Here is a 42,642-nt window from a genome sequence, read left to right on the forward strand (position 1 = left end):
TGAAACCTGTAGGAGCGAGGCTTGCCCGCGATAGTGTCTTCACAGACACCGCACAAATAAAAATCGCAGCCTTGGCTGCGATTTTTTATGGCTAGCGACAGCCCGGATTATTTGTCCTTGAACTGCGCCTCGCGCTTGGCGATAAACGCCGCCATGCCTTCCTTCTGATCCTCGGTGGCGAAGGCCGCATGGAACACCCGGCGCTCGAAACGCACGCCTTCCGACAGGCTGACTTCGAAGGCGCGGTTCACGCTTTCCTTGATCATCATGCTCACGGGCACCGATTTGGCGGCGATCAGCGCCGCGACTTTCAGCGCTTCGTCCAGCAGCTCATCGGCCGGCACGATACGCGCGACGATGCCGCAACGCTCGGCTTCCACCGCATCGATAAACCGCCCGGTCAGGCACATTTCCATGGCCTTGGCCTTGCCCACCGCGCGGGTCAGGCGCTGGGTGCCGCCCATGCCCGGCAGCACGCCGAGGTTGATTTCCGGCTGGCCGAACTTGGCGTTGTCGCCGGCCAGGATGAAGTCGCACATCAGCGCCAGCTCGCAGCCACCGCCCAGGGCAAAACCGTTGACCGCGGCGATGATCGGCTTGCGCCGGTTGGCCACCCGGTCACTGTCGCTGAACAGGTCGTCCATGTAGATCTGCGGGTAGGTCAGCTCGGCCATTTCCTTGATGTCGGCACCGGCGGCGAAGGCCTTCTTCGAGCCGGTGAGGACGATGCAGCCGATCCGTGGATCGGCTTCCAGGCTGTCCAGGGCCTGGTTCACTTCGCTGACGATCTGCGCATTGAGGGCGTTCAGCGCCTGCGGGCGGTTGAGGGTGATCAGGCCGACGCGGTCCTTGATCTCCAACAGAATGGTTTCGTAACTCATGGATCAGCTCCTGCTAAAAGTCAGAGGTTGCGCGAAATGACCATGCGCTGAATGTCGCTGGTGCCTTCGTAGATCTGGCAGACCCGCACGTCGCGGTAGATGCGCTCCAGCGGAAAGTCGTTCAAGTAGCCATAGCCGCCCAGGGTTTGCAAGGCGGCGGAACAGACCTTCTCGGCCATTTCCGAGGCGAACAGCTTGGCCATCGACGCCTCCACCAGCGCCGGCTTGCCGCTGTCGCGCAGGGTCGCGGCGTAGTGCACCATCTGCCGCGCCACGGCGATCTGGGTGGCCATGTCCGCCAGGCGGAAAGCCACCGCCTGATGCTCGATGATCGGCTTGCCGAAGCTCTGCCGTTCGCGGGCATAGTCACGGGCAGCCTCGAAGGCCGCACGGGCCATGCCCACCGATTGCGAGGCAATGCCCACGCGGCCGCCTTCGAGGTTGGCCAGGGCGATCTTGTAGCCCTCGCCCTCCTCGCCCAGGCGGTTGGCCACCGGCACCTTCACATCCTCGAAGAGAATCTGGCAGGTGTCGGAGGCATGCTGGCCGAGCTTGTCCTCCACCCGCGCGACGCTGTAGCCCGGCGCGTCGGTGGGCACGATAAAGGCGCTGATGCCGCGCTTGCCGGCCGCCGGGTCGGTCACCGCGAACACGATCACCACCCCGGCGTTCTGCCCGGAGGTAATGAACTGCTTGCAGCCGTTGAGCACGTAATGGTCGCCCTCCAACCGCGCCCGGGTTTTCAGGCTGCTGGCGTCGGAGCCGGCCTGGGGTTCGGTCAGGGCGAAGGCGCCGAGCATCGCACCGCTGGCCAGGGGCTTGAGGAAACGCTCCTTCTGCTCGTCGTTGCCGAACTTGAGGATCGGCACGCAGCCCACCGAGTTGTGCACGCTCATGATGGTCGAGCAGGCGCCGTCGCCGGCGGCGATCTCTTCCAGGGCCATGGCATAGGCCAGGTAGCCGGTGTCGCAACCGCCCCACTGCTCCGGCACCAGCATGCCGAAGAAGCCCAGCCCGGCCATCTCGCCGATGGCCTCGCGAGGGAAGCGATGCTCGCGGTCCCATTCGGCGGCGAACGGCTTCAAGCGTTCCTGGGCGAACTGCCGGGCCGCGTCGCTGATCTGCTGTTGTTCGTCATTAGGCAGCATGGTGATTCCTTAATACAGGCATTCGACGGCCATGGCCGTGGCTTCGCCGCCGCCGATGCAGATCGCCGCGACGCCACGCTTCAGGCCTTTCTGGCGCAGGGCCGAGAGCAGGGTCACGAGGATCCGCGCGCCGGACGCGCCGATCGGGTGGCCCAGGGCGCAGGCGCCGCCGTGGACGTTGACCTTGTCGTGGGGGATTTCCAGCTTCTGCATGGTGACCAGGCTGACCACGGCAAAGGCTTCGTTGATTTCGAACAGCTCGACCTGGTCCAGCGACCAGCCGGTCTTCTTCAGCAGTTTCTTGATCGCCCCGACCGGCGCCACCGGGAACAGTCCCGGGGTATCGGCGAACGCCGCATGACCGTGGATCACCGCCAGGGGCTTGAGGCCACGTTTCTCGGCCTCGGAACGGCGCATCAGCACCAGGGCCGCGGCGCCGTCGGAGATCGAACTGGAGTTGGCCGCGGTGACGGTGCCACCGTCGCGGAACGCCGGTTTCAGCGTGGCGATCTTGTCGAGCTTGGCCTTGGGCGGCTGTTCGTCGTCGCTGATGGTCTGCTGTTCCTTGCCGACAGTGACCTGCAGCGGCACGATTTCCGCCTTGAAGCTGCCGTCCTTGATCGCCTGTTGGGCGCGGGTCAGCGAGGCCACGGCGAAGGCGTCCTGGGCTTCGCGACTGAAGCCGTTGGTCTCGGCGCAGTCTTCGGCGAAGGTGCCCATCAGGCGGCCCTTGTCGTAGGCGTCTTCGAGACCGTCGAGGAACATATGGTCGAGCACCCGCCCGTGGCCCATGCGGTAGCCGCTGCGGGCGCGATCCAGCAGGTACGGCGCGTTGGACATGCTTTCCATGCCGCCGGCGATCACCACCTCGGCGCTGCCGGCCAGCAGCATGTCGTGGGCGGCGATGGTCGCGGCCATGCCGGAGCCGCACATCTTGTTCAGGGTGGTGCAGCGGGTGGCCTTGTCCAGCCCGGCGCCCAGCGCCGCCTGACGGGCCGGCGCCTGGCCGAGACCGGCCGGCAGCACGCAGCCGAACAGCACTTCATCGACGCTGTCGCTGGCCACCCCAGCGCGCTCCACCGCGGCCTTGATCGCGGCGGCGCCGAGTTGCGGCGCGGTCAGGCTTTTCAGCTCGCCCTGGAAACCGCCCATCGGGGTGCGGACGGCGCTGACGATAACGATCGGATCTTGGTTCATGAAGAGTCCTCCTTACTTGGCTGCCATGCGCAAGGCGCCGTCGAGACGGATCACCTCGCCATTGAGCATGCTGTTGCTAATGATATGCCCGACCAGCGCGGCGTACTCGTCCGGCTTGCCCAGGCGTGGCGGGAACGGCACGCCGGCGGCCAGGGAAGCGCGGACTTCGTCGCTCATGCCGGCCATCATCGGGGTTTCGAAAATGCCCGGGGCGATGGTCATCACCCGGATACCGTAGCGCGCCAGTTCGCGGGCGGCCGGCAGGGTCAGGCTGGCGATCGCGCCCTTGGACGCGGCATAGGCGGCCTGGCCGATCTGCCCGTCGAAGGCTGCCGCCGAAGCGGTGTTGATGATTACCCCGCGCTCGCCGTCGGCGTTCGGTTCGCTATTGGCGATGGCCGCGGCGGCCAGTCGCATCAGGTTGAAACTGCCGATCAGGTTGACGTTGATCACCTGGCTGAAGCTGGCCAGGGCATGCGGACCGTGCTTGCCGAGGATCTTCTCGCCGCGCACGATCCCGGCGCAGTTGACCAGCCCATGCAGGCTGCCGAACGCCTTGAGCGTGGCCTGCACCGCCGCTTCGGCGGCCGCTTCGTCAGTGATATCGGCGACCGTGCTCCGGCAGCCGAGCTGCTGCGCCTGGGCCGCGACGGCCTCGGCATTGAGGTCCACCAGCATCACCTGGGCGCCGGCCTTGACCAGCATCTGCGCGGTGGCCGCACCGAGACCGGAAGCGCCGCCGCTGACGAGAAAAACCTTGTTTTCGATGTGCATCATGAGTTCCTGGGTAATTCAGGCCGAAGCCTTGTGCGCCGCGGCCTCTTGAGCCTTGGCGATTTCCTGGTTGCGCAGGATGAAGCGCTGCAACTTGCCGCTTGGGGTTTTCGGCAATTCGCTGACAAATTCGATTTCACGGGGGTACGAGTGCGCGGCCAGGCGCTTGCGCACATGCTGGCGCAGCTCTTCGGCCAGCTCCGGCGCGGCGCGGTATTGCGGGCTGAGCACGACGAAGGCCTTGACCAGCTCGGTGCGCTCCGGATCGGGCTTACCGATCACCGCCGCCTCGACCACCGCCGGGTGCTCGATCAGCGCGCTTTCCACGTCGAACGGGCCGACCCGGTAACCCGAGGTGGTGATCACATCGTCACTGCGGCCGACGAAGCTGATGCTGCCGTCCGGGTTCAGCTCCACGGTGTCGCCGCTGAGGTAGTAGTTACCGACGAAGGCCTTGGTCACCACACCGTCGTAGCCGTTGAACCAGCACATCGGCGACTGGCTGCGGTCGATGGCGAGGATCCCCGGCTGGCCCACCGACAGTTCCTGGTGCTGCTCGTCGAGCACCACGATGCGGTGGCCCGGCGAGGCGAAACCGGCCGCGCCGACATGCACCGGATGCTCCAGGCCATGGTGGTTGCACAGGACCATGCCCAGCTCGGTCTGGCCGTAATGGTCATGGATCACCACGCCGAGGTTGTCGGCGAACCAGCGGATCACCTCCGGGTTCAGCGGCTCGCCGGCGCTGCTGACGATGCGCAGCTTGCCCTTGATCGAGCGGGCGAACTCGTCGCCGCCGGCAATCAGCAGGCGGTAGGCGGTCGGCGAACCGGTGAGGTTGCTGATCCCGTATTTGTTGATCACCCGGCAGGTGCTTTCCAGGGTGAAGGGCCCATCGTAGAAGGTGATCGGGTGGCCCAGGCCCAACGGGCCGGTGACGCCAAAATAGATGCCGTAGGCCCAGCCCGGGTCGGCGACGTTCCAGAACGCGTCCTCGGGACGCAGGTCGACGGCGTCGCGGGTGTAGCTCTGGAACGCGACGATGGCCTTGAGCGGCACGTACAGGGCCTTGGACGGGCCGGTGGTGCCGGAGGTGAACATCAGCAGGAACGGGTCTTCGCCCGTCAGCAGCACGGGTTCGCACTGCGCCGGGTAATTGGCCAGTTCGGCCCAGAAACTGAAATCGCCACGGACGATGCCCTGGCCCTTGGCGCCCGCGACCGTGACGATGGTCGGGCAGTCGGCCACCTCATTGAGCTTTGGCCGGTTGACCGCGTCGGTCACCACCACTTTGGCCCCGGAGCTGTTCAGGCGGTGTTCGATGGCCTTGGGGCCGAAGGCGGTGAACAGCGGCTGGTAGACCGCGCCGATGCGCCAGGTGGCGAGCACCGCGATCAGCAGTTCGACGTTGCGCGGCAGCAGGCCGGCGACCTTGTCGCCCTTGCCCACGCCCTGGGCCAGGAGGAAGTTGGCGAAACGCGCGGCCTGCCCCTGCAACTCGCTGAAGGTGTAGGTCGCGCTACTGCCGTCGCGGCCCTCCCAGAACAGCGCGATGCGCCCCGGCAAGGCGTGCCGGTCACAGCATTCGACGCAGGCATTGAGTGCCGACAAGGAGCCCTGCAGGGCCGCATCGACGGTGTGCTGGTAATTGAAGTGTGCCGTGGCAGACAGGTAATCGCGCATTGCCAGAATCCCTCGCTGTTCTTATTAGGATGGGAACTACAAAAACATCGGGCAAATACTGGCGCCACGGCCCGGGCGGGACAATGGTCAAAGCTTTCAAGTTGCGTGACTGGTTTGGCCAAGAACCCCATGGCGGTCAAGGCGCCCTGTAGCCGCTGCCAAGCGACAGCGAGGCTGCGATCGACCCGCGTAGCGGTCGCAACCGAGGCAACGCATTCAGCCTGACACACCGCAAGCTCAGGTTTTGCGGCAACTGCGTTGCCGATCGCAGCCTCGCGCTGCTCGACAGCGGCTACAGGGATGCGCTCAAGTCGGGTCGTTGAGGATCAGGCTGCGGTAATGCCCGGGGTTGGAGCCGGACCATTTGCGAAAGGCTTTGTAGAACGAACTGGCGTCGGCGAAGCCCAGGCGGCTGGCGATTTCCGTGAAGCTGATCTGCGGCTCGGCCAGCCAGGCGATCGCCAGTTCCTTGCGCACCCCGTCCTTGATTCCCTGGTAGGTCTGCCCCTCTTCCGCCAGGCGGCGACGCAGGGTCGAGGCCGACATGCACAGGCTGTGGGCCAGGCTCTCGGTTTCCGGCCACTGCGCGGCGGGCAGCTGGCGCAGATCGTGCTTGATGCGGCTGGCCAGGCTCTGCGGGTCGCGGTATTTGACCAGGATATTGGCCGGCGCCTGGGCCAGGAAACGCTTGAGCTCCTCGTCAGTGCGCTTGATCGGCAGGTCCAGGCAGTCGGCGGCGACGATCATCCGCGTGCGCGGCCGGTCGAACCGCAGGTTCTGCGAGAACATCACCTGGTAGTCGTCGCAGAAATCCGGCTCCGGGCAGCGCAGCTCGATGGCCAGGATCGGGATGCGTCGCCCGGCCAGCCAGCAGGCCACGCCGTGGACGATCATCCAGTAGGTGAAATAGGTGAAGGCCCGGCGCGGCGCCTGCTCGTCCTCCAGCAGGACGATCTCCGCCAGGCTCTGCTGGCGCACCAGCTGGGCCGGCAGGTGTTCGAGCATCAGCGACAGGAACGCCAGCCCGGACTCCAGGCCCGCCGCCAGGTTCTGCCGGGCCATCGCGGTGCGGCAAAGAAACTCCAGGCTGCCGGACTTGAGCTTGCGCGGGTCCATGCCGAAGAACTCGTCGTCCGTGCGCCGGGCCAGCAGGCGCCACAGCCGGGCATAGGCCACCGCCGGCACGCGGGCGGCGCTGACGTCCAGCCGGGCCGGGTCGATGCCGACCTTGAGCAGCACTTCTTCGCTGGCGGCACCCGGGGCGCAGCTTTGCAGCAGCGCTTCGCGCACCAGTTGCATGGAGATCGTGTCTTTTTCCGACATCGCGCGTAACTGCTTCCTGCATAAGGAGATTTGTCGGTCATCTTAGGCAGTGACGAGGAAAAAGCCAGTGGGCTTTTGGCTAAGCGGCCCATCTCGTTCCGTCCCGGCTCCTGAACTTTGTGCGCCGCTGCCTGCAGTGCTCTGCGCAGCGACAGGCTGCCGCCCATTCGCCGTCGCCCCAGGCAGATAAGCCTCAGCACACCGAAAGAAAAATCCCTTACAAGTCCTGATCTTGCCTTCGCCACAAAAAGATAAATCTCATTAACGCCAAAAAATTGTAAGCGTTCTTGTACATTCCGTTTTTAATAATCAATCTTAAATAGGATTTAATCTCATCAAACCCAAAGAGTGATTCTCATGGATAGCAAAGCCCCCTCCTCCTTGCCACAGCACCGTCTGCTGGCCCCCACAATAGGCCTCGCCATCGTCTCTGCCTCCGGTCTCACCGCTGCTGGCGAACGGCAGAACGTCTTGCAACTGGACAACATCAAGGTCGAGGCGGAGGAAGGCAAAGGCTACAAGACCGAACGTTCGTCTTCCGCCAAGTACGTGGCGCCGCTGCTGGACACCCCGCAGACCATCACCGTGGTGCCGCCCAAGCTGATCCAGGAACAGCAGGCGCTGAGCCTGCGCCAGGTGCTGTCGAACGTGTCCGGTATCACCTTCAACGCCGGCGAAGGCGGTGGCGGCTCGGGGGACAGCATCAACATCCGCGGCTTCTCGGCCAACAGCAACCTGCAGATCGACGGCCTGCGCGACAGCGCGCAGACCAACCGTTCCGACACCTTCAACGTCGAGCAGGTGGAGGTCATCAAGGGCCCCAACTCGGTGTTCGGCGGCGCCGGCACCACCGGTGGCAGCATCAACCTGGTCAGCAAGCAACCGAAAAACCAGGCGTTCACCCGCCTCGGCGGCAGCCTCGGCACCTACAACTACTACCGCCTGACGTTGGACAGCAACCAGCCCCTGGAAGGCGTCGGCCAGGACAGCGCGGTACGGATCAACCTGATGGGCCATCAGAACGATGTGCCCGGCCGCGACAAGATCGACCGCGAGCGCTGGGGCATCGCGCCGTCGTTGCGCCTGGGTTTCAGCGACGCCACCCGGCTGACCCTCAGCGCCTTCCACCAGACCGACGACAACCTGCCCGACTACGGCGTACCGGCGCTGGACGGCAAGAAGCTGGCCGGGGTCAAGCGCGATGCCTATTTCGGCTGGAAGAATCTGGACAAGGAGCAGATCGAACAGAACGCCTTCACCGCCGATTTCGAGCATGACTTCAGCGACCACCTGCGCCTGCAGAACCTCACGCGCTACAGCCGCACCGCGCGCGACACCATCGTCTCGGCGTCCCATGTCAACACCAGCGGCGTGCCGGCGGGCCGCTACCGTCCGGCCGGGCCCCAGGCCTACGGGCGCGACGCCACCACCGAGATGTGGATCAACCAGAGCAACCTGATCGGCGACTTCGAGTTCGCCGGCATGCGCCACGACCTGGTGGCGGGCGTGGAACTGTCCCGGGAAACCCTCGACCTGAAGACCTACAACCATGGCCTGGGCAGCGCGCTGTATCCGCGCGACGGCTATGCCCTGGGCAGCCCGCCCGGGCGCTGGAACGGCCCGGTCAACAAGGCCACCAGCGGCTATACCGAGACCACCCTCAAGGGCCAGGCGTACTACCTGTTCGATACCATCGCCCTGAGCGAGCGCTGGGACCTCAACCTCGGCCTGCGCTACGACAAGATCAAGGGCGACGTCGACAAATACTCGGGCAGCCATGTGAAAAGCGAGAGCCTGGTCTCGGACACGAACAAGGCCAGCGCCCGCACCGGCCTGGTGTTCAAACCGACCGAAAACGGGCGCATCTATGCCGCCTGGGGCAACTCCTTCAACCCGTCCGCCGAGAACCTGGCCTCGACCGGCGGCGGCTTGAGCAAGGGCAACCAGGACCTGGCGCCGGAGAAGAACGAAACCTGGGAACTGGGCACCAAGTGGGAATTGCTGGACAAGCGCCTGGAACTGGACGGGGCGCTGTTTCGCGTAGAGAAGAGCAACGCCCGGGAAACCATGGCCGACGGTTCGACCCAACTGGCCGGCAAGCAGCGGGTGCAGGGTGTGGAAATCGGCGTCACCGGGCATGTCACCGAGCAGTGGGACGTGTTCGCCAACTACACCTTCCTCGACAGCGAAACCCTGAAAGCGGCGAACACCACCTCGGGTATCGCGCGCAAGGGCCAGGCCCTGGGCAACACGCCGCCGCGTTCGCTCAATCTGTGGACCACCTACGAACTGCCGGCCGGCTGGACCCTGGGTTACGGCACTCGCTATGTCAGCGAGCGCAACGTGACCTCCAGCACCCGCGCCAAGCTGGACGCCTACTGGGTGCACAACGCCATGCTCGGCTACAAGGTCAACCACAACCTCGACCTGCAGCTGAACGTCAACAACCTGTTCGACAAGGACTACGTGGAACGGGTGCGCCAGCAGAACGGCTCGACCGCGCGCTCCTCGGCCATCGAATACGGCGACGCGCGCGCGGCGATCATGTCGGCCACCTATAGCTTCTGACCCCTCCCGTCAGCGCGAAGCCCCGGTCGACCTGGGTTTCGCCGCTGTCATCGGCACCTTCTCGCCGTTCTCCGGCCCAGGCCGCCACGGCAAAAAAAACCAATACGTTATCTCCCCGGCTTTACCCGGCGCGAACGGGCGAATCCTTGGCCCATGGCGGCTTGCGCCGGGTGGAGGATTTCATCGCAGTGCAAAAAAGTATCGATTCGAGTGTCAGGGATGATTTGTCAGCGCGGGCGTTGAGGGCTGTAATCAGCCGCACATTCTTCCCTGCATCCGGAAGACACAACAACAATAACCGTCCTTCTGCCGCCCACCGGGCCCGGAAGAGGAGTGCACGATGAAACCCTGCATTACCGCCCTGCTCGTCACCACCTGCATGACCCTGAGCGGCGTCAGCCTCGGCGCCCAGACCCTGACCATCGCCACCGTCAACAACAGCGACATGATCCGCATGCAGAAACTCTCGAAAGCCTTCGAGAGCGAGCACCCGGAGATCAAGCTGAACTGGGTGGTGCTCGAAGAGAACGTGCTGCGCCAGCGCCTGACCACCGACATCGCTACCCAGGGCGGACAGTTCGACGTGCTGACCATCGGCATGTACGAAGCCGCCCTCTGGGGCGCCAAGGGCTGGCTGCAACCGATGCAGGACCTGCCCGCCGCCTATGACCTGCAGGACATCTTCCCCGCGGTGCGCGAAGGCCTGTCGGCCAAGGGTACGCTGTACGCCCTGCCGTTCTACGCCGAAAGCTCGATGACCTACTACCGCACCGACCTGTTCAAGGACGCCGGCCTGGTCATGCCCGAGCACCCGACCTGGGAGCAGATCGGCGAATTCGCCGGCAAGCTCAACAAGCCCGAGCAGGAGCAGTACGGCCTCTGCCTGCGCGGCAAGGCCGGCTGGGGCGAGAACATGGCCCTGATCACCACCCTGGCCAACGGTTTCGGCGCGCGCTGGTTCAATGAGCAGTGGCAGCCGGAATTCACCGGGACCGAATGGAAGAACGCCCTGACCTTCTACGTCGACACCATGAAAAAAGCCGGCCCGCCCGGCGCCTCCAGCAACGGTTTCAACGAGAACCTGGCGCTGTTCAACAGCGGCAAGTGCGCGATCTGGGTCGACGCCAGCGTCGCCGGCTCCTTCGTCACCGACAAGTCGCAGAGCAAGGTCAGCGAACACGTCGGCTTTACCTACGCCCCGCAACAGGTGACCGACAAGGGCAGCGCCTGGATGTACTCCTGGGCACTGGCGATCCCCACCAGCTCCAAGGCCAAGGATGCCGCGCAGACCTTCGCCACCTGGGCCACCTCCAAGGAGTACGGGGCCCTGGTCGCCGAGAAAGACGGCATCGCCAACGTGCCGCCGGGCACCCGCGCCTCGACCTACAGCGAGGCCTATATGCAGGCCGCGCCATTCGCCAGGGTGACCCTGGAATCGCTGAAAGTCGCCGACCCGACTAAGCCGACCCTCAAGCCGGTGCCCTACATCGGTATCCAGTTGGTGACCATTCCCGAGTTCCAGGCCATCGGCACCCAGGTCGGCAAGCTGTTCTCCGCCGCGCTGATCGGCCAGACCACGGTCGACCAGGCCCTGGCCGCCGCCCAGCAGACCACCGAACGCGAAATGAAACGCGCCGGCTATCCCAAGTAATCCCCCAAAACCTGTAGGAGCGAGCTTGCTCGCGAAAAACGTCAAGACAGCGCATTCACCCAGGTTGGGCGCGTTATCGTTGACGACCATCGCGAGCAAGCTCGCTCCTACAGGGAACCGCGTTACGCGTACCTGAACGGTTGTGATCGCCATGAATACCTCGACTGCCAAAGCTCATTTGCCAATGCCCCAGGTCGCGCGCAAGCGCCGCCTGCTCAACCCCGGCTGGTTCCTGGTCAGCCCCTCGGTGGCGCTGTTGCTGCTGTGGATGATCGTGCCGCTGGGCATGACCCTGTACTTCTCGCTGATCCGCTACAACCTGCTGTACCCCGGGGAAAACCAGTTCGTGGGACTTGAGAATTTCAGCTACTTCCTCAGCGATTCGGGCTTTTTGCCCGGGGCCGGCAACACCCTGCTGCTGGTGGGCAGCGTGCTGCTGATCAGCGTGGTGTTCGGGGTACTGATCAGCGCTCTGCTGGAAGCCAGCGAGTTCCTCGGCCGCGGCATTGTCCGGGTGCTGCTGATCTCGCCGTTCTTCATCATGCCCACGGTGGGCGCGCTGATCTGGAAGAACCTGATCTTCCACCCGGTGTCGGGGATTCTCGCCGCCGTGTGGAAGCTGTTCGGCGCCCAGCCGGTGGACTGGCTGGCTCACTACCCGCTGCTGTCGATCATCATCATTGTCTCCTGGCAGTGGCTGCCGTTCGCCATCCTGATCCTGATGACCGCCATGCAGTCGCTGGACCAGGAGCAGAAGGAAGCCGCACGCCTGGATGGCGCCGGGGCCATCGCGATCTTCTGGCACCTGACCCTGCCGCACCTGGCGCGGCCCATCGCGGTGGTGGTGATGATCGAGACCATCTTCCTGCTCTCGGTGTTCGCCGAAATCTTCACCACCACCAACGGCGGCCCGGGCTACGCCTCGACCAACCTCGCCTACCTGATCTACAACCAGGCGCTGGTGCAGTTCGACGTGGGCATGGCCTCGGCCGGCGGCCTGATCGCCGTGGTCATCGCCAATATCGCCGCGATCATCCTGGTGCGGATGCTCGGCAAAAACCTGACTGACAAGCCCTGAGGTGCGCGCCATGACCCTGCAACAATCCCGCCGCCTGCAAAGCCTGCTGCTCGGCACCCTGGCCTGGGCCATCGCCATCCTGATTTTCTTTCCGATCTTCTGGATGCTGCTGACCAGCTTCAAGACCGAAATCGATGCCTTCGCCACGCCGCCGCAGTTCATTTTCACGCCGACGCTGGAGAATTACCTGCACATCAACGAGCGCAGCAACTACCTGGCCTTCGCCTGGAACTCAGTGGTGATCTCCTTTAGCGCCACCGCCCTGTGCCTGCTGATCGCGGTGCCGGCGGCCTATTCCATGGCCTTCTTTGAAACCCGCAACACCAAGCGCACCCTGCTGTGGATGCTGTCGACCAAGATGCTGCCGCCGGTGGGCGTGCTGATGCCGATCTACCTGCTGGCCAAGAGCTTTGGCCTGCTGGACACGCGCATCGCGCTGATCCTGATCTACACCCTGATCAACCTGCCGATCGTGGTCTGGATGATTTACACCTACTTCAAGGACATCCCCCGGGACATCCTCGAGGCCGCGCGGCTGGACGGTGCGACGCTAGGCCAGGAAATGCTCCGGGTGCTGCTGCCGATCGCCAAGGGCGGGCTGGCCTCCACCGTGCTGCTGTCGCTGATCCTGTGCTGGAACGAGGCGTTCTGGTCGCTGAACCTGACCTCGTCCAACGCCGCGCCGCTGACCGCGCTGATCGCCTCCTACTCCAGCCCCGAAGGGCTGTTCTGGGCCAAGCTCTCGGCGGTCTCGACCCTGGCCTGCGCGCCGATCCTGATCTTCGGCTGGATCAGCCAGAAACAACTGGTGCGCGGCCTGTCCTTCGGCGCCGTGAAATAACCAGACGACCCACTACCTGTAGCCGCTGCCGAAGGCTGCGATCGAGCCGCAGGCTCGCCAGCGACCGCACAGACGCCCAGGCCCCTGCGGTGCCTATCGCAGCCTGCGGCAGCGGCTACACCGAAATTCTGAAATCCGGAGAGATTCCATGGCCAACCTGAAAATCAAGAATCTGCAAAAAGGCTTCGAAGGTTTTTCCATCATCAAGGGCATCGACCTGGAGGTGCGCGACAAGGAGTTCGTGGTCTTCGTCGGCCCCTCGGGCTGCGGCAAGTCCACCCTGCTGCGGTTGATCGCCGGCCTGGAGGAAGTCAGCGGCGGCACCATCGAACTGGATGGTCGCGACATCACCGAGGTCAGCCCGGCCAAGCGCGACCTGGCCATGGTGTTCCAGACCTACGCCCTGTACCCGCACATGAGCGTGCGCAAGAACATGTCCTTCGCCCTGGACCTGGCCGGTGTGGCGAAAGCCGAGGTGCAACAGAAGGTCAACGAAGCCGCGCGCATCCTCGAACTGGGGCCGATGCTGGAGCGCAAGCCCAAGCAGCTGTCCGGCGGCCAGCGCCAGCGCGTGGCCATCGGCCGGGCCATCGTGCGCAACCCGAAGATCTTCCTGTTCGACGAGCCGCTGTCCAACCTCGACGCCGCGCTGCGGGTGCAGATGCGCCTGGAGCTGGCGCGCCTGCATAAAGAGCTGCAGGCGACCATGATCTACGTGACCCACGACCAGGTCGAAGCCATGACCCTGGCCGACAAGGTGGTGGTGCTCAACGGCGGCCGCGTGGAACAGGTGGGCTCGCCGCTGGAGCTGTACCACAGCCCGGCCAACCTGTTTGTCGCCGGCTTCCTCGGCACGCCGAAGATGGGCTTCCTCAAGGGCCGGCTGAGCCGGGTCGATGGCCAGGGCTGCGAGGTGCTGCTGGAGGCCGGCACCCGCATCCAGCTGCCACAGCGCGGCGCCCACCTGAGCGTCGGCAGCCCGGTGACCCTGGGCATCCGTCCCGAGTACCTGGAACTGGCCCGCCCCGGCGACTGCACCCTGCAGGTCACCGCCGACGTCAGCGAGCGCCTGGGCAGCGACACCTTCTGCCACGTCGTCACCGCGTCCGGCGAAGCGCTGACCCTGCGTATCCGCGGCGACCTGGCCAGCGCCTATGGCCAGCAACTGAACCTGCACCTGGACGCCGAACACTGCCACCTCTTCGATGCCGACGGCGTGGCCGTGGCCAGGCCGCTGCGCGCCGCCGCCTGAACGAGAACCGAACGATGAAACTGAACCGACACAACCTCCACCGCCTGGCCCCTGAAGCGCGGCTGCCCGCCTACGACCTGGCCGAGACCCGGCAAGGCATGGTGCATATCGGCGTCGGTGGTTTCCACCGGGCGCACCAGGCCTATTACACCGATGCCCTGATGAACACCGGCGAAGGCCTGGACTGGAGCATCTGCGGGGTCGGCCTGCGCGCCGAGGACCGCCGCGCCCGCGACGACCTGGCCGGCCAGGACTATCTGTTCACCCTGTTCGAGCTGGGCGACAGCGACGCCGCCGAAGTGCGGGTGATCGGCGCCATTAGCGACATGCTGCTGGCCGAGGACGGCGCCCAGGCGCTGATCGACAAACTGGCCGACCCGCAGATCCGTATCGTCTCGCTGACCATCACCGAGGGCGGTTACTGCATCGACGACAGCAGCGGCGAGTTCATGGCCCACCTGCCGCAGATCCAGCATGACCTGGCCCACCCGCAGCAGCCGAAGACCGTGTTCGGTTTTCTCTGCGCGGCCCTGGCCCAGCGCCGGGCAGTCGGGGTCCCGGCCTTTACCCTGATGTCCTGCGATAACCTGCCGCACAACGGCGCGGTGACCCGCAAGGCGCTGCTGGCCTTCGCCCGCCAGCGCGACGCCGACCTGCACGACTGGATCGCCGCCAACGTCAGCTTTCCCAACGCCATGGTCGACCGCATCACGCCCATGACCAGCACCGCCCACCGCCTGCAACTGCACGACCAGCACGGTATCGACGACGCCTGGCCGGTGGTCTGCGAGCCCTTTGCGCAATGGGTGCTGGAAGACCAGTTCGTCAGCGGCCGGCCGGCCTGGGAAAAGGTCGGCGTGCAATTCACCGACGACGTCACGCCCTACGAGGAGATGAAGATCAAGCTGCTCAACGGCAGCCACCTGGCCCTGACCTACCTGGGGTTCCTCAAGGGTTATCGGTTTGTCCACGAGACCATGGCCGACCCGCTGTTCGTCGCCTATATGCGCGCCTACATGGACCTGGACGTGACCCCGCAACTGGCGCCGGTGCCGGGCATCGACCTGGACGACTACAAGGACACCCTGGTGGCGCGCTTCTCCAACCGGGCGATTGCCGACCAGCTGGAGCGGGTCTGCTCCGACGGCTCGTCGAAGCTGCCCAAGTTCACCGTGCCGACCCTCAACCGCCTGATCGCCGACGGCCGCGACACCGAGCGCGCTGCCCTGGTGGTCGCCGCCTGGGCCCTGTACCTCAAGGGCGTGGACGAAAACGGCGACACCTACGCCATTCCCGATCCGCGTGCCGCGTTCTGCCAGGCGCTGGTGGCGGATGACGCGCTGATCGGCCAGCGGCTGTTGGCGGTCGAGGAAATCTTCGGCCCGGCGATCCCCGCCAGCGCCGCATTCACCGCGGCCTTCGAGCGCTGCTACAGCAGCCTGCGCGACAACGGCGTGACCCACACCCTGGAGCGGGTATTGGCCCGGGGCCGCTGATGCTTGCCTGTCGCCGATGCATTTCTCCAGACAGATCGCGGACCCAGGCTTTGCGATTGCTACGCAATCGATCGCAGCCTCGCGAGCTCGGCAGCGGCTACACGGCCACCGCAAACCCTGTAGCCGCTGCCGAAGGCTGCGATCGGCTGCGTAGCGGCCGCAAGGCCTGCCGATGCGTTTCTCCAGACAGATCGCGAGCTCAGGTTTTACGATTGCTACGCAATCGATCGCAGCCTCGCAGGCTCGGCAGCGGCTACACGGCCACCACNACCCTGTAGCCGCTGCCGAAGGCTGCGATCGGCGGCGTAGCCGACGCAAATCCTGCCGACGCGTTTCTCCAGACAGATCGCGGATTCAGGTTTTGCGGTTGCGTTGCAACCGATCGCAGCCTCGCAGGCTCGGCAGCGGCCACACCGCCACCGCGAACCCTGTAGCCGCTGCCGAAGGCTGCGATCGGCGGCGCAGCCGACGCAAATCCTGCCAACGCGTTTCTCCAGGCAAATCGAGGGCTCAGGTTTTGCGATTGCTCCGCAATCGATCGCAGCCTCGCAGGCTCGGCAGCGGCTACACGGCCACCGCGAATCCTGTAGCCGCTGCCGAAGGCTGCGATCGGCGGCGTAGCCGACGCAAATCCTGCCAACGCGTTTCCTCAGGCAAATCTCGGACTCAGGTTTTGCGCTTGCTGCGCAATCGATCGCAGCCTCGCAGGCTCGGCAGCGGCTACATAGCCACCGCAAACCCTGTAGCCGCTGCCGAAGGCTGCGATCGGCTGCGTAGCGGCCGCAAGGCCTGCCGATGCGTTTCTCCAGGCAGATCGCGGATTCAGGTTTTGCGATTGCTCCGCAATCGATCGCAGCCTCGCAGGCTCGGCAGCGGCTACAGTGGGTTTGATTTGAATTTTGTGCAGGTTCATCCATGACGACGCAACAGCTTTTCTTCGGCATCGACTGCGGCACCCAGGGCACCAAGGCCGTCGTCCTCGACGCCGCCAGCGGTGACGTACTGGGCCTGGGCGCGGCGCCCCACAGCCTGATCAGCGGCGCCAATGGCCGCCGCGAACAGGACGTCGGGCAATGGCGCGAGGCGTTTGCCCTGGCCACCCGCCGGGCGTTATTGGCGGCGGGTGTCAGCGGCCTGGACATCCTCGGCATCGGCGTGTCCGGCCAGCAGCACGGCCTGGTCCTGCTCGACCCACAGGGCCAGGTGCTGCGCCCGGCCAAGCTCTGGTGCGACACCGAATCCACCCCGCAGAACCAGCGCCTGCTGGATTACCTGGGCGGCGAACAGGGCTCCCTGGAGCGCCTCGGCGTGGCGATTGCCCCCGGCTACACGGTGTCGAAACTGCTGTGGACCCGGGAGCAGCATCTGCAGATATTCCAGCGCATCGCCCATGTGCTGCTGCCCCACGACTACCTGAACTACTGGCTGACCGGCCGCTGCTGCAGCGAATACGGCGATGCCTCGGGCACCGGCTATTTCAATGTGCGGACCCGGCAATGGGACCTCGCGCTGCTCAGGCACATCGACCCCGACGGCCGCCTGGAAGCCGCCTTGCCGGAACTGCTCGAAGCCCACCAGCCAGTGGGCACCCTGCTGCCGGAGATCGCCCGGCAACTGGGCCTCAACCCGCGGGCGCTGGTGTCCAGCGGTGGCGGCGACAACATGCTGGGGGCCATCGGCACCGGCAATATCCAGCCCGGGGCGATCACCATGAGCCTGGGTTCTTCCGGCACCCTGTACGCCTATGCCGAGCAACCCCGGGTCAGCGCGGACGCCGCGGTGGCGACCTTCTGTTCCTCCAGCGGCGGCTGGCTGCCGCTGATCTGCACCATGAACCTGACCAATGCCACGAGCGCGGTGCGCGAACTGTTCGAGCTGGATATCGACGCCTTCAACCAACGGGTGGCGCAGGCGCCGATCGGCGCCGAGGGCGTGTGCATGCTGCCGTTCCTCAACGGCGAGCGGGTCCCCGCCCTGCCCCATGCCAGCGGCAGCCTGCTGGGCCTGACCGCCAACAACCTGACCCGGGCCAACCTGTGCCGCGCGGTGGTCGAAGGCACCACCTTCGGCCTGCGCTACGGCCTGGACCTGCTGCGCCACAACGGCCTGCAAAGCCAGAGCATCCGCCTGATCGGCGGCGGTTCGAAAAGCCCGCTGTGGCGGCAGATGGTCGCCGATATCATGCACACCCCGGTGGTCTGCACCGAGCAGAGCGAAGCGGCGGCCCTGGGCGCGGCGATCCAGGCGGCCTGGTGCGAGTCGCACCACAGCGGCCAGGCACAGAGCCTGGCACAGCTGTGCCAGCGCTGCGTGAGGCTCGATGCAAGCAGCGAAACCTTGCCGATAGCGGCCAATGTCGCGGCCTACCAGCAAGCCTATGAAGGCTACCAACAGCATGTGGCAACCCTTTTGAAGAGCGAATGACTATGTACCTGGTCTGTGGTGAAGCACTGTTCGATTTTTTCAGCCAAGACGATGCCAGCGGTCGGGCATCGCGGGTCAACTTCCAGGCAATCGCCGGCGGTTCGCCCTTCAATGTCGCGGTGGGTTTGCGCCGCCTGGGGGTGGACGCGGCGCTGTTCGCCGGGCTGTCCACCGACTACCTCGGCCGGCGCCTGTTACAGGTGCTGCGCGACGAAGGCGTGGGCGAAGACTACCTGCTGCACGTCCAGGCGCCGACCACCCTGGCGATGGTCGCGGTGGGCGCCGACGGCTCGCCGCAATACAGCTTTCGTGGCGAAGGCTGCGCCGACCGCCAGTTGCAACTGGCCGACCTGCCGCCGCTCGACAGCCGGGTGCGCGGCCTGCATATCGGCTCGTTTTCCCTGGTGGTGCAGCCGATCGCCGATACCCTGCTGGCGCTGGTGCGCCGCGAGCGTGGCCAGCGCCTGATCAGCCTCGACCCCAACGTGCGCCTCAACCCGGCCCCGGACATCCAGCTGTGGCGCCAGCGCATCGACACCCTGGTCCGGCTGGCCGACCTGATCAAGGTCAGCGACGAGGATTTGCACCTGCTCTACCCCGACCAGGACCCGCAGCACGTGATCGAAGGCTGGCTGCAGCATCACTGCCAGCTGGTGTTCCTGACCCGCGGCGCAGAGGGCGCGACGGTGTTCAGTCGGGCACATGGCCGCTGGTCGGCGCCGGCCATGCCGATTAAGATGGCCGACACCGTGGGCGCCGGCGACACCTTCCAGGCCGCTCTGATTGCCTGGCTGACCGAACGACAGCTGGATTCGTTGGAGGGTGTGGCGGGCTTGAGCCGGGACCAGATCGACCAGATGCTCAGGTTCGCCATCCGCGCCGCGGCGCTGACCTGTGGCAAGACCGGACCGGACCTGCCCTATCGCCACCAACTGAACTGATCGCAGGAGCGCCACGCGGCGCTCCCATCGACCCGAATAGAGCCTTGCCTTTGACCCGCTTCGCCTATGCCGCCGTAGTACTCCCCCTCGTCCTGACCGGCTGTGCGACCTCGCCGCCGGCCAACCCCAACGACATCTGCGAAATCTTTCGCGAGAAAAGCGACTGGTACAAGGCGGCCAAGGCCACCGAAGAGAAATGGGGGGTGCCGATCCAGGTGCCGCTGTCGATCATCTACCAGGAATCGAGCTTCAAGCAGGACGCCTTGCCGCCACGCAAATACCTGTTGTGGGTGATTCCCTGGGGCCGGGTCAGCACGGCGGCCGGCTACCCGCAGGCCAAGGACGAAGTCTGGGGCGACTATCAGCGCAAGGGCGACAACTACTGGGCCAGCCGCACCAACTTCGCCGACGCCACCGACTTTATCGGCTGGTACATGGACCAGACCACGCGGGTCAACGGCGTGACCAAGCAGGACGCCTACCGCCAGTACCTGAACTACCACGAAGGCTGGGGCGGCTACCGCCGGCAGACCTATACGGCCAAGCCCTGGCTGCAGACCGTGGCGATGAAGGTGCAAAGCCGCTCCAGCCTGTACGGCCAGCAATACGCCGGTTGCCGGGAAGAACTGAACCGCGGCTTCTGGAGCCGCTTCTGGGATTGGTTGTAAGCGCCTGACGCGGATCTCCCCGCCTCCTTCGCGCTCCGTAGCCGCTGCCGAGCACCGCGAGGCTGCGACCGGCTGCAACGCAGCCGCCCAACCAGCGCACGCGCTGCACCTGATGCAACGCGGTTACCGGGTTTGCGACGGCTGCGCCGTCGATCGCAGCCTCGCAGGCTCGGCAGCGGCTAAACAGCCACCACAAACCCTGTAGCCGCTGCCGAAGGCTGCGATCGGCTGCGCAGCAGCCGCAAGGCCTGCCGACGCGTTTATCCAGGCAGCTCGCGGGTTCAGCTTCCGGCAGCGCCGTCAGAGGATCGAGAAGTTGTAGCTGACGATCAGCCGCGTCTCGTCCACGTCCCGGGCGAACTTCTCGTAGTTGCTGCGGTAGGTGGCGTTACGCAAACGCAGGCTGACGTCCTTGAAGGTGCCGCTCTGCACCACGTACTTGAGTTCGCTGTCGCGTTCCCACTCGCGGCCTTCCTGGTCGCTGCCTGGGACCTTGATATGGTCGCCGCTGACATAGCGGGTCAGGAAGCTCAGGCCGTTGATGCCGATGGCCTTGAAGTCGTAGTCATAGCGCAGCTGCCAGGAACGCTCCTGGGCGGCGGCGAAGTCGTTGACCTGCACGTAGTTGACCAGGTACGGGTTGCTGCCATCGAGGTACGGCATCGAGTTGTCGCCGTTCATGCGCTGCCAGCCGGCGCTGAAGGTGTGGCCGTCGATGGCGTAGCCGAGCATGCCGCTCAGGGCGCGGTTGTCGATGGAACCGGCGCGCTCGGCGCCACTGTCGGCACTCTTGAGCAGGCGCAGGTCGGCCTTGAGTACGCCCGGGCCCAGCGGCTGGTTGGCCAGCAGGCCGATGAAGTGCTGGCGGTAGATGTCTGCAAGCTCCCCGTAGTGATACTGGCCGGTCAGGCGATCGTTGAACTTGTAGTCGATGCCGTACATGTCGAAATGGTCGGCGGTGACGTTGCAGGCGTAACGCTTGTTCTTGCAGTGCACGCGGATGTCCTGGGCGTCCGTGGAATCCCGGGCGGTATAGCGGTCCAGGCGCGCGGCCATGAACGTCAGGTCCTTGATCTCCTTGGAGGTGAGCATGGCGCCATTGAACAGGGTCGGCAGCAGGCGCCCGTCGTTGTACTTGAGCAGCGGCAGGTCCGGCAGCAGCGCGCCGTACTTGAGCACGCTCTGCGACACGCGCACCTTGGCGGTCAGGCCGAGCTTGGCGTACTGGTCCTTGGAGCCCCGCGGGTCCTGGCCGCTGGACGGCAGCAGGCCGCTGTTGCTGCGGTCGGGGCTGGAGTCGAGCTTGAAGCCGAGCATGCCCAGCGCGTCGATACCAAAACCGACGGTGCCTTCGGTGTAGCCCGATTGCAGGTTGAGAATGAAGCCCTGGGCCGCCTCTTCGCGCTTGGAAGCGCCCTGATCGTTGCTGGTATGACCGTCGCGGAAGTCACGGTTGAAGTAGAGGGTGCGCGACTCGAGCTTGGCGCTGCTGTCTTCGAAGAAGCCCGCGGCCTCGGCCTGGGCAGTAAATCCCGCGCACAGGCAAAGGACGCCGAGGCCCACCGTTGGATAACGCAGCGGTCGGAATGAGTGCAGCAAAGGGAAAGGGGGACGCATGAAAAGCTCCAGCAGTGCATCGGTAACGCGGATGAAAGAAAGGCAATAGCAATCCATCTGGCGAATCATTTCTGGCCAGGTGAATTGATCAAATCAATGTTGACCCGCAATGATGGCAGATGGCTTTGACGGGCTACACTCGACTTTAGTCTGAAGCTGCTACAGCCTTTGGCACTTCCCGCGCTCTTCCAGCGCACTGCCCCGCCTGCGATAAAGCGATCATTTCCAACACTTTTTTCCGTCGTGGAGGCCCTTGACCGAGGCGCCATTCATTGGGCGATTCCAGAAGTTTTGGATCCAAGCAAGCGTCCGCCGACGATAAAAACGCTGTTTTTTTCACTCAAAAAACTACCGTTCGTCGGCTTTATTTGCCCTTACGAGTTTTGTATCAAGGAATTGACACAATGCTTTCACCACCCTTTCAGACTAACTATCTATTTGATTTTAAAAACAATTAATTAATTTATAAAAGGATACAAAACGCCATCGTCATTTATACAACACGGCAAAACGCCAATTAACCGTCTCCGTGCTGTGGTAGTGTCAAAAAAAGAACGCGAAAAGGACTTGCACCTATTCAGTTCTTTAAGAAGTGGGCAGAAAAAACTCACTCATTACCCATCACGGATGAGGTTCCTCCCTTGGATGTCAGCGTTTTTGGTACCGGCTACGTCGGCCTAGTACAAGCAGTCGCCCTGGCCGACGTCGGCCACAACGTGGTCTGTGTCGACATCGACGGCCAGAAAGTCGCCCAATTGCAGCGCGCCATCGCGCCCATTCACGAGCCGGGGCTGACGACGCTGATCGAAGACAATCTGAAAGCCGGCCGCCTGTCCTTCACCACCCAGGCCCAGGACGCGGTGAACCATGGCGAGCTGATGTTCATCGCGGTCGGCACCCCGTCCAACGAAGACGGCTCCGCCGATCTCGACCATGTGATTGCCGTCGCCCGCGACATCGCCCGCCTGATGCACAGCGACAAGACCCTGGTGATCAAATCCACGGTGCCGGTGGGCACCGCCGACCTGGTGCTGGAAACCGTCATCGAGCAGCTCACCGACCTGGGCAAGTCCGAGCTCAAGGTGCATGTGGTGTCCAACCCCGAGTTCCTCAAGGAAGGCAGCGCGGTGGCCGACTGCATGCGTCCGGACCGGATCATCGTCGGCTGCGCCCATGACAAGCCGCGCCAGCAGTTGAGCGAGCTGTACGCGCCGTTCAACCACAACCGCGACCGCCTGATGTTCATGGATAACCGCAGCGCCGAGCTGGTGAAGTACGCCGCCAACGCGATGCTCGCCACGCGCATCAGCTTCATGAACGAAATGGCCAACCTGGCCGAGCGCCTGGACGTCGACATCAGCGCCGTGCGCAAGGGCATCGGCGCCGACCCGCGGATCGGCTACCACTTCATCTACCCGGGCGCCGGCTTTGGCGGCTCGTGTTTCCCCAAGGACCTCAAGGCGCTGATCCACACCGCCGAGAGCCATGGCCTGGAGCCGCACATGCTCAAGACCGTGCGCGACGTCAATGAGCAGCAGCGCCACGTGCTGTTCCGCAAGCTCAAGGCGCATCTGGGCGACGACCTGCGCGGCAAGGTCATCGCCCTCTGGGGGCTGGCCTTCAAGCCCAACACCGACGACATGCGCGAAGCCACCAGCCGCTACCTGATGGAAGCGCTGTGGGAGGCCGGCGCCACGGTGCATGCCTACGACCCGGAAGCCATGACCGAATGCCGGCGCCTGTACGGCTACCGCCCCGACCTGCAGCTGTGCGCGACCCGCGACGACACCCTGCAATGCGCCGATGCGCTGGTGATCTGCACCGAGTGGAAGGCCTTTCGCGTGGTCGATTTCAACCAGCTGCGCGAGCGCCTCAAGGCACGGCTGATCGTCGACGGGCGCAACCTCTACAACCCGCAACAGGCGGCGGATGCCGGCCTGCATTACCTGAGCATCGGACTACCCTATCGTCTACCGGGGGCGCTCTACGCATGAATATCCTGATCACCGGGGCCGCCGGTTTCATCGGCGCCCATACCGCACTGCGTTTGCTCAAGGATGGGCATCAGGTCACCGGGCTGGATAATTTCAACGACTACTACGACCCGCAACTCAAGCGCGACCGGGTGCGCTGGGTCGAGCAACAGGTGGGCGCCTTCCCGCTGTACTGCCTGGACCTGAGCGATGCCGACGCCCTCGACCGGCTGTTCGCCCAGGTCCGCCCGCAGGTGGTGATCAACCTGGCGGCCCAGGCCGGGGTGCGTTATTCCCTGGAAAACCCCAAGGCCTACCTGGACAGCAACCTCGGCGGCTTTCTCAACCTGCTGGAAATGTGCCGGCGCTACCCGGTCGAGCACCTGATCTACGCCTCGTCCAGCTCGGTATACGGCGCCAACCATCACACGCCGTACAAGGTCAGCGACAACGTCGACCATCCGCTGTCGCTGTACGCCGCGAGCAAGAAGGCCAACGAGCTGATGGCCCACAGCTACAGCCACCTGTTCGACGTGCCGGCCACCGGCCTGCGCTTCTTTACCGTGTACGGCCCCTGGGGCCGCCCGGACATGTCGCCGATCCTGTTCGCCCAGGCCATCTGCGAAGGCCGGCCGCTGAAGCTGTTCAACTACGGCATGCACCAGCGCGACTTCACCTACATCGACGACATAGTCGAATCCCTGGTACGGCTGCTGGGTAAACCGCCAGTGCGCGACCCGCTGTGGAACCGCGACCAGCCCGACCCGGCCACCAGCATGGCGCCCTGGCGCCTGTTCAATATCGGCGGGCAGCGCCCGGTGGAACTCAAGGACTACGTCGCCACCCTGGAGCAACTACTCGGGCGCAAGGCGCTGGTCGAGTACCTGCCGCTGCAACCCGGCGATGTGCTGAACACCTGCGCCGATGCCAGCGCCCTGGAGAACGTCACCGGTTTCGGCCCGCAGGTGCCCCTGGCCGAAGGCCTGGGACGCTTCGTCGACTGGTTCCAGAGCTACTACCGGCCGCCACGGGACTGACGAATCACACCGAGCTGCACCGGCGAACCCGCTCGCCGCTTCTACCCACTGCCTATGGAAATACCCCGATGGACATGGAGAGACCATTCTCATCGCCCGCGCCTTCTGTTCCCGATAAGCCGACGCCGGCTGCCGGCCCCGTCCATATCGACCGGCGCAACGACCCGTTCCGGCGCAAGGTCGAGGCCGCCGTCGAGCTGCAACGCCGTGGCTGGCTGACCGGTCGCCGCGGCGGCTGCCCCTGGACCCTGTCCCTGAGCAAGCGCCTGACCTCGACCCTGTTGGCCGCGCTGATTTTGCTGCTGATCGCGCCGCTGCTGCTGGCGATCGCCCTGCTGATCAAGCTGACCAGCCCCGGCCCGGTGTTTTTCGTGCAGCTGCGTACCGGCTTTCGTGGCCGGCGTTTCGGCATGTACAAGTTCCGCACCATGGTGGTCAACGCCGAATCCCTGAAGGACTCGGTGCGCCACCTGAACAAGCACGGCCCGGACTCGGTGGACTTCAAGATCGACCGCGACCCGCGGATCACCGGGATCGGCGGTTTCCTGCGGCGCACCAGCCTCGACGAGCTGCCGAACCTGATCAATGTGCTGCTCGGCCAGATGCGCATCGTCGGCCCGCGGCCGACCTCGTTCCACGCCCAGACCTACAAGGAACACCATCTCGGCCGCCTGAGCATCTACCCCGGCATCACCGGCCTGTGGCAAGTGTCCGGGCGCAGCGATGTGGATTTCGACGGCCGGGTGACCCTGGACATGACCTACATCTTTCAGCAGAGCCCCTGGCTGGACCTGAAGATCCTGCTCAAAACCCCTCTCAAAGTCCTCAACGGCCACGGAGCAAGTTGAAATGGCGGCTGCAACCTTTGCCAGTCTGGAGATCCAGACCCCCACCGAAAGCAACCTGGCCGTGACCGTACTCGACCAGCAACTGCGGGTGATCCTGCTTACCGCGCCGAACCGCAACAGCGGCGTGACCACCAGCAGCCTGGCCCTGGCCAACGAGCTGGCGCGCACCAGCCGCGGACGGGTGCTGCTACTGGACACCAGCCTCGCCGACGACAGCCTGACCCAGCGCCTGGGCCTGGAACAGAACCCGGGCTTCCTCGACCTGGTGCTGGCCGAGCAGCCGCCGAGCCTGGCGTCCTGCATCGAGCATCCCGGCGCCCCGGGCTTCGACTTCCTGCCCCTGGGGCGTCGCCAGCAGTACAGCGAACGCCTGACCAGCCAGCCGCTGCGGGAACTGTTCGCCGCGCTCAACGAGGTGTACCGCTTCGTGATCGTCGACGGCGACCCGGTGTACAGCAACGGCGACCTCCTCACCCTGAGTACCCAGGTCGATGGCGTGGTGCTGGTGGTGCGCAGCGAGGAAACCCGCTGGGAAGTGGCCCAGGCTGCCGCGCAACGGCTGGTCCAGGCCGAGGCGAAACTGATCGGCAGCGTGTTCAACGCGCGCAAGTACTACATGCCCAAATGGGTCTACGACCGTCTCTGACCGGCACAAGGAAAGTCTGCACATGAAACCTCAAGCGCTCCCCCTTTGCCTGTTGCTGGCCGCCCTCGCCGGCTGTTCCAGCCCCGACGTCGAGCAAATGCCGGTGCAGGTCCTCAGCGCCGACGCCGGCCAGGGCCAGATGACCGAAGTGCTGCCGGTGGAGCAGGTCCTGCGTCCCCAGGACGTGCTCGACGTGATCTTCCACATCGGCAGCACCAGCCAGACCCGCTATCGGGTGCAGCCGGGCGACCAGGTCGACGTCTCGTTCCTCAGCGCCGCCGAGCTGGGCGGCAACAAGCTGGTATTGCCCGACGGCAGCATCGAGATGCCCTACGTCGGCAACGTGCAGGTCGCCGGGCTGACCGCCGAAGAGGCGCGCCGGACCCTGGAAAGCGCCTATGCGCGGGTGCTGAAGAAACCCCAGGTGACCTTTTCGATTTCCCACGCCATGGCTCAGCTGGACAACCTGCGCACCAGCCTGACCAACCCGGCCACGGGCCTGAGCCGCGAGATAACCGTCGGCTCGGACGGGCGCGCCAGCTTCCCGTTGCTCGGCGCCATGTCCTTGCAGGGCATGACCCTCAGCCAGCTGCAGAAGACCATCAACCAGCGCTACGCCAAGGAAGTCGGCCAGGTCAGCGCCGACGTGCTGCTCAAGTCGACGGCGGCCAACGAAGTGTTCGTGCTCGGTGAAGTCGGCCAGCCCGGTGCCTACCCGATCCGCCGCCCGGTGTCGGTGCTCGAGGCCCTGACCCTGGCCAAGGGCGCCGGCCCCACCGCGCGCCTGGACTCGGTGGTGATCATGCGCCGCACCGGCAACCAGGTGCAGGCCCGCACCTACGACGTCGCCGCCGCGCTGGACCGCAACGCCGCGCAGTTCGCCTACCTGCAGCCGGACGACCTGCTCTATGTGCCCAAGACCCGCCTGGCCAAGGCCGGCGCGTTCAGCAAGCAACTGGCGGACATCATCATGTTCCAGGGTGTCGGCTTCAGCTTCGGCTACCGCGTCGACAACAAAGAATCGGACAACAATTGAGCCTTCCCGCGATGAACAGAATCGAAAACTACCTGCACGAGTTCCTCCTCGTGTTCTTCGTCAATCGCCGGCTGATCAAACGTGTGTTCCTCGGCTTCGCCGTGATCGCCCTGCTGTTGCCGCTGGTGCTGCGCCAGAGCTACGAGATCACCGCCGAAGTCATAGTGCAGTCGAAAAAGCTGTCGCAGAGCGACGCCAACACCGTGCTTACCCCGGACAGCGACAAGTTCATCCCGCCGTCCCTGGCGGACATGGAAACCGAGAGCAATATCCTGCGCTCGCCGACGCTGATCCGCGAAACCATCGGCCAGTTGCGCGAGGCCGGCGAGTTCGGCGATGGCGAGGGCCTGCTCACCCGGCTGCTCTTCAACCCGCTGCGCGATCATGTGACCACCCCGCTGCGCGCAGCCCTGGGCCTGAAGATCGAGCCGGTGCGCGACACCGCCCTCGACGCCATGACCACCCAGGCGGTCAAGGACCTGAAGATCGCCACCCTGCCCGGCTCCAACGTGATCTCGGTGGTCTACGCCAGCGCCGACCCGACCCAGGGCACGCGTTTCGTCGAGCGCCTGCTGGCCAACTACCTGAAGAACCGCCAGGACCTGCAATCCAATGAGCTGCCGCAGGCCTTCTTCGAGCAGAAGAAAGTCCAGTACCAGGAGCGCCTGGACGACCTCGAAGGCTTGCGCCAGGCCCTGCTGGAGGCGGCCCATGCCTCCGATCCCAAGGAAGAGATCACCTTCCGCCTGAACGCGATCAACACCGAGGAGCAGTCGCTCAACGGCTATCGCGACCAGGCCCTGGAGAACCAGCGCCGCCTGGACTACCTGCAAAACAACCTGAAGGCCGCGCGCAAGGGCAGCCTGACCGACTACACCTTCCCCTTCGCCTTCGCCAACACCGTGGACAACGTGGCCTACGAGGACCGCGAGATCAAACAGCTGGGCGAACAGCTGACCAACCTGGTGAGCCAGTACGGCACCACCTCCGACACCTACCGCGCCGACAGCGTGCCGATGCAGCAACAGCGCGAGCAGATCGTCCGCGCCCGCGCGCAGTTCCTCAAGGTCGTGGAAAACCGCGTGCGCGAGCGCACCAGCGACCTGCAGATCACCAACTCGGTGATCGCCCAGAAGACCGCGCGGATCAACGAATACAAGACCCGCGTGCGCGACCTGCAGGAAGTGCTGAGCAAGCTGCGCCAGCTCGACACCGAGATCGACGCCCTACACAAGGCCTTCTTCACCTACACCCAGCGCTACGAAGAAAGCCGCGGCGAGCGCCTGATCAATGGCGAGCTGTCCAACGCCCGGGTGCTCAGCCAGCCTTATGAACCCAGCGAGGCAGCGTTCCCCAAACCGATGCTGATCATCCCCCTGGGCCTGCTTACCGGCCTGCTGCTGGCGATTGCCCTGGGCTACGTCTACGAGTTCTTCGATCACCGCTTCAAGCATCCGGCCCAGGTCGGCGACCACCTGAACCTGCCGGTGCTGATGGTGCTCGACGCGGTGCAGGCGCCGGTGGTCAATCCCTACCCGCGTTGGACCTGGCAGTGGCTCTGGCACTGGGCCAAGCAGTGAACCGCACGGAACGCGAGAGGCTCATGGCCGACCTGCCGATTGTCCATGTGATCCACAGCGGCGGCTTCTATGGCGCCGAACGCATGCTGCTGGATCATTGCCGGGGCATGCCCGGGCAGCATCGGGTGCTGTTCATCGACGCGCCGCCGGCCCTGCTCGAGCGTTTTCGCGCGGGCGGCGTCGAGTGCCACAGCTGCAGCGGGCTGCGGGCGATGCTCAGCCACCTGGGCCAACAGCCGGTGCTGCTCAATGCGCACAATTTCAAGGCCCAGCTGTTTGCCCTGCTGTGCGCCTGGCGCCTGGGCCTGCCGCTGGTATGGACCCAGCACGGGTTCACTCCGCGCAGCGCCAAACAGAAGTTCTACACCTGGCTCAGCCTGCGCCTGTGCCGCCGGCGCACGGTGCGCCGGGTGGCCTGCGTGGCGCAGAGCATCGCCCGCTTGCATCGCCAGGCCGGGGTCGAGGCGGAGAAACTGCAGGTGATCCCCAATGGTTTGCCCGAGCAGTGCATCCCCGACCAGAACCTGCGCGACCGCAATGCGCCGCTGGTGGGCTTCGTCGGCCGCCTGAGCCAGGAAAAAGGCCCGGACCTGTTTCTCGACGCGTTGATCCCGCTGTGCCAGCAACGCCCGACGCTGAAGGTGGTGCTGCTCGGCGACGGGCCCTTGAGCGAGATGCTGCGCCAGCGCATCCAGGACGCCGGCCTGGCGTTGCAGATCCTGATGCCGGGCTACCAGAACAACATGAGCAAATGGATGCATCGCCTCAGCGTGCTGGTGCTCAGCTCGCGCACCGAAGGCACGCCGATGATCCTGCTCGAAGCCATGCAGGCCGGCACGCCGATCGCCGCCTTTGCCGTCGGCGGCATTCCCGATGTGATCGAACACAGCGTCAGCGGCCTGCTCGCCCAGCCGCTCGACAGCATTGAGCTGGCCGGGCATATCGCTGAATTGCTGGACGACCCCGACCTGGGTGAACGCCTGAGCCTGGCGGCGCGCCAGCGGCAACGCTGCGACTATCACCTGCCGCGCCTGACCCTGCGCTGGCAGGCCCTGTACCGCGCGGCCAGCGAGGCCTGGAACCGATGATCGCCTCCCTTTCCCTGGGCGCCCTGCTGGGGCTGGCCTGCCTGCTGCTGCTCGCCAGCCCCTGGCCCTACCTGGCGCCGCTAGTGGTGGTCGGGATGTTCGGCCTGGCGCTGCTGTACCGCCGTACCGGCTGGGGCCTGCTGGGCATCTGCGCATTGGTGCCGTTCGAAGGCCTGTTCAAGGACAGCTCTTTTTCCGCAGCCAAGCTGCTGGGGGCCTCGCTGATCCTGATCCTGCTGTTCAAGCTGCTGATGCGCCAGATCGGCGAGACGCGCCTGCGCAGCAACCTGTGGCGGGCGCTGCTGCCGTTCCTGCTGTGCCTGCTGCTGAGCCTGATGTACAGCGAGAACCTCGGCGTGTCCCTGGGCAGCCTGCGGGAACTGGCGGTGGGCCTGGTGCTGTTTTTCGTGACCCTGCTGATCGGCCGTGAGGTCAACCTGCTGATGCTCTGCCGCCTGCTGGCGCTGAGCGTGGCCGCCACCTGCGTGATCGCCCTGTTCTCGGCCAAGTACCAGGTCGGCGGCCGGGCCATCGGCCTGCTGCAGGACGCCAACTACTTCGCCCTGCTGATCGCCATGGCGGTGCCGCCGGCGATCCTCCTGGCCCTGCGCGAGCGGCATTGGCCGCTACGGCTGTTCTGGGCCGGGGTGACCCTGACGCTGATGGCCGGCATGACCAAGACCGACTCGCGCTCCGGGCTGCTGGTCGTGCTGTTCACCATCGCCATCGGCGCCTGGCACTACCGCCATCGGCTGCAACGGCTGCGGCCCAAGCACCTGGGGTTCGTCATGTTCGCCGTGGCAATCGTCGTGCCCCTGGGGATCGCCGCGCTGCCGGCGGACTACGTGGCGCGGATCCAGTCCCTGAGCCTGCTCAAGTCCGGCGCCCACTCCGCCGACACCTCCCTGGGCCGACGTACCTCGTACCTGGTGGTCGGCGGGCAGATGATCCGCGAGAACCCGCTGCTCGGCTCGGGCCTGGGCACCTTCCCGATCCATTACGCGCAGACCGGTTTTGCCAGCGGTTTCTCGGAGAACATGAACGAGCCGGACCTCTACCGGCGCGCCCACAACACTTACCTGGAACTGTTCAGCGAACTGGGGATTCCCGGCGGCCTGAGCTTCGTCGCCCTGCTGCTGATGGGCCTGCGCAACTTCGAACGGGCGCGGGTCGCATGGCTGAGCAAGGGCCGGCAGGACCAGGCCGACATCGCCACCCACCTGGGCCTGAGCCTGCTGGCCCTGGCGGTGTTCCTGCTGTTTCTCAGCGCACCGAACCACAAATACCTGTGGATCTTCCTGGCCCTGTCCAGCGTCCTGCGCCGCCAGGCCGAAGCCCCGGAGAGCCGCCCATGACGATGTACTCACCCCCTGTAGCCGCTGGCGCAGCCTGCGATCGAGTGCGCAGCGCTCGCCAAACCAGCCAACGCGTTTCTCCAGACATATCGCGGACTCAGGCTTTGCGGTCGCTGCGCAACCGATCGCAGCCTCGCAGGCTCGGCAGCGGCTACACGGCCACCGCGAACCCTGTGGCCGCTGCCGAAGGCTGCGATCGGCTGCGCAGCAGCCGCAAGGCCTGCCGATGCGTTTCTCCAGACATATCGCGGACTCAGGCTTTGCGCTTGCTACGCAACCGATCGCAGCCTCGCAGGCTCGGCAGCGGCTACACAGCCACCGCGAACCCTGTGGCCGCTGCCGAAGGCTGCGATCGGCTACGCAGTAGCCGTAAGGCCTGCCAACGCGTTTATCCAGGCAGACCGCGGACTCAGGCTTTGCGGTCGCTGCGCAACCGATCGCAGCCTCGCGAGCTCGGCAGCGGCTACACGGCCACCGCGAACCCTGTGGCCGCTGCCGAAGGCTGCGATCGGCTGCGCAGCAGCCGCAAGGCCTGCCAACGCGTTTCTCCAGGCAGTTCGCGGACTCAGGCTTTGCGCTTGCTGCGCAACCGATCGCAGCCTCGCAGGCTCGGCAGCGGCTACACAGGCCATGCGCTCCGGCAGCGGCTACCGGTCAGGAACAAGGAACGCCGAGCATGAAACGGATCAGCGTGATCGTGCCGATGTACAACGAGGCGCGGCATATCGTGCGTACCCTGGACAGCGTCAGCAGCGCCGCCGCGGTGGCGGGGCTGGAATGCGAGCTGATCGTGGTCGACAACGGCTCGCGCGACAACGGTCCGCGACTGGCCATGGACCAGGGCGCGCGGGTGCTGCATCACCCCGGGCTGTCCATCGGCGCCCTGCGCAATCGTGGCGCGGCCTGCGCGACCGGTGACTGGCTGGCCTTCCTCGATGCCGACATCGAGGTGCCGCTGAACTGGCTGCTGCTGTGGAAATCCACCGAGGCCAGCCAGCGCGCCGATGTCTTCGCCCTGGACTGCGACGCGCCGCGCAGCGCGCCCTGGTTCGCCCGTGCCTGGCAGCGCCGCAGCCTGTCCGGCAACCAGCAGGAACGCCTGCTGCAATGGCTGCCCACCCCCAACCTGTGCATGGCCCGGGTCTGGTTCAACCGCATCGGCGGTTTCGACGAGGATCTGCGCACTGGCGAGGACAAGGATTTCGGCCTGCGCCTGAACCGCGCCGGCGCCCGTCAGCTGAGCCTGGCCACACCCGTGGTGCAGCACTGGGGTTTCGAGGGCAGCTGGCGCGAATGGAGCGGCAAGGAGTTCTGGCGCCAGAGCAGCCATGTGCAGCTGTTGCGCAATGGCGGGCTGAGCCCGCGGCTGTTGCGTTTCCCCCTGCTGTGCCTGGCCACCGCCCTGCTCAGCCTGCTGGCCGTGCTCTGCCTGCTCGGCGGGCAATGGCCGGCGGCGCTGCTGGCCCTGCTCGGCAGCGCCCTGGCGCCCCTGGGCCTGGCCCTGCGCCAGAGCTACCGGCACCGCGACCCACTGTTTTTCCTGCAACTCTGGCTGCTGCACTGGCTGCGCCTGCACCTGGGCGCCGCTGCCCTGCTGCAGGGCCTTTTCAACCGTACTGCCGTGAGGCCCGATCGTGGCTAAGACACTCTTCTGGTTATGCCTGCTGTTGCCGGTCTACGCCTGGATCGGTTACCCGCTGATCCTGGCGCTGATCAGCCTGTTTATCCGCAAGCCCCGGGTCGAGCCGGGGCCGCCCTTGTCGGTCAGCGTAATCATCGCCGCGCACAACGAAAGCCGGCACATCGAGCACAAGCTGCGCACCCTGCTGGCCCAGGACTACCCGACCACCGACCTGCAGATCATCCTCGCCAGCGACGGCTCGACCGACGCCACCGTGGCCACCGCGCTGGCGATCCACGATCAGCGGGTGCTGGTGCTCGACCTGCCGCGAGTAGGCAAGGCCGGAGCGCTGAATGCCGCGGTGGAACTGGCGCGCAACGAGATCCTGGTGTTCACCGACGCCGACAACCAATGGTCCGGCGACACCCTCGGCAAGCTGCTCGCGCCCTTCGCCGATCCGGAAGTCGGGGCCTGCGGCGGGCATATGATCATCCCCACCCCCGGCCACGCCCTGAGCCTGGGTGACAGCCTTTACCGCCACTACGAAGCCTGGCTGCGCGAGGCGGAAAACCGTACCGGCTGCATGGTCTCGGCGGACGGCGCGCTGCTGGCCCTGCGCCGCGAACTGTTCGAGCGGGTGCCGGCCGAGGTCAACGACGACTTCTTTATCAGCACCTGCGCCCCAGTGGCCGGCAAACGCATCGTCTACGTCGAGGAGGCCCGGGTGCTGGACCAGGGCGTGGATGAAGTCGGCAAGCAATACCGCCGACGCCTGCGGGTCACGGTCGGCGGCCTGCAAAGCCTGGCCCAGCGCCGTGGCCTGATGAATCCCTGGCGCCACGGCTTCTACGCGATCGCGCTGATCAGCCACAAACTGATCCGCCGCCTGGCGCCGGTGCTGTTGATCCCGCTGCTGCTCAGCAACCTGTGGCTGTGGAACGCCGGGGCCTTCTACAGCCTGTGCCTGGTCGCCCAGCTGTGCGGTTATGGCGCCGGTATGCTTGGCCTGCTCGATCAGCGCGGGCGCTTGCCCAAACCCTTTCGCCTGGCCGGTTTCGTCCTGGTGACCCTGGCCGGCATGAGCATGGGCCTCTGGCAATTTCTCCGCGGGCAGCGTTACAGCCTGTGGAACCCGCAGCAGAACCGCTGACATGACACTCAGACAACACTTCAAGCGCCTGGCCGGCAGCGCCTACCTCAATAGCTTCGGGCGCACGCGCCTGAGCGAAGCCGGTGTAGTGCTGATGCTGCACCGGGTGCTGGCGGACGAGCACGCGGCGAACCTGCCCCATCGCGGGCCGCTGTGTGTCGGCCGCAACAGTTTCGAGCACCTGCTGCGCTGGCTGCGCCGGCATTTCGACTGCGTGCCGCTGGAACACCTGCTGCTGTACCCCGGCGGCGATCGCCCGCGGGTGGCCCTGACCTTCGACGACGGCTGGCGCGACAACGCCGAGCAGGCCTATCCACTGCTGGAACGTCATGAAGTACCGGCGAGCATCTTTCTCTCCACCGACTTTATCGGCACCGGCAAGGCGTTCTGGTGGGAAGCCATCGGCGAGACCCTGTGGCGTCAACCCGAGAGCATCGCCGGCCGGCAATTGCAGGAGCAACTGCGGGTACTGGGCGTGGTGCTGCCGGCCAGCCTCAGGCAACCCGGCGCCGACGAGGCCCGCAGCCGTGGCCTCGGGCTGTTGCTGCAACGCCTGAAAACCCTGGCCCCGGACAGCCTGCAATTGCTGGCCGACAGCTGCCCGCGAGACACCGCGCCCCACAGCCTGGACTGGAGCCAGGTCAAGCGCCTGGAACGTTCCGGGTTGGTGCGCTTCGGCCCCCATGGCGCCAGCCACGGCATCCTTACCCAATTCGACAACGCGGCCCTGAAGGACGACCTGGCACGCTCCCATGCTTGCGTGCAGCACCATTGCGCCGCGCCGCTGCCGATCTATTGCTACCCCAATGGCGACCATGACCCGAGCGTGCGCCAGGCCGTCGCCGACCTCGGCTACCGCTATGCCCTGGGCACCGCCCCGGGGCTGATCGAACCCTCGCGCAACGAACCCCTGGCCCTGCCGCGCATCGACGTCAGCCAGGCCAGCGCCCGCCGTCCGTCACTGCTGGCCTGGCGCCTGTTGAAAGGGGCGCGGGCATGAAGCGCAACGGCTATGTCTGGCACCTGCTGCTGAGCATGGGCACGCGGCTGGCGATGATCGCCATTCGCCTGTTGCGCAACGTGCTGCTGGCGCGCCTGCTGGGCCCGGCGGATCGCGGCCTGTTCGCCCTGCTCAGCGCCCTGCCCGACCTGATCGCCGCCCTCACCAGCGGCGGCCTGAACACCGCGGTGGGTTATGAAGCGGCGCGCCAGCGACCGATGGGCCTGCTGCTGACGCAGATCCTGGTCTACGGCTGCCTGCTGGCCGGAACCCTGACCGTGATCGGCCTGCTGCTGATGAACAGCCTGGGCCAGGACTGGTCGATCACCACCCAGCTCGGCCCCTTCGCCTGGCTGTTGCTGCTGGCGGTGCCGCTGACCGTGCTCAAGAGCGGCCTGCTGACCCTGCACAACGCTGACGGTCGGGTCGGCGCGTTCAATGGCCTGCGCCTGCTGGAATCCCTGGTGCCCTTGCTGCTGTTTGTCGTGCTCTGGTGGCTGTGGCGCGACCAGGCCCTGTCGGCGGCGCTGGCCGGCTGGCTCGGTGGCACCCTGCTGGTGGTACTGGCGGGCTGGTACTGGCTGGGGCGTTATCACCGGTTGCGGCTGCGCTGGCAGCCGGGCGAGCAAGGCAAGCTGCTGCGCTACAGCGCCCAGAGCCACCCCGGCGTGCTTTCCCAGCAATTGATGCTGCGCTGCGACTACCTGTTTATCGGCGCCCTGCTCGACCCGGTCGCCCTGGGCTTGTACGCCATGGCCAGCGCCGCCGCGGAACTGCTGCTGATCATTCCCGAGGCGGTGACCACGCCGCTGATGAAGCGCCTGCTGCAACAGGGCGAAGGCATCGAGCGCCTGACCCCGCTGGCGCTGCGCATCACTGCCACGGTGATGCTCGGCGCCTGCCTGGGCATGGCGCTGGTCGGCCACTGGCTGATCGTCAGCCTGTTCGGCGAGGCCTACGGCCCGGCCTACCCGGCCCTGCTGGCGTTGCTGCCGGGGCTGTTCGGCCTGTGCTACGCGAGCATCCTGCGCCTGGACCTGCTGGGCAAGCAGCGTCCCGGCGCACTGTCGTGGCTGCTGGGCGGCGGCGCGCTGCTGAACCTGCTGCTCAACGCCGTGCTGATCCCGACCCTGGGCATAGTCGGCGCCGGCCTGGCCTCGTCCCTGGCCTACCTGGCGGTGAGCCTGGCAATGCTGGTGATGTACTGCCGCCTGAGCGGCGTGGCCTGGTACCGCACCCTGCTCCTGCTGCCCGAAGATCTGATGCAACTGCGCGCGCTGTTGCGCCCTCGGGAGGCGGCATGTTGAAAGCCGGCCTCTATACGCTCCTGGCCCTGCTGAGCCTGGCCCCGGGCGCCCAGGCCGGATCCATGCAGTGGTCGAGCATCCGCGACGGCAGCCTGTACCTGCGCGCCGCCCAGCCGGACCGGCTGAAGATCGGCTGGAGCCCGGCCTGGCAGAGCGACGCCAACCGCGAGCAGCTGTACCTGCTGCAGCCCGGCGGCCAGTTGTTCAAGCAACTGGAGATCCGCGCCGACCAGGCCTATGGCGAACAGGACATCGAGCTGCCAGCGGCCGCGGGCGACTATCGCCTGCAGATTCCCGGCTACAGCTTTCGCGGGTTCAGGGTCAGCCACCGCGGCAGCACGGCGGCGCAGTTCGAGCCGACCAAGGTGCATTTCAGCGCCGAAGTCCACAGCGGCGCCGAGCTGTTCTTCCGGGTCGCGGCCGGCGAGCAGGCGATCCTGGCCGGCAAGTATTACGGCGGCGTCAGCGTCTTGCAGGCCAGCCGCCTGAGCGATGGCGCCAAGGTGCGCCTGGAGCTGAAAGAACACCCGGCCTACGGGCAATTCGACCAGGTGGCGCTGCCGTCGGCCGAACAGGACCAAGTCTGGCGCCTGGCCCTGGGCGGCTCCGGCAAGGCGGCGTTCTGGCTGGACGGCACGGCCAATCTGTTTGCCCAGGAGGTCCAGCAACTGCACCCGCTGGACCAGCCCCGGGGCGAGGCGCGCCTGCAGCTGAAAGCCCAGATCCTGGGGACCACGCCGCGCCTGGGCATCGCCCTGCCCTATGCCCAGCCGCCGCAGTCCACCTTCGGCCTGTTGCAGGCGATTGGCGCCCGCGCGGCCAACTTCTATAGCTTCGTCGATGTGATCGAGCAGGAGCCCGAGCGGGAAATCGGCTTTCGCCGGCTGTATCGCGAGCGCTTCGGGATCGACCGCGACATCACCCTGCTGGCCGGCACCGGGCGCCGCGCCGTGCTCGCGGCGGACGCCCAGAGTTTCGCCGGCCTCGACGCCTGGCTGGCCGACAGCGTGCGCCTGGCCGGCAACGGCCTGCATTACCTGGCCTTCGCCGACGAGCCCAACCTCAACTACCCGGACTACAGCAGCTACGCCCTGTACTTCGAGCAGATGCTGGCCCGGGCCAAGGCCAATCCCGAGGCCCGCGCGGCCGGGGTGCGGATCGCCATGCCGGCCAGTTCGCGGCTGCTCGACGGGCCGTTCCGGGTCGGCGCCGGGCAACGCCGCGGCATCGACTGGGCGCGCAAGCTGCTGGAGCGGCACGGTCAGGACATCGACGCCCTGGCCTGGCACGAATGGATGGTCCGCGACCTGCTCGCCACCCGCCGCTACCGCGACAGCGTGCGCGCCGCCGCCGAGCTGGTGGGCCTGGATGCCGCGGGCCGGCCGCGCAAGGCCCTGCTGCTGAGCCAGACCAATATCTCCAGCGGCCGCGATCTGAGCCCCTATCAGCAGGACACCCATTACGCCGGCCTGTGGTGGGCCTCGGTGGTGATCAACGCCTCGGCGGACGGCCTGCTGGACATGCTCAACTGGTTCCAGGCCGCCGACGAGCCGGACTACCCCAAGGGCATGCTCGCGCAACGCAGCGCCAGCCAGTTCAGCCTCAAGCCGGTGGCCGTGGCCCAGCAGTTCATTGCCCGGCACTGGCTGGCCCATGTGCAAGCCCTGGACAACCCGGCCTTCGAGGTCGATGCCCTGGCCATGAGCGAGGCCGGCCGCCACAGCCTGCTGGGGGTGAACAAGGCGTCGCGGGTGCAGGCGGTGAGCCTCGACGGCCCCGGCGACCTGTGCCAGGCCGCGCCGCTCAAGCTGAGCCTGCTCGGCCCCGACGACCAGCCTCGCGACGCGGCCGTTGAATGCCGCGATGGCCGGGTGCACTTCGAGCTGCCCGGCGAAACCCTGTTTGCCCTGACCTGGAAAGCCTTATGAGCCGATTGAGCGCATTGCTGGAAAAAATCCGTCGCAAGGGACTGCGCGACAGCCTGCGGGTCCTGCGCGAGCGCTACTTCTATTACCACTGGGAACTGCTCAGCGTCGAACGCTCCCTGGCGCTGCCGGTGCCCTGCCCGGTCACCACGCGGCGCTGGCCCCAGGTGCCAATCGACCGCGCGCTGCTGCCGGCCTTCGAGAAATACTTTTCCGCACAATTGCCGGCGATCCGCGGCCTGCTGGACAAGGGCTGTCGCGGCAACGCCCACCTCGACGCCGACGGCAACGTGATGCTGATGATCTGGATCAACGAGCGCGACTACTACGACGATCAGCTGTACCGCTGCTGGATCCGCATCCCGCCGGGCTGCATCTATCAGTTCGCCGGCGAGTGCGCCCTGCCTTACCGCGGTACCGGGGTGGTGGTGCTGGCGCAGAAACTGATCTGGGAGCACTACCGCGAGCGCGGCTTCAAGACCACCCGGGCGGTGGTCAACGTGCGCAACGAGGCGGCGCTGAAGATGCACATGCGCATGGGTTTCACTGAGGTCGGCGAATCGATCCACGTCTATTGCCTGTTGCGTTGCCTGCATTTCCATCGGCGCGTGCCCTATCACCAGCCCCGCCTGCTGCACCTGCGCAAGTCGCGGCCGACAGCACAAGCAGGCACCTCGACCGACGCCGGTAGGGAGCCGCTGTGACGATCCGCTTCGCCTGGCGCTCCAGCCTGCTGGACGATGACTTTCCCGCTGCCGCCTTCGAGCAACTGCGCAACGCGGTCGAACTGGCCACGCCCTTCAATCGCCTGGCCTGGCTGCGCGGCGCCGAGCAAGCGCTGGACGCCGGGCAACGCCTGCGGGTGCTGCTGGGCTGGCACGGGGAACGGCTGGTGCTGTGCCTGCCGTTGCTGCATGGCCGCGAGCGCAAGGCCGGCCTGCCGTTGCAGGTGGTGCGCCACCTGGGCTTCCCCCTCAGCGACCGCCTGGCGCTGCTGGTGGCCGAGGACGCGCTGCCGGCCATGCCCCGGGCACTGGAGAAAATCCGCCGCGAGTTGCCCCATGCCCTGCTGCAATTGAGCGAACTGCTGGCGGCCGAACCCACCCTGGCGAGCTGGCGCGAGCACAGCTGGTACAGCGCCTGCGCGATCAGTTGCCGGGCGCCGGAACACCTGATCGTCGAAGCCGACCGCCAGGAAGCCCGGGACAAGAACCTGCGCTACGAGCTGCGCCGGGCGAAAAAACGCTGCGCCGAAATCGACGCCCGGGTGATCCGCGTCAGCCCCGATGGCGAGGGCATCGACGCGCTGCTGGACTTTATCGGCGCCGTGGAACAGGCCAGCTGGAAAGGCGCGGATGGCCTGGGGATCTTCTCCGGCACCCAGCGCCAGCAGTGGATGCGCAGCGCCCTGCGTGGGCTGGCCGCCGACGGCTGCGTGCGCGTGGTGCTGCTCGAACACCAGGGCCGCTGCATCAGTTATCGCCTGGGGCTGCTGGAGCGCGGGCGGCTGTACGACTACAACATCGCCTTCCTGCCGGACTACGCCAGCCTGGGCAGCGGCCGGCTGCTGCTCGACGAGTGGATCCGCTGGGGCCTCGACGAAGGCTGGCAGTGGGTCGATGCCTCGCGGGTCAGCCTCAGCCGTTCCAGCCATCAATTGCACGAACGCATGAGCGGCCAGGTCGAGCATCAGCGCTGGAGCTTCTATTCGCGCCGCCCCGGCGGCCTGCTGCTGGGCCTCGCCGATCGCTTCTGGCAAGCCCTCAAACCCCATGTCAAAAACTGGCGTGAACGCCGTGCCGCCCGCCACCAGCAAGAGAGCCGACCTTGAGCGCTACTTTGAACAGCCGTTTGAACAGCACAACGACCGCGGCGAACCTGCCGGCGGTGATCGTCAATGCCGACGACTTCGGCCTCGACCCCGAGTACAACCAGCTGACCCTGCGCGCCTTCGAGCGTGGGGTGATCAGCTCCGCAACCCTGATGGCCAATATGCCGGCCTTCGAGGACGCTTGCCGGCTGGCCCGCGAGAACAGTCTGCAAGGACGCATCGGCCTGCATTTCAACCTGACCTACGGCGAGCCCCTGAGCGTGCCGATCCGCAGCCAGCGGCGGTTCTGCAACAGCAGCGGCGAGTTCGACCTCAGGTTGCCGCGCTCGGTGCTGCACCTGCCCGTCAGCACTGTGGCCGCGGTCCGGGAGGAACTCCAGGCGCAATGGCAGCGCTGCGTCGACCAGGGCCTGCGCCCGAGCCATATCGACTCCCATCAGCATGTGCACAACCTGTGGCCGATCGCCCCGATCGTCGCCCGCTTCGCCGCGCAACAGGGCGTGCCGGTGCGCCTGGCGCGTAATGTCGGGGGCAATATCGGCCTGGCCAAGCGCCTGTTCAAGAACGCCCTGAACCGGCGCATCGTCCGTTTGAGCGGCGCCACGGTGCTGTTCGTCTGTACTCCTCGAGACTTGCTGCAAGGCTTGCGGCCAGCCGGTGCGCTGGAAGTGGTGGCCCATCCGACCCAGTTGGCCGACGGCGATTTCGGTGACGACTACCTGCCCGAGGGGCAGTCCCTGGACCGGCTGCTACGGGAAACCCTGAGGGGCTATCGGCATATCGCCTACAGCCAACTCCGCTGATCCCCGTAGGGCGTTATCCGGATGGGTTGTCAGGCTTGAGTGATAGCTGGCAGGGACATTTCTGAATGTTCCAGGGGGGCGGATGGCGGCGGCCGACCCTGCTTGAATCGACTGGCTTATTCCTGCACCATCCGCCCCCTGCTTATTCAACGGATGGATTTCACGGCATGCTGGATGCTAACGCTACCCATATTTCCCTGACGATCGAAGGCGCCTCGGTCGACCTTCAGGTCCTCAGTTTCGTTGGCCGCGAAGCCCTCAATCAGCCCTTCTGCTTCGATATCGAACTGGTCAGCGCGCGTCCCGACCTCAAGCTCGAGGAACTGCTGCACAAGCCGGCCTGCCTGACCTTCGGCGGCTTAGGCAAAGGCAGTGGCAAAGGCCTGATCCATGGCCTGGTGTACCGCATCGCCCAGGGTGATTCCGGGCGCAAGCTGACCCGCTACAGCATCAGCCTGACCCCGCAGCTCAACTACCTGCGCCACAACTTCAACCAGAAGATCTACCAGCACCTGAGCGTGCCGAAGATCATCGCCCAGGTCCTCGAGGCCCGCGGCATCCTGGCCGACGCCTACAGTTTCCAGCTCGGCGCCACCTACCCGGAACGGGTCTACTGCACCCAGTACGACGAGTCCGACCTGCACTTCATCCAGCGCCTGTGCGAAGAAGAAGGCATTCACTTCCACTTCCAGCACAGTACCGGCGGCCACAAGCTGGTGTTCGGCGACGACCAGACGGTGTTCCGCAAGCTGGCGGCCGTGAACTACCAGCAGGACTCCGGCATGGCCGCCGAACAGCCGGTGATCAAGCGCTTCAACCTGCGCCTGGAAACCCGCACCAGTCGCGTCAGCCGCCGCGACTACGACTTCGAGAAACCACGGCTGCTGCCCGAAGGCGCGGCCAAGTCCGGGGCCATGCCGGACCTGGAAGACTACGACTACCCCGGCCTGTTCACCCAGCAGGCCCGCGGCAAGCAACTGGCGACCCGCGCCCTGGAACGCCACCGCAGCGACTACCAGCTGGCCGAAGGCAAAGGCGACGAGCCGAGTCTGGTCAGCGGCCACTTCCTGACCCTGGCCGCCCACCCGCGCAGCGAATGGAACGACCTGTGGCTGCTGCTGGAAGTGATCCATGAGGGCAAGCAACCGCAGGTGCTGGGCGAGAACATCACCAGCGATGTCACCAGCCACAAGGACGACTTCCACCAGGGCTACCGCAACCGCTTCCTCGCCACGCCCTGGGACGCCCACTACCGCCCGCCGCTGGAACACCCGAAACCCAAGTCCCTGGGCAGCCAGACCGCCGTGGTCACCGGGCCCAAGGGCGAAGAAATCCATTGCGACCAATACGGCCGGATCAAGGTGCAGTTCCACTGGGACCGCGACGGCCTGGCCGACGACAACACCTCCTGCTGGGTCCGCGTCGCCAGCGGCTGGGCCGGCAAGGCCTACGGCGGCATCGCCATCCCGCGGATCGGCATGGAAGTGTTGGTGACCTTCCTCGAAGGCGATCCCGACCAACCGCTGGTCACCGGCTGCCTGTACCACAAGGAAAACGTGGTCCCCTACGACCTGCCGGCGAACAAGACCCGCAGCACCTTCAAGACCCTCAGCTCGCCGGGCGGCAAGGGCTATAACGAACTGCGCATCGAAGACAAGAAAGGCGCCGAGCAGATCTACCTGCACGCCCAGCGCGACTGGGACGAAAACGTCGAGCACGACCAGCGGATCCGCGTCGGCAATGAACGCCACGACACAGTCGAAGCCAACACCCTCACCGAACTCAAGGCCGAAGAACACCGCATCACCCACCTCGACCGCAAGAGCGAAATCCGCGCCAACGACCACCTCACCGTGGCCGTCACCCAGCACGCCAACATCGGCACCGCGCAATTCGTCGA

General features: G+C 65.8%; 33 protein-coding genes. 26 read left to right on the forward strand and 7 right to left on the reverse strand.

What is annotated here, in order from left to right:
- Window positions 1-107: 107 nt before the first annotated feature.
- The 6 genes from PVZ78_RS17055 to PVZ78_RS17080 all read right to left on the reverse strand — a co-directional run bounded on the left by PVZ78_RS17055 (window position 108) and on the right by PVZ78_RS17080 (window position 7,006).
- Entirely contained in the window at window positions 108-881 is a 774-nt protein-coding gene (locus PVZ78_RS17055; RefSeq protein WP_016702909.1) for an enoyl-CoA hydratase, read from the reverse strand.
- A 20-nt stretch (window positions 882-901) separates the two neighbouring features.
- Window positions 902-2,029, reverse strand: a complete 1,128-nt coding sequence (locus tag PVZ78_RS17060) for an acyl-CoA dehydrogenase (protein WP_016702908.1) — start codon at window positions 2,027-2,029, stop codon at window positions 902-904.
- A 9-nt stretch (window positions 2,030-2,038) separates the two neighbouring features.
- Window positions 2,039-3,226, reverse strand: coding sequence for an acetyl-CoA C-acyltransferase (locus tag PVZ78_RS17065; RefSeq protein ID WP_009048952.1), 1,188 nt, complete (start codon window positions 3,224-3,226; stop codon window positions 2,039-2,041).
- 12 nt (window positions 3,227-3,238) lie between these two features.
- The gene (locus PVZ78_RS17070; RefSeq protein WP_028683921.1) at window positions 3,239-4,000 is read right to left on the reverse strand and encodes an SDR family NAD(P)-dependent oxidoreductase; all 762 of its coding nucleotides are present in this window, start codon (window positions 3,998-4,000) and stop codon (window positions 3,239-3,241) included.
- A gap of 18 nt (window positions 4,001-4,018) precedes the next feature.
- Window positions 4,019-5,683, reverse strand: coding sequence for an AMP-binding protein (locus PVZ78_RS17075; protein WP_273828985.1), 1,665 nt, complete (start codon window positions 5,681-5,683; stop codon window positions 4,019-4,021).
- Between the two features lie 306 nt (window positions 5,684-5,989).
- A complete protein-coding gene (locus tag PVZ78_RS17080) occupies window positions 5,990-7,006 on the reverse strand; it encodes an AraC family transcriptional regulator (protein WP_273828986.1) in 1,017 nt (338 codons plus the stop codon).
- A gap of 357 nt (window positions 7,007-7,363) precedes the next feature.
- Between PVZ78_RS17080 and PVZ78_RS17085 the strand changes: the two genes are divergently transcribed.
- The 9 genes from PVZ78_RS17085 to PVZ78_RS17125 all read left to right on the forward strand — a co-directional run bounded on the left by PVZ78_RS17085 (window position 7,364) and on the right by PVZ78_RS17125 (window position 19,925).
- Window positions 7,364-9,574: a TonB-dependent receptor gene (locus PVZ78_RS17085; protein WP_273828987.1), complete on the forward strand. Its 2,211-nt coding sequence runs from the start codon at window positions 7,364-7,366 to the stop codon at window positions 9,572-9,574.
- Window positions 9,575-9,953: 379 nt separating this feature from the next.
- Window positions 9,954-11,225, forward strand: a complete 1,272-nt coding sequence (locus tag PVZ78_RS17090; protein ID WP_411268959.1) for an ABC transporter substrate-binding protein — start codon at window positions 9,954-9,956, stop codon at window positions 11,223-11,225.
- Between the two features lie 151 nt (window positions 11,226-11,376).
- Window positions 11,377-12,303 (forward strand): carbohydrate ABC transporter permease, encoded by a 927-nt coding sequence (locus PVZ78_RS17095; RefSeq protein WP_023964987.1) that lies wholly within the window; start codon window positions 11,377-11,379, stop codon window positions 12,301-12,303.
- 10 nt (window positions 12,304-12,313) lie between these two features.
- The gene (locus PVZ78_RS17100) at window positions 12,314-13,144 is read left to right on the forward strand and encodes a carbohydrate ABC transporter permease (RefSeq protein WP_038579117.1); all 831 of its coding nucleotides are present in this window, start codon (window positions 12,314-12,316) and stop codon (window positions 13,142-13,144) included.
- A gap of 148 nt (window positions 13,145-13,292) precedes the next feature.
- A complete protein-coding gene (locus PVZ78_RS17105) occupies window positions 13,293-14,396 on the forward strand; it encodes an ABC transporter ATP-binding protein (protein WP_273828988.1) in 1,104 nt (367 codons plus the stop codon).
- A 14-nt stretch (window positions 14,397-14,410) separates the two neighbouring features.
- Window positions 14,411-15,892 carry a mannitol dehydrogenase family protein gene (locus PVZ78_RS17110; RefSeq protein WP_273828989.1) on the forward strand — a complete coding sequence of 494 codons (1,482 nt, stop codon included), beginning with the start codon at window positions 14,411-14,413 and terminating at the stop codon, window positions 15,890-15,892.
- 915 nt (window positions 15,893-16,807) lie between these two features.
- A complete protein-coding gene (gene xylB / locus PVZ78_RS17115; RefSeq protein ID WP_273828990.1) occupies window positions 16,808-18,316 on the forward strand; it encodes a xylulokinase in 1,509 nt (502 codons plus the stop codon).
- Between the two features lie 2 nt (window positions 18,317-18,318).
- On the forward strand, window positions 18,319-19,257 hold the full coding sequence (locus tag PVZ78_RS17120; protein WP_028683912.1) for a carbohydrate kinase family protein: 939 nt from the start codon (window positions 18,319-18,321) through the stop codon (window positions 19,255-19,257).
- 50 nt (window positions 19,258-19,307) lie between these two features.
- Window positions 19,308-19,925: a transglycosylase SLT domain-containing protein gene (locus tag PVZ78_RS17125; RefSeq protein WP_273828996.1), complete on the forward strand. Its 618-nt coding sequence runs from the start codon at window positions 19,308-19,310 to the stop codon at window positions 19,923-19,925.
- 300 nt (window positions 19,926-20,225) lie between these two features.
- Here PVZ78_RS17125 and PVZ78_RS17130 read toward each other — a convergent pair whose 3' ends face one another.
- Window positions 20,226-21,542 carry an OprD family porin gene (locus PVZ78_RS17130; RefSeq protein ID WP_038636600.1) on the reverse strand — a complete coding sequence of 439 codons (1,317 nt, stop codon included), beginning with the start codon at window positions 21,540-21,542 and terminating at the stop codon, window positions 20,226-20,228.
- Between the two features lie 641 nt (window positions 21,543-22,183).
- Between PVZ78_RS17130 and PVZ78_RS17135 the strand changes: the two genes are divergently transcribed.
- The 17 genes from PVZ78_RS17135 to PVZ78_RS17215 all read left to right on the forward strand — a co-directional run.
- The gene (locus PVZ78_RS17135) at window positions 22,184-23,536 is read left to right on the forward strand and encodes a UDP-glucose dehydrogenase family protein (RefSeq protein WP_028683909.1); all 1,353 of its coding nucleotides are present in this window, start codon (window positions 22,184-22,186) and stop codon (window positions 23,534-23,536) included.
- Window positions 23,533-24,552, forward strand: coding sequence for an NAD-dependent epimerase (locus PVZ78_RS17140; RefSeq protein WP_009048937.1), 1,020 nt, complete (start codon window positions 23,533-23,535; stop codon window positions 24,550-24,552). Before PVZ78_RS17135 ends, PVZ78_RS17140 begins: the two co-directional genes overlap by 4 nt.
- 74 nt (window positions 24,553-24,626) lie before the next feature.
- Window positions 24,627-25,400, forward strand: coding sequence for a sugar transferase (locus PVZ78_RS17145; protein WP_009048936.1), 774 nt, complete (start codon window positions 24,627-24,629; stop codon window positions 25,398-25,400).
- Window position 25,401: 1 nt separating this feature from the next.
- Entirely contained in the window at window positions 25,402-26,046 is a 645-nt protein-coding gene (locus tag PVZ78_RS17150; protein ID WP_009048935.1) for a CpsD/CapB family tyrosine-protein kinase, read from the forward strand.
- 22 nt (window positions 26,047-26,068) lie between these two features.
- Complete coding sequence (locus tag PVZ78_RS17155; RefSeq protein ID WP_009048934.1) at window positions 26,069-27,082, forward strand: polysaccharide biosynthesis/export family protein; 1,014 nt, start codon at window positions 26,069-26,071, stop codon at window positions 27,080-27,082.
- 11 nt (window positions 27,083-27,093) lie between these two features.
- Window positions 27,094-28,662 carry a GumC family protein gene (locus PVZ78_RS17160; RefSeq protein WP_009048933.1) on the forward strand — a complete coding sequence of 523 codons (1,569 nt, stop codon included), beginning with the start codon at window positions 27,094-27,096 and terminating at the stop codon, window positions 28,660-28,662.
- Between the two features lie 23 nt (window positions 28,663-28,685).
- Entirely contained in the window at window positions 28,686-29,750 is a 1,065-nt protein-coding gene (locus PVZ78_RS17165) for a glycosyltransferase family 4 protein (protein ID WP_039968017.1), read from the forward strand.
- The gene (locus PVZ78_RS17170; protein WP_009048931.1) at window positions 29,747-31,105 is read left to right on the forward strand and encodes an O-antigen ligase family protein; all 1,359 of its coding nucleotides are present in this window, start codon (window positions 29,747-29,749) and stop codon (window positions 31,103-31,105) included. Before PVZ78_RS17165 ends, PVZ78_RS17170 begins: the two co-directional genes overlap by 4 nt.
- A gap of 676 nt (window positions 31,106-31,781) precedes the next feature.
- Complete coding sequence (locus tag PVZ78_RS17175; protein ID WP_124340135.1) at window positions 31,782-32,747, forward strand: glycosyltransferase family 2 protein; 966 nt, start codon at window positions 31,782-31,784, stop codon at window positions 32,745-32,747.
- The gene (locus tag PVZ78_RS17180) at window positions 32,740-33,876 is read left to right on the forward strand and encodes a glycosyltransferase family 2 protein (RefSeq protein WP_273828991.1); all 1,137 of its coding nucleotides are present in this window, start codon (window positions 32,740-32,742) and stop codon (window positions 33,874-33,876) included. Before PVZ78_RS17175 ends, PVZ78_RS17180 begins: the two co-directional genes overlap by 8 nt.
- A 1-nt stretch (window position 33,877) precedes the next feature.
- Window positions 33,878-34,876, forward strand: coding sequence for a polysaccharide deacetylase family protein (locus PVZ78_RS17185; protein WP_273828992.1), 999 nt, complete (start codon window positions 33,878-33,880; stop codon window positions 34,874-34,876).
- Complete coding sequence (locus tag PVZ78_RS17190) at window positions 34,873-36,183, forward strand: lipopolysaccharide biosynthesis protein (protein ID WP_038632279.1); 1,311 nt, start codon at window positions 34,873-34,875, stop codon at window positions 36,181-36,183. Before PVZ78_RS17185 ends, PVZ78_RS17190 begins: the two co-directional genes overlap by 4 nt.
- A complete protein-coding gene (locus PVZ78_RS17195; protein ID WP_273828993.1) occupies window positions 36,177-38,111 on the forward strand; it encodes a hypothetical protein in 1,935 nt (644 codons plus the stop codon). Before PVZ78_RS17190 ends, PVZ78_RS17195 begins: the two co-directional genes overlap by 7 nt.
- Window positions 38,108-38,812, forward strand: a complete 705-nt coding sequence (locus PVZ78_RS17200; protein WP_009048925.1) for a GNAT family N-acetyltransferase — start codon at window positions 38,108-38,110, stop codon at window positions 38,810-38,812. Before PVZ78_RS17195 ends, PVZ78_RS17200 begins: the two co-directional genes overlap by 4 nt.
- Complete coding sequence (locus tag PVZ78_RS17205) at window positions 38,809-39,939, forward strand: GNAT family N-acetyltransferase (protein WP_273828994.1); 1,131 nt, start codon at window positions 38,809-38,811, stop codon at window positions 39,937-39,939. The genes PVZ78_RS17200 and PVZ78_RS17205 overlap by 4 nt, the downstream gene beginning before the upstream one ends.
- A 20-nt stretch (window positions 39,940-39,959) precedes the next feature.
- Window positions 39,960-40,742 (forward strand): ChbG/HpnK family deacetylase, encoded by a 783-nt coding sequence (locus PVZ78_RS17210; protein WP_273828995.1) that lies wholly within the window; start codon window positions 39,960-39,962, stop codon window positions 40,740-40,742.
- A 167-nt stretch (window positions 40,743-40,909) separates the two neighbouring features.
- Window positions 40,910-42,642: type VI secretion system Vgr family protein (locus tag PVZ78_RS17215; RefSeq protein ID WP_273828743.1), on the forward strand; the 1,733-nt coding region annotated here is incomplete at its 3' end.

The organism is Pseudomonas sp. SBT1-2, from assembly GCF_028640875.1.
Taxonomy (GTDB): Bacteria; Pseudomonadota; Gammaproteobacteria; order Pseudomonadales; family Pseudomonadaceae; genus Aquipseudomonas; species Aquipseudomonas chlororaphis_I.

What these genes read in the sequence shown, in the direction of transcription:
- PVZ78_RS17055 (WP_016702909.1), bottom strand. Translation starts at nt 881, where the DNA reads ATGAGTTACGAAACCATTCTGTTGGAGATCAAGGACCGCGTCGGCCTG.
- PVZ78_RS17060 (WP_016702908.1), bottom strand. Translation starts at nt 2,029, where the DNA reads ATGCTGCCTAATGACGAACAACAGCAGATCAGCGACGCGGCCCGGCAG.
- PVZ78_RS17065 (WP_009048952.1), bottom strand. Translation starts at nt 3,226, where the DNA reads ATGAACCAAGATCCGATCGTTATCGTCAGCGCCGTCCGCACCCCGATG.
- PVZ78_RS17070 (WP_028683921.1), bottom strand. Translation starts at nt 4,000, where the DNA reads ATGCACATCGAAAACAAGGTTTTTCTCGTCAGCGGCGGCGCTTCCGGT.
- PVZ78_RS17075 (WP_273828985.1), bottom strand. Translation starts at nt 5,683, where the DNA reads ATGCGCGATTACCTGTCTGCCACGGCACACTTCAATTACCAGCACACC.
- PVZ78_RS17080 (WP_273828986.1), bottom strand. Translation starts at nt 7,006, where the DNA reads ATGTCGGAAAAAGACACGATCTCCATGCAACTGGTGCGCGAAGCGCTG.
- PVZ78_RS17085 (WP_273828987.1), top strand. Translation starts at nt 7,364, where the DNA reads ATGGATAGCAAAGCCCCCTCCTCCTTGCCACAGCACCGTCTGCTGGCC.
- PVZ78_RS17090 (WP_411268959.1), top strand. Translation starts at nt 9,954, where the DNA reads ATGACCCTGAGCGGCGTCAGCCTCGGCGCCCAGACCCTGACCATCGCC.
- PVZ78_RS17095 (WP_023964987.1), top strand. Translation starts at nt 11,377, where the DNA reads ATGAATACCTCGACTGCCAAAGCTCATTTGCCAATGCCCCAGGTCGCG.
- PVZ78_RS17100 (WP_038579117.1), top strand. Translation starts at nt 12,314, where the DNA reads ATGACCCTGCAACAATCCCGCCGCCTGCAAAGCCTGCTGCTCGGCACC.
- PVZ78_RS17105 (WP_273828988.1), top strand. Translation starts at nt 13,293, where the DNA reads ATGGCCAACCTGAAAATCAAGAATCTGCAAAAAGGCTTCGAAGGTTTT.
- PVZ78_RS17110 (WP_273828989.1), top strand. Translation starts at nt 14,411, where the DNA reads ATGAAACTGAACCGACACAACCTCCACCGCCTGGCCCCTGAAGCGCGG.
- xylB (WP_273828990.1), top strand. Translation starts at nt 16,808, where the DNA reads ATGACGACGCAACAGCTTTTCTTCGGCATCGACTGCGGCACCCAGGGC.
- PVZ78_RS17120 (WP_028683912.1), top strand. Translation starts at nt 18,319, where the DNA reads ATGTACCTGGTCTGTGGTGAAGCACTGTTCGATTTTTTCAGCCAAGAC.
- PVZ78_RS17130 (WP_038636600.1), bottom strand. Translation starts at nt 21,542, where the DNA reads ATGCGTCCCCCTTTCCCTTTGCTGCACTCATTCCGACCGCTGCGTTAT.
- PVZ78_RS17140 (WP_009048937.1), top strand. Translation starts at nt 23,533, where the DNA reads ATGAATATCCTGATCACCGGGGCCGCCGGTTTCATCGGCGCCCATACC.
- PVZ78_RS17145 (WP_009048936.1), top strand. Translation starts at nt 24,627, where the DNA reads ATGGAGAGACCATTCTCATCGCCCGCGCCTTCTGTTCCCGATAAGCCG.
- PVZ78_RS17150 (WP_009048935.1), top strand. Translation starts at nt 25,402, where the DNA reads ATGGCGGCTGCAACCTTTGCCAGTCTGGAGATCCAGACCCCCACCGAA.
- PVZ78_RS17155 (WP_009048934.1), top strand. Translation starts at nt 26,069, where the DNA reads ATGAAACCTCAAGCGCTCCCCCTTTGCCTGTTGCTGGCCGCCCTCGCC.
- PVZ78_RS17160 (WP_009048933.1), top strand. Translation starts at nt 27,094, where the DNA reads ATGAACAGAATCGAAAACTACCTGCACGAGTTCCTCCTCGTGTTCTTC.
- PVZ78_RS17165 (WP_039968017.1), top strand. Translation starts at nt 28,686, where the DNA reads ATGGCCGACCTGCCGATTGTCCATGTGATCCACAGCGGCGGCTTCTAT.
- PVZ78_RS17170 (WP_009048931.1), top strand. Translation starts at nt 29,747, where the DNA reads ATGATCGCCTCCCTTTCCCTGGGCGCCCTGCTGGGGCTGGCCTGCCTG.
- PVZ78_RS17175 (WP_124340135.1), top strand. Translation starts at nt 31,782, where the DNA reads ATGAAACGGATCAGCGTGATCGTGCCGATGTACAACGAGGCGCGGCAT.
- PVZ78_RS17185 (WP_273828992.1), top strand. Translation starts at nt 33,878, where the DNA reads ATGACACTCAGACAACACTTCAAGCGCCTGGCCGGCAGCGCCTACCTC.
- PVZ78_RS17190 (WP_038632279.1), top strand. Translation starts at nt 34,873, where the DNA reads ATGAAGCGCAACGGCTATGTCTGGCACCTGCTGCTGAGCATGGGCACG.
- PVZ78_RS17195 (WP_273828993.1), top strand. Translation starts at nt 36,177, where the DNA reads ATGTTGAAAGCCGGCCTCTATACGCTCCTGGCCCTGCTGAGCCTGGCC.
- PVZ78_RS17200 (WP_009048925.1), top strand. Translation starts at nt 38,108, where the DNA reads ATGAGCCGATTGAGCGCATTGCTGGAAAAAATCCGTCGCAAGGGACTG.